General features: G+C 31.4%; 53 protein-coding genes, 1 other RNA gene and 22 pseudogenes (1 of these 76 cut by a window edge). 12 read left to right on the forward strand and 64 right to left on the reverse strand.

Going from position 1 to position 57,671, the window contains the following annotated elements:
* The 18 genes and pseudogenes from PL321_RS18895 to PL321_RS18960 all read right to left on the reverse strand — a co-directional run.
* A protein-coding gene (locus PL321_RS18895) for a hypothetical protein (RefSeq protein ID WP_273963000.1) crosses the window boundary here: on the reverse strand, positions 1 to 164 show its start. The gene continues 259 nt to the left of window position 1, outside the view; 164 of the gene's 423 nt are visible here — the first part of the coding sequence; the start codon lies at positions 162 to 164; its stop codon lies off the left edge, out of view.
* Positions 165 to 182: 18 nt separating this feature from the next.
* Entirely contained in the window at positions 183 to 554 is a 372-nt protein-coding gene (locus PL321_RS18900; RefSeq protein ID WP_273963001.1) for a hypothetical protein, read from the reverse strand.
* A gap of 106 nt (positions 555 to 660) precedes the next feature.
* Entirely contained in the window at positions 661 to 1,296 is a 636-nt protein-coding gene (locus tag PL321_RS18905; protein WP_273963002.1) for a hypothetical protein, read from the reverse strand.
* A 10-nt stretch (positions 1,297 to 1,306) separates the two neighbouring features.
* On the reverse strand, positions 1,307 to 1,570 hold the full coding sequence (locus PL321_RS20540; RefSeq protein ID WP_337960891.1) for a hypothetical protein: 264 nt from the start codon (positions 1,568 to 1,570) through the stop codon (positions 1,307 to 1,309).
* 23 nt (positions 1,571 to 1,593) lie between these two features.
* Complete coding sequence (locus PL321_RS20545; RefSeq protein ID WP_337960892.1) at positions 1,594 to 1,770, reverse strand: hypothetical protein; 177 nt, start codon at positions 1,768 to 1,770, stop codon at positions 1,594 to 1,596.
* A 133-nt stretch (positions 1,771 to 1,903) separates the two neighbouring features.
* Positions 1,904 to 2,110, reverse strand: coding sequence for a hypothetical protein (locus tag PL321_RS20550; protein WP_337960893.1), 207 nt, complete (start codon positions 2,108 to 2,110; stop codon positions 1,904 to 1,906).
* Between the two features lie 14 nt (positions 2,111 to 2,124).
* The gene (locus PL321_RS20555; RefSeq protein WP_337960894.1) at positions 2,125 to 2,619 is read right to left on the reverse strand and encodes a family 4 glycosyl hydrolase; all 495 of its coding nucleotides are present in this window, start codon (positions 2,617 to 2,619) and stop codon (positions 2,125 to 2,127) included.
* Between the two features lie 213 nt (positions 2,620 to 2,832).
* Positions 2,833 to 3,156: a MurR/RpiR family transcriptional regulator gene (locus PL321_RS18915; RefSeq protein ID WP_337961247.1), complete on the reverse strand. Its 324-nt coding sequence runs from the start codon at positions 3,154 to 3,156 to the stop codon at positions 2,833 to 2,835.
* Positions 3,120 to 3,338, reverse strand: a complete 219-nt coding sequence (locus PL321_RS18920) for a hypothetical protein (protein ID WP_273963003.1) — start codon at positions 3,336 to 3,338, stop codon at positions 3,120 to 3,122. Before PL321_RS18920 ends, PL321_RS18915 begins: the two co-directional genes overlap by 37 nt.
* A 67-nt stretch (positions 3,339 to 3,405) precedes the next feature.
* Positions 3,406 to 3,654 (reverse strand): MurR/RpiR family transcriptional regulator, encoded by a 249-nt coding sequence (locus tag PL321_RS18925; RefSeq protein WP_273963004.1) that lies wholly within the window; start codon positions 3,652 to 3,654, stop codon positions 3,406 to 3,408.
* A 223-nt stretch (positions 3,655 to 3,877) separates the two neighbouring features.
* A pseudogene (locus tag PL321_RS18930) lies at positions 3,878 to 5,213 on the reverse strand (IS1380 family transposase).
* Positions 5,214 to 5,506: 293 nt separating this feature from the next.
* Positions 5,507 to 6,013, reverse strand: coding sequence for a hypothetical protein (locus PL321_RS18935; protein ID WP_273963005.1), 507 nt, complete (start codon positions 6,011 to 6,013; stop codon positions 5,507 to 5,509).
* Positions 6,014 to 6,097: 84 nt separating this feature from the next.
* A pseudogene (locus tag PL321_RS22065) lies at positions 6,098 to 6,501 on the reverse strand (TspO/MBR family protein).
* Positions 6,502 to 6,935: 434 nt separating this feature from the next.
* Positions 6,936 to 8,004, reverse strand: a pseudogene (gene tnpB / locus PL321_RS18940) (IS200/IS605 family element RNA-guided endonuclease TnpB).
* Positions 8,005 to 8,064: 60 nt separating this feature from the next.
* Positions 8,065 to 8,160, reverse strand: a pseudogene (locus PL321_RS18945) (IS200/IS605 family transposase); the annotation flags it as partial.
* A gap of 372 nt (positions 8,161 to 8,532) precedes the next feature.
* The gene (locus tag PL321_RS18950; RefSeq protein WP_273963006.1) at positions 8,533 to 9,231 is read right to left on the reverse strand and encodes a coenzyme F420-0:L-glutamate ligase; all 699 of its coding nucleotides are present in this window, start codon (positions 9,229 to 9,231) and stop codon (positions 8,533 to 8,535) included.
* 404 nt (positions 9,232 to 9,635) lie between these two features.
* Positions 9,636 to 10,701: pseudogene (tnpB, locus tag PL321_RS18955) on the reverse strand (IS200/IS605 family element RNA-guided endonuclease TnpB).
* Positions 10,702 to 10,761: 60 nt separating this feature from the next.
* A pseudogene (locus PL321_RS18960) lies at positions 10,762 to 10,857 on the reverse strand (IS200/IS605 family transposase); the annotation flags it as partial.
* A gap of 261 nt (positions 10,858 to 11,118) precedes the next feature.
* Here PL321_RS18960 and PL321_RS20560 point away from each other — a divergent pair.
* Positions 11,119 to 11,424 (forward strand): hypothetical protein, encoded by a 306-nt coding sequence (locus tag PL321_RS20560; protein WP_337960895.1) that lies wholly within the window; start codon positions 11,119 to 11,121, stop codon positions 11,422 to 11,424.
* Positions 11,370 to 12,758, forward strand: a complete 1,389-nt coding sequence (locus PL321_RS18965) for a M3 family oligoendopeptidase (protein ID WP_337960896.1) — start codon at positions 11,370 to 11,372, stop codon at positions 12,756 to 12,758. Before PL321_RS20560 ends, PL321_RS18965 begins: the two co-directional genes overlap by 55 nt.
* A 440-nt stretch (positions 12,759 to 13,198) precedes the next feature.
* Here the strand turns inward: PL321_RS18965 and PL321_RS18970 are convergent, their stop codons facing one another.
* Together PL321_RS18970 and PL321_RS18975 are read right to left on the reverse strand one after the other, a co-directional pair.
* Positions 13,199 to 13,450, reverse strand: a complete 252-nt coding sequence (locus PL321_RS18970) for a hypothetical protein (protein ID WP_273963007.1) — start codon at positions 13,448 to 13,450, stop codon at positions 13,199 to 13,201.
* A 20-nt stretch (positions 13,451 to 13,470) separates the two neighbouring features.
* A complete protein-coding gene (locus PL321_RS18975; RefSeq protein ID WP_443110680.1) occupies positions 13,471 to 13,794 on the reverse strand; it encodes an HTH domain-containing protein in 324 nt (107 codons plus the stop codon).
* A gap of 156 nt (positions 13,795 to 13,950) precedes the next feature.
* Here PL321_RS18975 and tnpA point away from each other — a divergent pair, with 156 nt between their 5' ends.
* The 6 genes and pseudogenes from tnpA to PL321_RS19000 all read left to right on the forward strand — a co-directional run bounded on the left by tnpA (position 13,951) and on the right by PL321_RS19000 (position 16,351).
* A complete protein-coding gene (tnpA, locus tag PL321_RS18980) occupies positions 13,951 to 14,193 on the forward strand; it encodes an IS66 family insertion sequence element accessory protein TnpA (RefSeq protein WP_273963008.1) in 243 nt (80 codons plus the stop codon).
* Between the two features lie 166 nt (positions 14,194 to 14,359).
* Positions 14,360 to 14,628, forward strand: a pseudogene (gene tnpB / locus PL321_RS18985) (IS66 family insertion sequence element accessory protein TnpB).
* A gap of 92 nt (positions 14,629 to 14,720) precedes the next feature.
* Positions 14,721 to 15,065: a transposase gene (locus PL321_RS18990; protein ID WP_273963009.1), complete on the forward strand. Its 345-nt coding sequence runs from the start codon at positions 14,721 to 14,723 to the stop codon at positions 15,063 to 15,065.
* A gap of 101 nt (positions 15,066 to 15,166) precedes the next feature.
* Positions 15,167 to 15,340, forward strand: coding sequence for an IS66 family transposase zinc-finger binding domain-containing protein (locus PL321_RS22070; RefSeq protein ID WP_443110842.1), 174 nt, complete (start codon positions 15,167 to 15,169; stop codon positions 15,338 to 15,340).
* Positions 15,301 to 16,217 (forward strand): annotated as a pseudogene (tnpC, locus tag PL321_RS18995) (IS66 family transposase). The gene PL321_RS22070 and the pseudogene tnpC overlap by 40 nt, the downstream one beginning before the upstream one ends.
* Positions 16,136 to 16,351 (forward strand): transposase domain-containing protein, encoded by a 216-nt coding sequence (locus PL321_RS19000; RefSeq protein WP_273963010.1) that lies wholly within the window; start codon positions 16,136 to 16,138, stop codon positions 16,349 to 16,351. The pseudogene tnpC and the gene PL321_RS19000 overlap by 82 nt, the downstream one beginning before the upstream one ends.
* A gap of 83 nt (positions 16,352 to 16,434) precedes the next feature.
* On the opposite strand, the gene PL321_RS20565 is transcribed toward PL321_RS19000, so the two are convergent.
* The 27 genes and pseudogenes from PL321_RS20565 to secG form a co-directional block, all read right to left on the reverse strand.
* Positions 16,435 to 16,755, reverse strand: coding sequence for a helix-turn-helix domain-containing protein (locus tag PL321_RS20565; protein WP_337961248.1), 321 nt, complete (start codon positions 16,753 to 16,755; stop codon positions 16,435 to 16,437).
* Positions 16,752 to 17,612 (reverse strand): ImmA/IrrE family metallo-endopeptidase, encoded by an 861-nt coding sequence (locus PL321_RS19010; RefSeq protein WP_273963011.1) that lies wholly within the window; start codon positions 17,610 to 17,612, stop codon positions 16,752 to 16,754. Before PL321_RS19010 ends, PL321_RS20565 begins: the two co-directional genes overlap by 4 nt.
* The gene (locus PL321_RS19015; protein ID WP_273963012.1) at positions 17,594 to 18,235 is read right to left on the reverse strand and encodes a hypothetical protein; all 642 of its coding nucleotides are present in this window, start codon (positions 18,233 to 18,235) and stop codon (positions 17,594 to 17,596) included. The genes PL321_RS19010 and PL321_RS19015 overlap by 19 nt, the downstream gene beginning before the upstream one ends.
* A gap of 638 nt (positions 18,236 to 18,873) precedes the next feature.
* Positions 18,874 to 19,563, reverse strand: coding sequence for a restriction endonuclease (locus PL321_RS19020; protein ID WP_273963013.1), 690 nt, complete (start codon positions 19,561 to 19,563; stop codon positions 18,874 to 18,876).
* Between the two features lie 29 nt (positions 19,564 to 19,592).
* Positions 19,593 to 20,219: a hypothetical protein gene (locus PL321_RS19025; RefSeq protein ID WP_273963014.1), complete on the reverse strand. Its 627-nt coding sequence runs from the start codon at positions 20,217 to 20,219 to the stop codon at positions 19,593 to 19,595.
* Positions 20,220 to 20,299: 80 nt separating this feature from the next.
* Positions 20,300 to 20,443, reverse strand: a complete 144-nt coding sequence (locus PL321_RS19030) for a hypothetical protein (protein ID WP_273963015.1) — start codon at positions 20,441 to 20,443, stop codon at positions 20,300 to 20,302.
* A gap of 115 nt (positions 20,444 to 20,558) precedes the next feature.
* Positions 20,559 to 20,828, reverse strand: a complete 270-nt coding sequence (locus tag PL321_RS19035; RefSeq protein WP_273963016.1) for a hypothetical protein — start codon at positions 20,826 to 20,828, stop codon at positions 20,559 to 20,561.
* Entirely contained in the window at positions 20,825 to 21,004 is a 180-nt protein-coding gene (locus PL321_RS19040) for a hypothetical protein (RefSeq protein WP_337960897.1), read from the reverse strand. Before PL321_RS19040 ends, PL321_RS19035 begins: the two co-directional genes overlap by 4 nt.
* Positions 21,005 to 21,212: 208 nt before the next feature.
* On the reverse strand, positions 21,213 to 21,299 hold the full coding sequence (locus tag PL321_RS22075; RefSeq protein WP_443110843.1) for a hypothetical protein: 87 nt from the start codon (positions 21,297 to 21,299) through the stop codon (positions 21,213 to 21,215).
* Between the two features lie 8 nt (positions 21,300 to 21,307).
* The gene (locus PL321_RS19050) at positions 21,308 to 21,532 is read right to left on the reverse strand and encodes a hypothetical protein (protein WP_273963017.1); all 225 of its coding nucleotides are present in this window, start codon (positions 21,530 to 21,532) and stop codon (positions 21,308 to 21,310) included.
* 17 nt (positions 21,533 to 21,549) lie between these two features.
* A complete protein-coding gene (locus PL321_RS19055; RefSeq protein ID WP_337961249.1) occupies positions 21,550 to 21,900 on the reverse strand; it encodes a hypothetical protein in 351 nt (116 codons plus the stop codon).
* Between the two features lie 70 nt (positions 21,901 to 21,970).
* Positions 21,971 to 22,285 carry a hypothetical protein gene (locus PL321_RS19060; protein WP_273963018.1) on the reverse strand — a complete coding sequence of 105 codons (315 nt, stop codon included), beginning with the start codon at positions 22,283 to 22,285 and terminating at the stop codon, positions 21,971 to 21,973.
* 126 nt (positions 22,286 to 22,411) lie between these two features.
* Positions 22,412 to 22,687, reverse strand: coding sequence for a hypothetical protein (locus PL321_RS19065; RefSeq protein WP_273963019.1), 276 nt, complete (start codon positions 22,685 to 22,687; stop codon positions 22,412 to 22,414).
* Between the two features lie 38 nt (positions 22,688 to 22,725).
* Positions 22,726 to 23,190: a DNA methyltransferase gene (locus PL321_RS19070; RefSeq protein ID WP_273963020.1), complete on the reverse strand. Its 465-nt coding sequence runs from the start codon at positions 23,188 to 23,190 to the stop codon at positions 22,726 to 22,728.
* A 178-nt stretch (positions 23,191 to 23,368) separates the two neighbouring features.
* On the reverse strand, positions 23,369 to 23,536 hold the full coding sequence (locus PL321_RS19075) for a hypothetical protein (protein WP_273963021.1): 168 nt from the start codon (positions 23,534 to 23,536) through the stop codon (positions 23,369 to 23,371).
* 256 nt (positions 23,537 to 23,792) lie between these two features.
* Positions 23,793 to 24,141: a transfer-messenger RNA gene (gene ssrA, locus PL321_RS19080) on the reverse strand.
* 3 nt (positions 24,142 to 24,144) lie between these two features.
* Positions 24,145 to 24,620, reverse strand: a pseudogene (gene smpB / locus PL321_RS19085) (SsrA-binding protein SmpB).
* A gap of 121 nt (positions 24,621 to 24,741) precedes the next feature.
* Positions 24,742 to 25,460, reverse strand: a pseudogene (locus PL321_RS19090) (amino acid ABC transporter ATP-binding protein).
* Positions 25,453 to 26,111, reverse strand: a pseudogene (locus PL321_RS19095) (amino acid ABC transporter permease). Before PL321_RS19095 ends, PL321_RS19090 begins: the two co-directional pseudogenes overlap by 8 nt.
* Positions 26,112 to 26,126: 15 nt before the next feature.
* Positions 26,127 to 26,916: pseudogene (locus tag PL321_RS22080) on the reverse strand (transporter substrate-binding domain-containing protein).
* Between the two features lies 1 nt (position 26,917).
* Positions 26,918 to 28,238, reverse strand: a pseudogene (argH, locus tag PL321_RS19105) (argininosuccinate lyase).
* Positions 28,235 to 29,441, reverse strand: a pseudogene (locus tag PL321_RS19110) (argininosuccinate synthase). The pseudogenes argH and PL321_RS19110 overlap by 4 nt, the downstream one beginning before the upstream one ends.
* A gap of 127 nt (positions 29,442 to 29,568) precedes the next feature.
* A pseudogene (rnr, locus tag PL321_RS19115) lies at positions 29,569 to 31,695 on the reverse strand (ribonuclease R).
* Between the two features lie 11 nt (positions 31,696 to 31,706).
* Positions 31,707 to 32,258: an HDIG domain-containing metalloprotein gene (locus PL321_RS19120; protein ID WP_273963022.1), complete on the reverse strand. Its 552-nt coding sequence runs from the start codon at positions 32,256 to 32,258 to the stop codon at positions 31,707 to 31,709.
* A gap of 329 nt (positions 32,259 to 32,587) precedes the next feature.
* Positions 32,588 to 32,875, reverse strand: a complete 288-nt coding sequence (locus PL321_RS19130; RefSeq protein WP_273963023.1) for a sigma-70 family RNA polymerase sigma factor — start codon at positions 32,873 to 32,875, stop codon at positions 32,588 to 32,590.
* 167 nt (positions 32,876 to 33,042) lie between these two features.
* Positions 33,043 to 35,064, reverse strand: coding sequence for a sodium-translocating pyrophosphatase (locus PL321_RS19135; protein WP_273963024.1), 2,022 nt, complete (start codon positions 35,062 to 35,064; stop codon positions 33,043 to 33,045).
* A 20-nt stretch (positions 35,065 to 35,084) separates the two neighbouring features.
* Positions 35,085 to 35,321, reverse strand: coding sequence for a preprotein translocase subunit SecG (secG, locus tag PL321_RS19140; RefSeq protein WP_273963025.1), 237 nt, complete (start codon positions 35,319 to 35,321; stop codon positions 35,085 to 35,087).
* A gap of 417 nt (positions 35,322 to 35,738) precedes the next feature.
* Between secG and PL321_RS22085 the strand changes: the two genes are divergently transcribed.
* Positions 35,739 to 35,900 carry a transposase family protein gene (locus tag PL321_RS22085; protein ID WP_443110716.1) on the forward strand — a complete coding sequence of 54 codons (162 nt, stop codon included), beginning with the start codon at positions 35,739 to 35,741 and terminating at the stop codon, positions 35,898 to 35,900.
* On the forward strand, positions 35,873 to 36,811 hold the full coding sequence (locus PL321_RS19150) for an ISL3 family transposase (RefSeq protein ID WP_337961026.1): 939 nt from the start codon (positions 35,873 to 35,875) through the stop codon (positions 36,809 to 36,811). The genes PL321_RS22085 and PL321_RS19150 overlap by 28 nt, the downstream gene beginning before the upstream one ends.
* Before the next feature lie 182 nt (positions 36,812 to 36,993).
* Here PL321_RS19150 and eno (PL321_RS19155) read toward each other — a convergent pair whose 3' ends face one another.
* The 9 genes and pseudogenes from eno (PL321_RS19155) to PL321_RS19195 all read right to left on the reverse strand — a co-directional run bounded on the left by eno (PL321_RS19155) (position 36,994) and on the right by PL321_RS19195 (position 47,231).
* Entirely contained in the window at positions 36,994 to 38,292 is a 1,299-nt protein-coding gene (eno, locus tag PL321_RS19155) for a phosphopyruvate hydratase (RefSeq protein WP_273963026.1), read from the reverse strand.
* 18 nt (positions 38,293 to 38,310) lie between these two features.
* Positions 38,311 to 39,845: pseudogene (gene gpmI, locus PL321_RS19160) on the reverse strand (2,3-bisphosphoglycerate-independent phosphoglycerate mutase).
* An 11-nt stretch (positions 39,846 to 39,856) separates the two neighbouring features.
* A complete protein-coding gene (gene tpiA / locus PL321_RS19165) occupies positions 39,857 to 40,603 on the reverse strand; it encodes a triose-phosphate isomerase (protein WP_273963027.1) in 747 nt (248 codons plus the stop codon).
* A gap of 53 nt (positions 40,604 to 40,656) precedes the next feature.
* Positions 40,657 to 41,848 (reverse strand): annotated as a pseudogene (locus PL321_RS19170) (phosphoglycerate kinase).
* A 71-nt stretch (positions 41,849 to 41,919) separates the two neighbouring features.
* Positions 41,920 to 42,930 (reverse strand): type I glyceraldehyde-3-phosphate dehydrogenase, encoded by a 1,011-nt coding sequence (gene gap, locus PL321_RS19175; RefSeq protein ID WP_273963028.1) that lies wholly within the window; start codon positions 42,928 to 42,930, stop codon positions 41,920 to 41,922.
* Between the two features lie 46 nt (positions 42,931 to 42,976).
* Positions 42,977 to 44,010: pseudogene (locus PL321_RS19180) on the reverse strand (sugar-binding transcriptional regulator).
* Between the two features lie 247 nt (positions 44,011 to 44,257).
* Complete coding sequence (locus PL321_RS19185; RefSeq protein ID WP_273964713.1) at positions 44,258 to 44,626, reverse strand: hypothetical protein; 369 nt, start codon at positions 44,624 to 44,626, stop codon at positions 44,258 to 44,260.
* 13 nt (positions 44,627 to 44,639) lie between these two features.
* On the reverse strand, positions 44,640 to 45,596 hold the full coding sequence (locus PL321_RS19190; RefSeq protein WP_273963029.1) for an RNA polymerase factor sigma-54: 957 nt from the start codon (positions 45,594 to 45,596) through the stop codon (positions 44,640 to 44,642).
* A gap of 299 nt (positions 45,597 to 45,895) precedes the next feature.
* Positions 45,896 to 47,231 (reverse strand): annotated as a pseudogene (locus PL321_RS19195) (IS1380 family transposase).
* Between the two features lie 324 nt (positions 47,232 to 47,555).
* On the opposite strand from PL321_RS19195, the gene PL321_RS22090 reads away from it, so the two are divergent.
* Together PL321_RS22090 and PL321_RS19205 are read left to right on the forward strand one after the other, a co-directional pair.
* Entirely contained in the window at positions 47,556 to 47,717 is a 162-nt protein-coding gene (locus tag PL321_RS22090) for a transposase family protein (RefSeq protein WP_443110716.1), read from the forward strand.
* A complete protein-coding gene (locus tag PL321_RS19205; RefSeq protein WP_337961026.1) occupies positions 47,690 to 48,628 on the forward strand; it encodes an ISL3 family transposase in 939 nt (312 codons plus the stop codon). Before PL321_RS22090 ends, PL321_RS19205 begins: the two co-directional genes overlap by 28 nt.
* Positions 48,629 to 48,810: 182 nt before the next feature.
* On the opposite strand, the gene eno (PL321_RS19210) is transcribed toward PL321_RS19205, so the two are convergent.
* The 8 genes and pseudogenes from eno (PL321_RS19210) to PL321_RS19245 form a co-directional block, all read right to left on the reverse strand.
* The gene (eno, locus tag PL321_RS19210) at positions 48,811 to 50,109 is read right to left on the reverse strand and encodes a phosphopyruvate hydratase (RefSeq protein WP_273963026.1); all 1,299 of its coding nucleotides are present in this window, start codon (positions 50,107 to 50,109) and stop codon (positions 48,811 to 48,813) included.
* A gap of 18 nt (positions 50,110 to 50,127) precedes the next feature.
* A pseudogene (gene gpmI, locus PL321_RS19215) lies at positions 50,128 to 51,662 on the reverse strand (2,3-bisphosphoglycerate-independent phosphoglycerate mutase).
* Between the two features lie 11 nt (positions 51,663 to 51,673).
* Entirely contained in the window at positions 51,674 to 52,420 is a 747-nt protein-coding gene (gene tpiA, locus PL321_RS19220; protein WP_273963027.1) for a triose-phosphate isomerase, read from the reverse strand.
* 53 nt (positions 52,421 to 52,473) lie between these two features.
* A pseudogene (locus PL321_RS19225) lies at positions 52,474 to 53,666 on the reverse strand (phosphoglycerate kinase).
* 71 nt (positions 53,667 to 53,737) lie between these two features.
* Complete coding sequence (gap, locus tag PL321_RS19230; protein WP_273963028.1) at positions 53,738 to 54,748, reverse strand: type I glyceraldehyde-3-phosphate dehydrogenase; 1,011 nt, start codon at positions 54,746 to 54,748, stop codon at positions 53,738 to 53,740.
* A 46-nt stretch (positions 54,749 to 54,794) separates the two neighbouring features.
* Positions 54,795 to 55,828 (reverse strand): annotated as a pseudogene (locus PL321_RS19235) (sugar-binding transcriptional regulator).
* Positions 55,829 to 56,075: 247 nt separating this feature from the next.
* Positions 56,076 to 56,444 (reverse strand): hypothetical protein, encoded by a 369-nt coding sequence (locus tag PL321_RS19240; RefSeq protein ID WP_273964713.1) that lies wholly within the window; start codon positions 56,442 to 56,444, stop codon positions 56,076 to 56,078.
* Positions 56,420 to 57,415, reverse strand: coding sequence for an RNA polymerase factor sigma-54 (locus PL321_RS19245; protein ID WP_273963030.1), 996 nt, complete (start codon positions 57,413 to 57,415; stop codon positions 56,420 to 56,422). The genes PL321_RS19240 and PL321_RS19245 overlap by 25 nt, the downstream gene beginning before the upstream one ends.
* Positions 57,416 to 57,671: the final 256 nt, after the last annotated feature.

Below are 57,671 nucleotides of genomic sequence, written 5' to 3' on the forward strand. Positions count from 1 at the left end.
GCTTCTATAATAGATTGATTTAATAGCTTCTTTATAGGTATAAAATACTCTTTTTCATCAATTATTAGTTTTAGTTGATTATCAATATGATCTTTTATCTCAAATATAATAGATTGATTTTGTATATATGGAGTTAAATAATTTTTGTGAAAGCTTTCCTTCACCTTGTTTTTCTTTTCTTGTTAATATTTCTGCATCAAACCTATTTTCGCTCTGTTTTTTATAATTGAACCTGGCGATGTCCATAATTTTTCTATATTTAATATTTTACCTTTTGTTTCAAGGCTAACCTTCCATATTTTTTCTCTAATATCATCAAAAATCCTTCTATCAGGTCCCCAACCTAATTCTAATTCAAATTTAAATGTAATTAACCCTTCTAACTTTTTATCTTCCCATTTTCCATTATGTACATATGTATCTTCAACTACTCCATTTCTTATAATTTCTATTCTATCAATAGCACTTGAACCTTTTACATTTATATCTATTATATTTTCATCCTTTGCTGTAACTTCACTTCCCATAATTACACCATTTAATCTATAATCCAAAAGTATTCTACTTCTTGACACACCATAAGTATGCCTTTTAAAATTGCATCAAATATACTATCTCTATCATACCTTTCTGATATTACTGCCATAAACCCGTTTCCACTTATTGCTGGGCATACATGGTTGTCACCGCTTGCAATAATTCCCACTTTAATTCCTTTTTCAATGCATATAAAACTGTGCCATCTTCGCTTCTTGGTCCCATATGGATATGTACATTTAAAGGAATATTACAGTCACTTGATTCTGAACATCCGTGGGATGAATATATTTCAACAACAGGAGATATTAATTCATTATTATTATCCCAATTTTTACCTCTATGACCACTTTTATATCCTGGATGATGTGGTATAGCTACTGCATTTTTTAATGGTAATTGTCTACACAATTCCTCATATGTTAATGGCATTTTTATTTCTTCATCTAAATTTCGATAAAAAACATTGTGATCTCCATCTTGACCATCACCTTGCCATTCATAACCCATATATAAAATAAATTCTTCTGAGTTATTTTTACAAAACTCTCTTATCAATTCCCAATCCCTTTTATATACTTTTGAATCTAAAGTATCTTCATAGTTGAAACCATTTTCATTCTTATTAATAAAATATGGATAATAAACAGGAGCCCAAAAATCTAACATTTCTTTTGCGAATTTATACCATTCATTTATATTAACTAAGTCTTTACTATGAATATTTGAATGAAAATCTGTCCAATATATTTTGTACATTATTTCTACCTCACTTTCTTAATGTTGGCCAATAACTTCTATTAACAGCTTCTAACTCTTCTAAAATTTCTTTTGCTATATCTGCATTAACTATAGTTCTATTTAATGTTAGTGCTTTCAAAGCTGCGTCGTAATCACAGTTAAAATATGCGTCAACAGTGAGTTTTTCGTATGCATATTGATTTTCCATTAATGCTTTATAAAATGTCTCTATTTCACCAACACAAAGTGGTTCACACCCCATTGAATTAACTACACAAGGGACTTCTACCATCGCATCCCTTGAAAAATTAGATATTATCCCATTGTTTTTGTTATTATTAAAAATATCCTGTTTTCGTTATTTATAATCGAACTTGCCAATTCTACAATGTACTCTCCGTGTACTCCTTTTTCTAAACCTGATCCTTTAATTGTTTTATTTTTTATTATATAATTGCAAATTCTTTCTACCTCTTTTAATCTATTGTTCATTACATAATTAGCCCTTGTATAATTTTTATCTTCTTTTTTACCATCTTATTAGGATACAAATAATACTGCAAATATGTATTTGGAATATAACCTTCAAAATCTTTTACCATTTCACTTAACTGTTCAAATGTACTTACCCATCCCTTATCTTTTTAAGCTCTTCTGGCATTATACTTTGATTTTTTAACAATTCTTTTATTTTGGGAAGTATATCCTCTCCATTTTTATCATAAAGATGTGTAAACCATCCAAAATGATTAAGCCCAAAATATCTTGGCGATAATTCCTGTCTTTTTAAACCCAGTACCTTTGCAAAACCATCCATCATAGCAATAGGCATATCACATATATGTATTAATTTTTTTCATTAGGAAATACTCTTTTAGTTGCTTCTGCAACAATTGCTGCTGGATTTGAATAATTTATAATCCAAGCATTAGGCGAATATCTTCTAATTTCTTCAACTAATTTAATAATATCTGGTATTGATCTTAATCCATAAGCAAAACCTCCTGCACCACAGGTTTCTTGTCCAACACAGCCATATTTCAAAGGAATTTTTTCATCCTTTTCACGCATCTCCAATCCACCTGAACGAATTTGCATAAAGGCAAAATCTATGTCACTAAATGCTTGCTCATAATCATAGCTTAATTCTATTTTTACATCTGGCATTAATTCATTTATTATTACTTTTGCTGCTTCATATATTAAACTTGTTCTCTCTTTTTCAATGTCATAAAGCACAATTTTCCTTAATGGTAATTTTTCTTTAAAGTCACATAATGTTTTTATCATTGGCAATGTATATGTACTGCCTCCTCCACAAATAACAATCGAATACTTCATTAATATCCCTCCTGTTGCATAACTTTTAAAGACTATGATTATGTTTTAATTATATTACCTGATTTTAAAATTGTGTATATTTTACGAATATTATAATAATTTTTCCTTAAATATGAAAAATTTTTTATCTAAAATTCAATTAGTATTAGAAAATATAAGTCTTGTCAATCTTAAGTAAATTTTATTCATAAAAAAGTTCCTAAATATAGGAACTCATATAATACTATTGTTATTTAAAATTTTGTTTATATTTTCATAGTCATTATCTAAACAGCTATAAAATATTAAATCTATAATAAATAAAATTGTTAATCTTGATGTTGTAGTTATCAATCTATTTATTCCATCTGTTGAATTTACATAAATGACTAGATCAAACATTTGCTCAAAATGAGTATTATTCTTATTTGTAATTATGACAGTTTTTGCATCTTGCTCTTTAGCTATTTTTAAACTTTCGATTACACTTTCTGATTGCCCTGAATATGATATACCTATTGCTAATGTTGAACTATTTGAATTTTTGCCGAATAATATTGCAAATTCTTATCGTTATAAGATTTGCAATGTTTTCCAATTCTATCTAACTTTAGTTCAAGATCCTGTGCAGGTAAAAACGTTGAACCTATTGCATAAATATTGATAAAAGATGAGTTATTTATTAAATCTACAATTTTTCTTAACTTCTCCTCAGTTAAAATTTTTCCAGTTTCTTGCAAAGAAAAAAGCACATTTTTTAAATGTTTATTAGCCTTATCATATAAGCTATATTTTTTGATGGTATTACTATATCATTTTCTTTTTTACCTGAATTAATTTATACTTAAGCTCTGAAAATCCACTACAACCAATATGCTTACAAAACCTAACTATTGTTGAACTTGAAACATGGCATTCATTTTGTATTTGTATAATTTTTAGATTCTCTATATTTTTTATATCATACATTTTTAATAAATATTGTGCAATAACTGAATATGTTGAATTGTCATTAGTAGATAAAACCTTTAATTGTTTTAAAAGTTTATTATTCAAATCAAACATCCTCCTTAAATACAAGAACAGAATATATATACTAATTTTAACTTGAATTCGGCAAGTAAATTTTAAAAAAGTTTCTACTTGCCATTTTTGTTTTCTTTATGAATAAATTTACATTTATTATGATATTTTATACCGTTAGGTCTTTTTTGAGTATACTTAATAAACCCAAATAACATTTGGATTTTTAAGGGAATTTATTGTTTTTATTTTACTATTAAGTATAAACTGTTATCATTTTTCTACTAAAAATATGTATTTGTTTTTGAATATGAGTAATGATTTTTTCTAATAAGCAATTATTTGAAAAACTTAAATATCTATAATATTTGCTGCCGCAAACATTACCACAAACTCTATAAAATATTCTTCTTAATGTACTAATTTCATGATGTTGTACTTCCTTAGGCATGATTGCTTGTTTAAACCAGTTATGAATGTTATATGCTATCATTTTTATTAAAAGGTACAATTCATTGCATTTATGATTTACTAAACTATTTTCGCTAAAGGCATAGCCTTCTTTTATTTCATCTATATTATTTTCAACATCACATCGTTGATTATAATCTTGAAATATTTCTTCAGGTGTTAAATAATTTATATTTGTTACTATTGCTTGATATTTATATTTACATTCTTCGAACATTAACTGATTCATATTTTTTGGAATAATTTTTTCTCTTATAATCACAAATCTTCTTGCTCTTTGCCATTTAGGCAATGGAACTGTAATTTCTGTAACAGATAAAGTAGAACTTATATCGTGCCATATATAATCCTTTGGATTATTATTTATAAAATCTATTATCATTTTAACAGTAGAATACATTTTACATTTAACAACATATTCTATTCCATTATCTTCAAAATATAAAAAGTTTTCTTCATCAAAAACCTCTATCAAGTCTAACTCTTTTAAGAATATATCTTGAAGGAAGCTGGTTTACACAACTCTTAAAGAAATCTAAAAATTTATAATTACTATGGTGTCTACCATTTTCAAGAGTAATGTTAAGTAATTCATCAGTTCCTGAAATAAACCCAACTTTTTCTTTAAATGATGGTCTTCCATTGTACCTTGGATTATATCCTATTCCTGATTTTTCTTGATTACCAAAGATAGTTATAACAGTATCATCAATATTAATACAAACCTCGCGTACATCTTCAGTTGAAGACTTTAAGTCAAGTATTTTTTTATTTATAGTTCTTAATTCTTCTAAAGTTTCTGTTGGTAAAGCTTTTAAGAGATCTCTACATACTTTTTCACTGGGTAATTTATCTACACCTTTAAACTTTTTATATCCTTCATCATTTCTTAATGTTTCAATGTGCATAAATCTTGAGAAACCAAGAATATTTGCATCAATCATGTATTCTATAATTTCTGCAGTATTAAAAGTAGAATTAGCGGCCTTCTTATAGGTTACGCCTTTTTCTAAAATAGTTGGTAATCCTATTATTTGTTTAAAGGATTCCACATAAGAAAAAGTTGCTACAGAAGTAACTTTGGTATCATTAAATTTTGCTTTCATGTTCAAAAATCTAATTTTCTTCTTTAAATTTTTTGATTTTGTTGTAAACTATCCATAGAAATCACCCTTTTGTGTTTTAGTTTTGCAATTATATTTTAACACTTAAAAGGGATGATTTCTTTTAATTTTTGAACAAAAATCCTTTAATTCCAATGTCTTTCGGCATTACTTGCCGAATACAAGTTTAATATTTTGAATAATTATAAACAATATATGTTAATAAATTTAAACATAAAAATAATAATAATAAAAATACCAAAAAGGGCTTGTTTTAATTCAAACAAACCCTTTTTAAAATATCTCTTTATTTACCTGTACATTATTTTTGAAGGTACAAGGAATGTCCAAGGCATTGTAATTAATGCAATAGATAAAGCTAACTTATGTCTTTGAGCCTTATCTTCTATTTTGTTAAATACATATCTGTAGTTGAAGAAATAAATAAAAAATCCTGAAATAGCTATACAAATAAGAACAACTATTACTGCAAGCATACTCTCAAAGGGGTCGAAGTTTATACTATTAATAAATCGCCAATTTAATTCAAATACACCCTCTAATGAATTAATAATAAATATTACAACGGCTCCTATAAAATCTGCTAAAAATCCAAAACCCCAAACTTTAAGTATATGTTTCTTATAAAACTCTTTTAAATTAAAACCATTATTTGCAAGTTTAAAGCCATAAAAACAGTCAATTAAAACAAGTGAATCAATTAGGTAGTTTCCTAATAATGTAATGATAATAAGCGGCGGTAGAAACATTAATAGCCACAGCGGAAAAATAATATTATAAAGTTTTACATTTTTCAAAAAACACCCCATTCCAAAATATTTTTTACATTATATCATATGTTTACATAAATTTCTATAATTTTGTTCATTTTTAATTTTTTCTTATCTGTTAAGATAATAAAGTGAATAATTAAGTATCAACGCAAAGCTAACCCAAATTATATAAGGTATAAAAAGTAACCCTGCAAGTCTATCAATTGAGTAAAAACTAAAGGCAGTAAGTATTATAAAGAATAATAAAATTGATATTATAATAAAAGCTAAAAATCTCATATTTAATACAAAAATACAGGAGACCATATGAAATTTAATAATAGTTGAATGCCAAAAAGTATTAAAGCCTGTTTTGTATTTTCTCCTGATGAAACTATAATCCTGTATAAAGATATTCCCATTAAAAGATACAGTACCGTCCAAACTGGCCCAAATAACCAAGCTGGAGGTGCAAAGCTTGGTTTTATTAGACTGTCAAAAACCTCTTTAGCATTTCGTGTAAAAATCCAGATACTCCTCCAACCACAAGAGGAATAGCAAGACTGAGTAAAAGCTTTTTAAATTCATACAATCATCTCCAATAAACAATATTCTATTTCCTTTATACTATTATATCTTAAGGCCTACTATATTATTATTCATAAATAACTACTTATTACATTAATAATCCATTTATTATATCAACTTAATAAATATAAAAATCACCACTTATTTAAGTATAAGTGGTGAGGATGTATAATATTTCCTGATTTCACTTTCACCTGGGTGGCACTTACTCAACTGGCTTTAATCTTGCTGTGAAGTGTCTTAACACTTTTGGTTCATATACAAACTCTAATCCCTGTGAACTACCCCCACCTATAGAGGTGGTGGCTTCGTGGTCAAGATAGCTTCTGCTACCAGATTACCCACGCTCAAAGGGCTGTTCCATCCCCAGTTTTACCATCTAAATGGCTAATTTTAGTAAGTTCTTTGCTGCATTTACATCTCTATCGTGTTTAGCACCACAATTGGGACACTCCCACTCCCTCAATGCTAAATTCTTTACCTCTGAGTTTTTATATCCACATTCACTACATATTTGACTTGATGCATAGTTTTGTGGTGCTATTATTACTTCTCTACCATACCACTTTGCTTTATATTCTAACATTCTTCTAAACTCTGACCAACTAACTTCTGAAATTGCTTTTGCTAACTTATGATTTTGTTGCATATTCTTTACTTTTAAGTCCTCTAAAACTATAACTTGGTTTTCGTTTATAATTTTAGAAGATACCTTATGAAGAAAGTCTTTTCTTTGATTTGCTATTTTTTCATATAGTTTTGCAAGGTGTAACCTTGTTTTTTCATAGTTTTTGCTATATTTTTGTTTCCTGCATAAATCTCTTTGGAGTTTCTTTATTCTCTTTTCTGTTCTTCTTAACCATTTTGGATTTTCTATCTTTGTTCCATTTGATAATACTAAAAATCCTTTAAGCCTAAATCTATTCCTACTTTGTTATCTACTTTAGGCAGTTTCTTTATCTCTGTTTCTACAAGTATTGAAACATAGTATTTACCTGTTGGTGTCTTTGATATTGTTACTGATTTTATTTCACCTTCAAATAATCTATGCTGTTTTACTTTTATCATAGTCTTTAACTTTGGTATTTTTAGATACCCATCTATAAGTGCTACTGTGCCTTTTTGGTTGTTTGTTGTAAAAGATTGATATCCTCTTTTCTTCTTGAATTTTGGGAAACCTACATTTTTGTCTCTAAAAAAGTTTTTATATGCCTTCTCTAAATTTATCTGTGCATTAGTAAGAGCAAGACTATCTACTTCTTTTAGAAAAGGATATTCTTTTTATATTGTGCAGGTGTATTCTTTAACATTTTTCCAGTTTGTTTGTAATATTCTATTTTATCATTAAGCATTTTGTTGTATATAAATCTCACACAACCAAATACTTTAGATAAATATTCCTTTTGTTCTTTTGTTGGGTATATTCTATATTTATAGGCTTTTAGCAAAGTCACACCTATTCACCTTGCTTTTCTATATATTTTTTAATAACTTCAATTGGCCTTCACAATATTATCATTTATAAGCTTTCTTCTATATCTCGTTACTAAAACAAGATGATAATATAGCAAGAACACTGAAAGATTATTATTATCCAAATCTATGTATTTATATAACCTCATTTTTCTAATGCACATTTTGTATCTGAATGATGAATTTGTCAAGCAACATTCATCACCCACTTATAGAAGTGGGCGACTTCTGTCACTAATTAGGTTAAATCCTTCAAGGGTCCAAGCGTATTATAGTTTTTTCAAAAGCTTTAAATTTAAATATTAAATTTACATAACGTATCAAATATACATAAAACCGGTTCTATAATAAATGTTGGGGTGCAATTTTTAAGGGTAAACTCTCCTTATCCTATCTATCTTACTAAATTCCTTATCAAATAAGAAAAGGACAGGCATTCAATCAAATGCCCGCCCCAAATATTGACAAAGAGCCTTTTTGTATTTTTAATTTAAACTTTATTATCAGCTTATTCTTCTTATAATTCCTATTGGTGTTGATTGATGTCCTTGTCCTAATGGGTTGTCCTTTAGTATTTTAACTATTTTGTTCTTGTCTATATCATCGTGGGACACTCCAAGTACATTTCCACCTAAGTCATTTATATCAACAATACATACCTTGGCACCTATTCTATCAGATATACTTTTTGCCGCTTTATCTGGATCCTTTGGACCTAATACAACATATTGGTTAAATGGTGGTATTGTACCTGGTGTTGGTCCATCTATTGAAGCCGCCTTTGGGCCTGCAATCCTATAGAATACACCCTTAATCTTAAATAGCTTTGTAAATATTGCCGCACAGAAGGCTGCAAATAATATTCTAATTACACCACATTCTTTGATTGCAAAATGCATAGTTTCTGGTATACCAAGCCCTATACCGTGGGGAGATTTATATACAAATTTTGATAAAAATTTTGCAAGTCTTGATGGCTTAATCTCTGACATCTTGTAGGCTCTTCCTTGAGAAATAGCCACACACTTTTCTGAAATAAATACAATATCACCCTCTTGAAGAACGTCCTTTGTGTATTCGTAAACAATATCCTCAATAGGGTCACCAATCATAACAAGCCTTGTTTTTATAGGTATTCTTGCATATACCTCTTCTTCAATCTGTCTTGTTAATTCTTTATTTTCATTTGCTGCAAAGTCCATTTTTTAACCTCCTATTTAGTGCCACCCAGGTGAAATGTGAAATGAACCATATTTTTCCACATTCAACTGTGTTGTACACTACTAACGTTATAGCTTTTTTATAGAATAATTTTATATTTATTTTTTTAAATAATCAAGTGATATTTATTTTATTTTATAAAAAGTTATATTTTGAAAATATAGGTTTAAAAAGTAATATTTTCAACAAATTTTTATTTTAATATATCATCAATATAGTCCTCAATTAATACTTCCTGATACCCTGAACATTCATATTTTAATACTTCCTTTACTAACTCCTGTGAACTACCCCCACCTATAGAGGTGGTGGCTTCGTGGTCAAGGTAGCTTCTGCTCCCAGTTTACCCACGCTCAAAGGGCTGTTCCATCCCCAGTTTTACCATTTATATGGCTAATTTTAGTAAGTTCTTTGCTGCATTTACATCTCTATCGTGTTTAGCACCACAATTAGGACATTTCCATTCTCTTAATGCTAAATTTTTACATCAGGGTTTTTATATCCACACTCTGAACATATTTGACTTGATGCATAGTTTTGTGGTGCTATTATTACTTCTCTTCCATACCATTTTGCTTTATATTCTAACATTCTTCTGAATTCTGACCAACTAACTTCTGAAACTGCTTTTGCTAACTTATGATTTTGTTGCATATCCTTTACTTTTAAGTCCTCTAAAACTATAACTTGGTTTTCGTTTATAATTTTTGAGGATAATTTGTAAAAAAATCTCTTATTTGATTAGTTATTTTTTCGTGTAATTTAGCAAGTTTTTGTCTATTTTTCTCATAATTTTTACTACTCTTTTGTTTCCTTGATAAATCTCTTTGTAGTTTCTTTATTCTTTTTCAGTTCTTCTTAGCCATTTGGGATTTTCTATTTTTGCTCCATCTGATAATATTGCAAATTCCTTTAACCCTAAATCTATTCCAATTTTTTTATCTACTTCTGGTAACTCCTTTATCTCTGTTTCTACTAATATAGAAGCATAATACTTTTCTGTTGGTGTTTTAGATATTGTTACTGATTTAATAATTCCTTCAAATTGCCTATGCTGTTTTATTTTTATCTTTGTTTTTAACTTTGGTATTTTTAAGTAACCATCTATAATATCAACTGTCCCATTTTGATTATTTGTTGTATAGGATTGATATCCTTTTTTCTTTTTGAATTTAGGAAACCCTATGCTATTATCTCTAAAAAGCTCTTGTATGCCTTCTCTAAATTAAGCTGTGCATTAGCAAGAGCAAGGCTATCTACTTCTTTTAGAAAAGGATATTCTTTTTATATTGTGCAGGCGTTGTTTTTAGCATTTTTCCTGTTTGTTTGTAATGCTCTATCTTATCATTAAGCATTTTGTTGTATATGAACCTTACACAACCAAATACTTTTGATAAATATTCCTTTTGTTCTTTTGTTGGATATATCCTATATTTATAGGCTTTTAGCAAAGTCACACCTATTCACCTTGCTTTTCTATATATTTTTTAATAACTTCAATTGGCCTTCACAATATTATCATTTATAAGCTTTCTTCTATATCTCGTTACTAAAACAAGATGATAATATAGCAAGAACACTGAATGATCATTATTATCTAAATCTATGTATCTATATAACCTCATTTTTCTAATGCTTATTTTGTATCTGAACGATGAATTTGTCAACTGACATTCATAACCCACTTATAGAAGTAGGTGACTTCTGTCGCTGATTAGGTTAAACACTGTAAAAATTCTTTTATGGATATCTATTTATAATAAGGATTTTTAGACATAAATATTATTCCTATTAAAAATGTCACTTTTCAACTGGGTTCTAATTAATGTATAATATTGTTGTTAATATTTAGTAAAAGAGGTGATTTTATGCGTTGGTCTCTTGAAAACCTATATACTTCCTTCGACAGCAGAGAATTTTTAGAAGACAACAATAAAGTTTTAGCACTAATAGATGAGCTTAAAGAATGGAGCAGGGAAAACTTTAAATCTTTAGAAAATGCAAAGGAAAAAATAGAATTCTTTTTAGGTAAAATCAACGAACTATCAAGCCTTATCTACAAAATAGCTGCATATTCTGAACTATCACTTAGCGTTGATGCAAAAACACAAAGGCACTTATGTATCTTGAAAAGATTGAAAAAACTGTTTCAGAAACAACAGAATTTGATGTAGCCTTTAAAAAGTGGCTTTTAAAATTGGATAAAATTGAAGAAGTTATAAACACTTCTGATGTAATTAAACAGCACAAGTTTATAATAAAAGAATCGATAAAAAGTGCAAAACATATGCTATCAGATGAACAAGAAATAGTTATATCAAAAATGAAAAATACAGGTTCGAGTGCCTGGTCAAAACTTCAGGAGTTTTTAACCTCAACCCATACTGTTGAAATTTCCCTTGAAGGCGAAGTTAAAAAACTTCCACTACCTGTTGTAAGAAATATGGCGTATTCTGAGGAACAATATGTTAGAAAGACTGCATACTTTGCAGAGCTAAAGTCCTATGAAAAGATAGAAAACTCCTCTGCTGCTGCATTAAATGGAATAAAAGGCGAAGTTATAACATTATCTAAATTAAGGGGATACTCATCTCCTCTTGATATGACACTTCAAAACAGTAGAATGGATAGAGAAACATTAGAGGCTATGCTTGAAGCAATTAAGGAATATCTGCCCTATTTTAGAGACTATTTAAAGAAAAAGGCAGAACTTTTAGGGCATAAATCCCTTAAACTTCCCTTCTACGACTTATTTGCACCTATTGGAAAGGTTGATATGAAGTTTACATACGACGAGGCAAGAAAATTTATAGTTGAAAACTTTAAAACCTTTAGTGATGAGCTTGCCTCTTTTGCAGATAGGGCCTTTGAGGAAAATTGGATTGATGCTGAACCAAGGGAAGGGAAAAGAGGTGGTGCCTTCTGCTACAACCTACACCCAATTAGGGAAAGCAGAATTCTTGCAAACTTTGACGGCAGCTTTTCGAATGTAACAACTATAGCCCACGAATTAGGCCACGCCTACCACGGAAACTGCCTTATGGATGAGACCTTCTTAAATTCAAACTATCCTATGCCTATTGCAGAAACTGCTTCAATATTCTGTGAAACATTAATAGTAGATGCTGCACTTAAGATAGCAAATAGAGAAGAGAAGATTGCTATACTTGAAAATTCATTACAAAGTTCAACACAGACAATTGTTGATATTTATTCAAGATTTTTATTTGAAGATGAAGTATTTAGAAGACGTGAAGACCATTCGCTATCGGTTGATGAATTTAAAGAGATTATGCTCGATGCACAAAGAAAGGCCTATGGAGATGCCTTAGATGAAAAATATATGCATCCTTATATGTGGGTAAACAAACCTCACTACTATTATGCTGATGCAAACTACTACAACTTCCCTACGCCTTTGGTGAACTATTTGTTAAGGGACTTATTGCGGAATATAAAAAGAGGGAAACTGAGTTTGCAAAGGAATACAAGAAATTGCTTTCATTAACAGGAAAAAATGATTTGTATACACTTGGTAAAACAATGGGCTTTGATTTGCATTCAGTCCACTTCTGGAGAAGTTCGCTTGAGGTGATAAAAAAGAAATCGACACCTTCATAAGTGCCACCCAGGTGAAAGGTGAATTGAACCAAAATTTGTAAAAACATACACCTAAATCGTACCTAACAAATAGACAGTTTAGAAATATAAAAAGTGTCAATCAAAGGGTTGACACTTTTTATATTCTTATCCAACTAACATCTGTATGTTATAAAATCTATAGTTCAAACATATCATCAACCAAAAATTCTTTATTAGCACATTTAGTTTGCGATGGCAAATCTGTTAAGATTTTTTAAAATTTGTTAGGCATAAAAAATAAAACTAATGTGTAAAATTTCACTTTCACCTGGGTGGCACTTTTATAATGATACCATTTTTCCTCCTTTATATTTTTTTAGCCTCTTCAAATATATCAACATAGTCTTTAGGTTTAACTTCTATTAATTTTTCTGCACCATATTTTCTTAAAAGTGTTTTAATTTCTTTTACCTTCCCATTTTTCATTTTTTCTGTTAGCACCATGCTTATATCATGAATAGTAATATCTTCTTGTTGATTATATTGTTTTGCTCTTGCTCGATATTCTGCTGCAAGCCTTTCAAATTCTTCTGCAAGCACTAAATTTATATCGTTCATGGATTTCACCTCCTTCTCTCTTATGCTTTTAGAGCAAAGTCTCTGATAATGCTATTCATTACGGTAAGGTCATCACCTGATAACTGTATACTTAATCTCCTTAATAACTCTTCTTGTTCAGGTTTTAGATACTTTTGGTTTAATTTGTAACCATCCATAATCCTAACCCCACCACCATTTCCTCGAATGGTTTCTATAGGGTAAGAAAGTGATAGGATATTTATGTCATTTCTAATAGTTCGTTCTGTAACTCCAAACTCAAAAGCTAAATTCTTCATTGTATCCTGCCTTCTTCTGCACAATACTTCTATTATTTGCATCCGCCTTTCATTTGCCCCTATCACTTTCTCACCCCCTTTCCCTTGCTCTGTGTCTTTATATTAAAAGTTAAATAGGAAGGTTTTTTCCTATTTAAAAGTAAGCGTCAAAAATTAAGTACCTAGATATCTCATCCTCCCATTGATAGAATAAAAGCAAATATTATTAATGGGAGGTAATTTATGGGTAAAAGAATGAGTCATGCTAAATGGGAAGAATATATAAAGAAATTTGAATCATATAATGGTTCAATAACAGTAAAGGATTTTTGTATAGAAAATGACATTTGTAAAACACAATTCTATTACCATAGAAAAAGATTGCAAAAGGAAGAATCAAATGATAGAAAAGACGTTGTATTTCACGCTATTCCATTAGCTATACAAGATGAGCAAAAGAAACTGCTAAATTATCAAAAGAAGTAAAAATTACCGTAGGTAATGTAACTGTAATCATTCCTTCTGATGAAGTCAATCTAATATCTAAAATAATAAAGGAATTATCTATATCATGCTAAACATAGATAAAGTACAAACAGTTTATCTTGCCTGCGGCTTTACGGATTTAAGAAAAAGTATAGATGGTCTAGTAATGATAGTCCAAAGTCAATTGAAGCTAGACCCATTTGAAAAAGCATTATTTGTTTTTGTAACAGACAAATGGATAAATTAAAGATTCTCCATTTTGACGAAGGTTTTTGGTTATATTATTATCGTTTAGAAGCTAATCGCTTTAAATGGCCATCTAATCCACAAGAAGCATTAAAAGTTAATATAGAAGAATTACGTTGGCTTTTAAAAGGTTACGAAGTAAGAACAGTATCTAAATTTAAACCTATAAAACCAAGTAATTATTTTTAATAGAACATAAAAAGTCCTTGAGAAACCTTTATTTCCAAGGACTTTTATGATATAATTAATTTATAAAATAAATTCTAAAGAGGTACTTTACTATGAATCACGAAATTTTAACTAATGAAATAGATGATACTACAAAAGCATTAATAGAAAAGATGGAAGAAGAAATCAATGCAAAATCAAAGGAATTAAGTCAAAAAGATGAAGAAATAAAAAATCTTAAAAATGAAATAGAATTTTTAAAGTCTATTATATCAAATAAGAATAAAAAGATATTTGGAACATCTAGTGAGCAAGTAGATGCTAACCAACTATCTCTTTTTAACGAGGTTGAAAAACATAGTGATTCAAAAGCAGAAGAACCTACTTTAGAAGAAATTACATATAAAAGAGCTAAGAGAAATAATAGTACAGGTAAAAAGATAATCTTGCAAATTTAGAAAGAGTAGTTATTGAACATAAATTAGAAGGCGAAGACCTTAAATGCAAAGAATGTGGTGAAGAGCTTATTGAAATTGGTGTTAAGTCTAGAAAGGAAATTATAAAATATGTTCCAGCTAAACTTATAGTTGAAGAACATATAACATACAGCTACGCTTGTAAAGCTTGTGAAAAAGAAACTGGTGAAAGTAATATAGTTTCAGCACAAGCTCCAAAGACTATTTTTACAACAGCATGGCTTCGCATGAATTGGTTGCACATACCCTTACTTTAAAATATCAACATGCTGTTCCACTTTATAGGCAGGAAACATATTTTGATATGATGGGAGCCACACTTTCAAGGCAAACTCTATCAAACTGGACTATGGCGGCAGCCAAAGCTCTAGAACCAATATATAACCACATGAAAAAGAATTGTTAAGTAGGAATTATATTCATGCAGATGAAACTACTCTAACGGTAATTAATGATAATGGTACGGAGTCTAAATCTAAAAAATATATGTGGTTATATATGAGCAATACCAATTCAAAGCCTGTAATTTTGTATGATTATCAAAATACCCGTTCAAGCTCTTGCCCTAAAAATTTCTTAGGAGATTTTAGTGGGTATCTTCAAACAGATGGTTATAGTGGCTATAACTCTGTTTCAAATGCTACAAGAGTGTACTGCTTAGCTCATATAAGAAGACACTTTTATAATATAATTGCAGAGCTGGATGAGGAAGCCCTAAAGGACTCTAGAGCTATAATAGGGTTTAATTTTTGTGAGCAAATTTATAAACTTGAAAAAGAATTACGAGAATCTTATTCAAGTGATGAAAACTATTATGAAATTAGATATAAAATACGAGTTGAAAAATTAGCTCCGCTATTAGATGAATTTATAGATTATGTTGAAAGAGAAATACCTAATGCTCTTCCAAGAAGTCCATTAGGCAAAGCACTAGACTACGCTAAAAAACATTTACCTGGACTAAAGAATGTATTGCTTGATGGTTCTTTAGAAATTGATAATAATGCAGCAGAAAGAGCTATCAAACCTTTTGTAATAGGTAGAAAAAACTTTTGTTTGCAAATACAGCAAAAGGTGCAACATCTAGTGCTATTATATATAGTATTATTGAAACTGCCAAGGCTAACAATATAGTTGTAGAAAAGTATTTAGTCTATTTGTTTGATAACCTATCAAAAATAGATATGCAAGATAGCGATAGCTTAGGTAATCTTATGCCTTGGTCTCATAAAATACCTGAAGATATGAAAATTAAAGATAAGAAATAAATTAATCCTAGTAAAGCTTATTTGCCTTACTAGGATATTTTAATGCCTTTTTTATAAAGTTGTAGGTGCTAAAATTTTGACGCTTACGTTAATACAAAATTATACCACTGATGATCTTTATTGTTTAAATTTAGTGAATGTGGAGATTTACTAATAATATGGTTGCTTATCATTGGTGGAAGGTTTAGTGCAAGACAAATTAAAATTAACGATTCAATTGAGCCATTAGTTTCACCATTAACAATTCTTCTTATTGTTTTCTCATTAAGTAATGTTATTTCTTCTAATTCCTTATATGTTACATCTCTCCATTCAATAACCTTTTCAAGAGATTTAGTATAACTATTGGGTAATTCATTAAAAATTCTAGTTTCCTCTTCTAAAATATCTGCAAGTATCTTTATCTTTTTTCTTCAGATGCATATTGAAATCCATTATTAAATTTTAAGTCAAAATCTATATTTGATCCTTTATCTCGATTTAGAAAACACTCACTGTGATATCTTTCCTTAAATCCAGATTTGATTGATAGTTCAAAAACTAAGCAGCACTCTTCCATGTGGGTTCGTGCATAATCAGTTAATATAGTATTCCCATTTTCATCTCTTATTACATATTTAGGATCTCTTAAAACAAAATGTGAATCAACATATATGTAATTTCCACTTTTTATTAGTGCTGATAACTGTGAATCAATTAAACTTTGTATAGCTGCGTCTATTGCACTAATTGAAAAAGTTTGATTTCTTTTTAAAAAGCCCTTTTTAAAACAATGTGGTCTGACATAATGGCCATCTATATAAGTAAAAGTTCCTATTGCTTCTTCATATCCTACATCAATCATTCGAATTTTAGCAGCTAATCTTGAAACACTAAAAAATAAAGCCAATTCATCAATAACTGGTTCCATTACGTCTATTATTTCTTCTGTTTGCAATGATTGTTTATATTTCTTTATAAGTTCAAATGCCTTTTCTTTAAATGTTGAAATTGGCATTTGTATCCTTGGTGCAAGTACATTTGCCTGCCATTCCATCCAGTCAGTTGCATCCCTGTTGCTATCTTTTATCCCACCTACTACTTGACATTTTATTTTTGTTGCACTACTGTTATATAATCTTTGCAGTTCAAATGCCTTTCTGTGTAGAGCCCAATGAACACATTCATGAATAATGGTATTATTAACAGATCCAAGGTTGCGTAGAAAGTATGCTTTCGGATCTACAAAAATAGTTTTAGCATCTACATGAGTTTGAACCATTTTATCACTGTTTTTATCATAGAATTCTGCTTCGCAATCATGAAAAAAATTTGCCCAAACACTGTAAAATCCTTTGTAATATCTCTAATTTCTATTTTTAAACCCATCTTTTCTGCAAGCACTTTCGGTTCAATTGTTATAGGAGTTTTCAATGCTTCTGGGTAATATCTACGTAGGAAATCTGTAGCGATATATTCTAATTGTTCGGTTGAAATAAATGGGACAAGTGAATCTGACATTGGTTTTGCCTGTTTATTTTTAAATTTATATTCATTTACACTATTGATTTTAAAATCATCTAAATTACAATCCAAATCCCCTGAACATTTGAGAATAAACCACTGCATACAATTTTCCGTTTCATCGTAATGATAATCTGACTCACGGACTTCTAATTCAGCTTCTACAACAACATCAAATTCTATTTTCAAATCTGGAAGATCACTGACTGATACAAATTTCACTTCTATATCAGATAATTCTATGCCACCAATATTCCTAACTTTGTATAATCTTAGGTCTAAAAACTCCCAATTATCTTCAATATAATTCTGTATCGCTTCAAATATTTCATTTTCAAATCTATTAGCTATGTAATCTGTAAATGAACGACTGCCCGCCAAAATACCATCTCCCTATAACAACCTATTTTTCCTATTTAGATAAATTATAACATTATTCAACAACAAATTTGGTCAATAATTGTCGATTGTCAAAATTTTCTTTATATAAATGTCTTTTTATTGATTGCTGCTGAGCTTTTAGCACCTATTGCTTTACTTAAAAATATTCATGGTCTAAACCCTGATATGATTCAAACCATGTGTAATGTTTCTGAAGAAGCCTCACAGTATATATAAAAATATTAATACCTTTGGCCATTTTGAAATATATAGGCAGGTTGAAATGATATTTTTAGAGAAATTTTTGATTTTGTTATTGGAGTGCAATATTAAAGGGTGAGTAGTTTTTCGCTACGCACCCTTTGGTTTTGTGCCTACAAGATCCCTAATTTTTAAAATTAATAATGCTTTAAATTCTTGATATAAATAACTTAACTAAATTTCTCCATTATATATTTCTTTGATTATATCAATAATTTTTGGTTACTATATTGCGTTTTAAATTTTATATTTAAAGTATTGCCAAAAACATTTTAGCATGTTTAATTTTCTGTTTTTCTTCATCTCTTAAATTATTTTGGTCATCCAAATTTTTGTTTCTACTATGAAATATAATTTCTTTCTGCCATCTTCATAATTCAAAACATAAGCAAAATCAGGGAATAGCTTTTACCTCCCGCTACAGGGATTTTAATAGAATTCTTGGGTATTTTTGTAAACACTATAACCTCTTTAATATTTGACTTAATATTTTCTTTTTCTAATTCGCTATCATAAAATAACTCTTCAAAGAAATAATTATCTGCCACTTTTTCATTAGAATATAATGTTCCCACATCAGAAGCATTTATTTCATTTCTTATATTACCTTCGGCATCGGTTAGTTTAGTAGGATGAATTGTATTTGTTATTTTATGATATTCTATGGCAAATTTAGTTATAGCATTCTTCAATAAATAGTTATCAAATTTATTTTTTAATATCCTTATAGTAGAAATATTAAGGTATTGATTAATATTAATATTTGATTCAATAAAGGACTCATGTAATGTTTTTATATTAATATTTAAAGCATAAGATAAATGTTTTAAAAATTCATCATAACGCATAGTTGAAATCTTGATTAATTCACTTTCTTTAATTGTAATTTCTTCATCAATTGCAGCACGATTATTATCTATATCCACTTTAATCTGTCTGTTAATTACTCCATTAAAAGTCATGCTTCCAGCATGTTCTTTTAAAAATGCTACAAAAATATTTTTAAATTCTACTTCATCTTTAATTTTATATTCCAACAAAACTTTTTGATTAAGTTTCTCCCACAATTCTCTAAGCTCTGAGTATTTTTCTACTCTTATTTGAATTTTTTACTCTTATCTGTTTCCTTTCTAACTTTATTTGAACCGACACCATTAAAAATTAACGGAAATTTTTGTTTAATGTATTCAAAACCATTCTCTTTAAATTTATTTGTCCTTGTTATTACATTGTTTGAATCTAGTTCCTCTAAAAGTTTTTCTTCTCCAATATTATATATCTCACATATTTTTTTAATCATATTATCATCAAGCTTTTCAGGTATACTTTCAGATGAAATTGCCCCCGACTTTTCATTAATTTCATTAACTAATTTTTCAACAAAATCACTCTCTGTGAAATCAACAAAATAATTTAAATAAAACTGTTCATCTTTAACTCTATTTCCATACTCATTAACAGGCAAACGCAGTCCACGTCCTACCTCTTGAAGTTTTGAAATCTCACTTCCGCTACTTCTAAGTTTACAAATTTGGAAAACATTTGGATTGTCCCAACCTTCACGAAGAGTCCATTTTGAAAAAATAAATCTTCTTGGATTTTCCAAATCAAGCATTGCTTGTTTGTCATGCAAAATTTCATTTATTTCTTGTTCAATTTTTTCATCATCCTCAATATTATCCTTTGAAAAATACCCTCCGTGAGTTTTAGAAATATTTTGCAAGGTTTTTTCTAAATATTTTTTATAAAAGTCATTAGTCTCATTTTTTAATAATTCTTTAACCTCTATTTCTATATATTGTTCTACAATTTTTTGATATATCCATCTTCATTTCTATATTCATCGATGTTATCAATAAAAAATAAAGTCAGAGGTTTTATTTTTACTTCCCTTGTTAATAATTGTCTTTCAATCTCAAAATGTTTTTTAATTGCTTTTTTAATCATTATTTCTTGTAATGTTTCTGAATAAGAGTATGGATTTATTTTATCTCCCTTTTTAACTCAAGTCCATTAGACAATAATACCTCACTTTTATTAAGCTTTTCTATAAAAAGATTCGTCATTTCCGGATGTATTTTTCTAAACTTTCTTTAATAGTTAATTTAAATCTTCGTCTTAAATCGTCTTCAATATATTCAAATGTAGCCTCTTTCCCATCAGAATCAACAAACCTAACAATTGAATTTTTACCTTTTTCAAATTCTATAATATGACCTATTACTCCCTTAACAAGATTTTTGTTAAAAGCATCAACTGCAGTTAGTTTATACACTAAATTTTCATATTCTTTAAATGTTGCTCCGTATCTTAATATATATTGTGGTTTCATTTTTGAATGTTTTTCCAAGTTTTATTATCCTTGGCAAATCTATGTGGTTCATCAATAATCAAAAATGGTTTAACTGATGCTATAGCATCAAAAGGATTTGTATATTTATCTAATAATGTTTTATCATAATTTTTACTCATTGTATCTGAATTAATCATTCCAGCATTAATTATCATAACCTGTATTTGATTTTTTCAAAGTCGCCCGCATTAACAAAACTATAAACTGCTGATGGAAAATTATTTTTTTATTTTTAGTCTTTTTGGCTTTCCACAATATGTAAATTAATAATTTTACCATATTGTTCTTTAAAATGTTCTATTGTACTATCAGAAGTCAGAAAATCTATAGTTCCAGCCTTTATAGCTAGAGTTGGAACAACAATTATAAACTTGAAAATACCAAAAACTTATTTAATTCAAAAATTGTTTTGGTATATGTATAAGTTTTACCTGTTCCGGTTTCCATCATAATATCTATTATATTACTATCTTTTTTATATTTTCTTTAATTCCATTTTTAATTTGAATATTCCTTATATTTTCTATATATTTAAAACCTTTATCTTTATCAAGAAAAGGGTTTATATATATAGAATCTGGACCTGTTGCTATTTGTATATCAAGCCCATTAAATACATCAACTGTTGAATCTACAGCTTGTGTTTGGTGCTCCAAATTCTTCTCAAAATTAAATCGCAACATATTAATACCCCCGATGTTTAGTACCTTATCACAAAATCTATATTAATACTCTTCTTATTTGCATAAGATGATATATTTTCCTTTATCTCTCTCATAGTTTTGCTTTCAAAATTATAGCCAAAAACCACTATAGTTGCAGGGTTAAATTCTTTATTTGCATCAATCTCTTCAAGAAGTTTCTTTAAATGTTTTGTTTCAAATCCTTTAAACATCAGATATAGTTTTGTATCATAATAATATCCTATATACCCATCTAAATCAATGGTCTTTAAATCTTCAGTTAAAGGAACACCATCATATGTTTTCCAAGTAGTAAGAAGTATTTGTATATCTTCTTCTTTTAGTTTTGCTGCATCAAAAATGTTAATTGTTCTTTAAAACTTTCTGCTTTTAAATCATAATCTTCCCAAATTGGAACTGTTTCAAATATCTTAAATCCTAAATCTTGATTTTTAATAACTTTATTTCTTCTTGAAGCTTGTTTATCTCTTCCTCTTTACTTTCTATATCAAGTCTTGCTCTAATTTCCTCTATCTCTTTTTCTTTTTCAGATATTTTCTTTTCAATTATTTCTTCCTTTATTTTCTTAGCCGCTCTCACTAGTCTTTCTTTTGTTATTTCAAATATAGTTGGATTTTCTACTCCGAGTTCATTCTTCACAAAATTATATGCAGTTTTGTTTTTCTTAGGATCAATAGCCTCTGGAAGTTGAACTAGAATATATTTTCTATTCCCACCTTCTTCTGCGTTCAATTGCATTACTGCATTGCCTGTTGTCCCTGAACCCGCAAAAAGTCAAGGATAATATCATCATAGTTAGTAGAATGAAAAATAAGCTTTTTAATGAGATTAATTGGTTTTACTGTATCAAAACCATGTTTATCGCTTTCTAATATACTTGAAAGCTCTTTTTGCACTTTCCGCTGTTCCGATATTTTTATCTAAAAATCCCCAAAATGGTTCCGTAATTTCGGAGTTTTCATCTTCTGGTCGCATTTTAAGTATAATTTTACCATCACGTATAAATAAATCATTGCGCTTTTTAAACATTTCAATTGTTTCTTTTCCTAGTTTCCATTGTTTTCCTTCCGGAGGGTAAATTCCATCAATTTCATAAATCATAGTTTGTCTTCCTCTAATATCTTCTGAATTCATAACTTCAAGTTGATACTCTCTATAAATCCCTCTATCATCTACTTCAGGATATTCTTTTTTCCTTTTTGAATAAGATTAAATCTCCTAGCGTCTTTTCTTGTATATACTAGTATATATTCTACTTTCGGTTGTAATTTATTAAAGGAATCTCTTGTATTTTGTGATTTTGTTTTGGATTCCCATGCAATACTTCCTATAAAATTATCTTCTCCGAATATTTCATCCATTAACAATCTTAATTGAGCTGTTTCATTATCATCAATAGAGATAAAAATAACACCATCATCTCTTAAAAGTTGTCTAGCAATATAAATTCTTGGATACATAAATGTTAACCATGCACTGTTAGAATTGCTTTTACTATTTACAAAATCCAAAACTCTTTTTGCTTTTTCTTCATCTACTCCTGCTAGTCTTGAAAATTCTTCAACTGTAAACTTTCTATTATCTTGATATACAAATCCATCATTACCTGTATTGTAAGGAGGATCGATATAAATCATTTTAATTTTTTGTAGTAAGCATTTGAGAGATGCTTTAAAACCTCTAAATTATCTCCTCTTATAAGCAAATTTTGTGAATTTTTATTTTCTTCTTTGTTATTCCATTCTTTATCTTCCTTAAGTAAAGTTGTTGCCGAATCCGTTGCAAGTAGTCTTGCATAGCTTTTCCCAAGCCAGTCTAAGCCATAGCTTTCTTTTGAAAAATCGACTTCTTGTGGTTGTAATTCTTTTTAAACTTCTCAATATCAAAATTCCCAAATCTATCAAAACATTGTGGGAAATGTTCCTTTATAACTTCTAAATAATTGTTTTTAGCAGTGATATTTAATGTTATATGCTGTTCCATTAGTTTTTCTCCTCCTTTATTACTAATCAAAAACAAATTTATTAACAAAACATATTTACTAATAACATTTTACAAAATAACTGAAACAATTTAAAGAACATTGTTCTGATTTTTACCGCACCGATATTTTTTATAGCACTATTTTTTCCCTTCAATTTTTAAATATTAAGTAAAATTTTTCAATTCCTATTTTTTAAAACAAAAAGCCCTGATTTCTCAAGGCTTTTATCTATCGTATCAATCAATCGTTCAAATATGGTGGAGGCGAGGGAATCGAACCCCTGTCCGAAAGAGTAGCCATCCAGGCATCTCCGAGCGCAGTCAGTGTTTTGACATTCCCTCCATCTGACTCCCACTGACAGGATTCAGACTTCAGTAGCTTCATAGATGCCGACCTATGGCAAAGCTTACATAGGCCCGTTCCCCACTTGTCGACGCCCTATCCCAGGCCGTGGGCCTCCCGAGTAGGACGGCTACCTGTTATTAGGCAGCTAAAGCTAAATTATCGTTTGCGTTTATTTTTAAGTCCCAGTGTTTAACGAGGCCCGGGTACCTCGGCTCGCTTCCTGAACCACTACCTCCCCGTCGAAATCCTTGACGCCCCCAAGTTAGTAGCGGTATTTTTCTTTAAAATGTTTTTCTATTTCTCTCATTGCATCCTTTTAGCAATATCTTCTCTCTTGTCATACAGCTTTTTACCCTTACAAAGAGCAAGCTGCATCTTAACAAGTCCTCTTGTTTGATATAATGATAGTGGAATTAAAGTATAACCCTTTTGTGAAACAAGTCCTGCAAGCCTTCTTATTTCACTTTTATGCATAAGAAGCTTTCTTGGTCTTAATGGATCTTTATTAAATATATTACCCTTTTCATAGGGGCTGATATGGAGATTATAAACAAATATCTCTCCATTTCTAACCTCTGCATAACTATCCTTTAGATTAGCTTTTCCCAATTTTACTGACTTTACTTCTGTACCAACAAGTTCGATACCTGCTTCATAAGTTTCTTCAATAAAATAGTCGTGTCTTGCTTTTCTGTTTTCTGCTAAAGTCTTATTCTCACCCTTCATATTTATCACCATCATTAACGTGTGTATTTAATAATATAATATTCATCCACTAATGTCAATATATCATATATTTCAAAATTAGTAAAGTTAGGAATGAAAATTCCGTTTAGGTTTTCATCCCTAAACGGAAAAACTAAAAATGACTCAAAAATTCTTTTAATCTATCACTCTTAGGATAGTTGAATATTTCCTCTGGTGTACCTTCTTCAACAATTGCTCCCCTATCCATAAATACAATTCTATCTCCAACTTCTTTAGCAAAGTTCATCTCGTGAGTTACAATAACCATTGTCATACCCTCATAGGCTAATTCCTTCATTACAATTAAAACTTCCTTTACCATTTCAGGATCAAGGGCTGAGGTTGGTTCATCAAAGAGCATAACATCTGGTCCCATCGCAAGTGCCCTTGCTATTGCAACCCTTTGTTTTTGTCCACCTGAAAGTTTTGAAGGATAAAAATCTGCCTTATCATAAAGTCCTACTCTTCTTAAAAGCTCAAGTCCAATTCTATTTGCCTCCTCTACAGGCATTTTCTTAAGCTTTACTGGAGATATCGTAATATTCTCAAGCACAGTCATATTAGGGAATAAATTAAAACTTTGAAACACCATTCCCATCTTCTGCCTTACTTTATTAATATCAACATTCTCATTATTTATCTTTGTTCCTTCAAATATGACATCTCCCATATCTGGTACCTCTAAAAGATTTAAACATCTTAAAAGTGTACTTTTTCCAGAACCACTTGGTCCAATGATAACTACAACTTCACCCTTTTAACCTTCAAATTTACATCCTTTAAAACGTGCAAACTCTTAAATCTTTTATTTAAACTCTTAACCTCAATCACTTAACTTCAATCTCCCTTCTAATTTACCTAATAATTTTGATAGTGAAGTCGTTAGAATAAAATAAATAATTGCTGTAATAATTAGTGGTTCAAAGGGTCTAAATGTAATACCTCTTATTGTATCTGCGTTATACATAAGCTCGTGTATACCTATAATTGAAACTATTGATGATTCCTTTATTACAACAATAAACTCATTTACAAGTGCAGGAAGAATATTTTTAAAGGCCTGAGGATATATTACATATCTCATAGCCATCCTATAGGGCATACCAAGGCTTCTTGCAGCCTCCATCTGTCCCTTATCTACCGCCTGTATTCCCGACCTTATAATCTCAGCAACATAGGCAGCACTATTTAAGGATAATGTAACTATACCTGATACTATATCTCCAAATTCCCCACCTATAAATTTAGAAAAATCAAGTCCATAGTAGATAATAAATAATTGAACAAGGAGGGAGTACCCCTCATAAATTCAATATATCCTATAGATACTGCCTTTAAAACTTTGTTGTTTGAAATTCTCATCAAGGATAAAACTGTTCCGAAAATTATTCCTAAAATAACCGAAAAGAAGGCTATAAGCACTGTAAACTTTGTTCCTTGTATAAAGTAACTGTAGTATTTAGGTAAAAAATCAAAATTCACTTGTCTACCTCCTTATTAATCTACAAGCTCGTTTGCCTTTATAACAAACTCTTCCTATCTTCTTTTCATCCATAAGTTTCTTCAAAGTCTTATTTATTTCATCTAAAAGTGTCCCTGAATTTTTCTTACTGCAATAGCAGAACCTGCATCTTCATCTGGAAGTTTTATTTCTGATATTATTAAATCAGGATTTTTGTTTACATTTGCCATAGCAACTGGTTGTTCAATTATTGCTGCATCAATCTTTTTGTCCTTTAGGCTTAAAAATATATCTGATATTTTCCCTAAAGCCTTAATCTCTGAATCCTTCATATACTTTTGTGCAAGTCCCTCTTGTATTGAACCCTTTTGAACTCCAACTTTTGCACCCTTTAAGTCATCTAAAGTTTTAAACTTGTCCTTATCCTCTGCACAAATTACAACTGTTTGAACAGCATAATAGTAAACATCTGAAAAATCAACACTCTTTTTCTCTCTTCAGTTGGAGTCATACCAGATACAATAAAGTCTATCTTTCCTGCCTGAAGAGCTGCAAGAAGACCATCAAACTTCATATCCTTTATTTCAAGCTGTACTCCTAAATCTTCTGCAATCTTTTTGCTATATCAATATCAAAACCAACAATTTCATCCTTACCATTTATAACCTTATGAAACTCATAGGGTGGATAGTCTGCACTTGTTCCTAATACAATCTTTCCTGCCTTTTTAATTTTACTTAGTTCATCTTGTTTTTCCTTGTTGCCACATCCAATAACTGAAACCATTAAAAGTAAAGTTAATAAAACTGATACAATCTTTTTCATACTATTCTACCTCCATCAAAATATATTTTTTATTTCCCTTCTTTAAAATATTTTCATAGTCAATGTACTCATATATATCCTCTTCTATTTTTGTTGAAAAAGCCTAAACTCCTCCAAGCTCAAATCCTCTATAGCCCTATTGCTGTCTTCACAGTATAGAACAATTCTTCCTACAATTTCGTGGGCATCCCTAAAGGCAACTCCCTTTTAACAAGATAATCTGCTACCTCCGTTGCATTAATAAATCCTCTTTTAATGCCTTAAACATTTCCTCTCTATTAACCTTCATTGTCTCAATAACGCCCATCATAACCTGAATGCAAATGTTTACTGTATCTAATGCATCAAAGAAACACTCTTTATCCTCCTGCATATCCTTGTTATAGGCAAGAGGTAGTGCCTTTAGCACAGTAAGTATATTAATCAAACTTCCATATACTCTTCCTGTTTTCCCCCTTATAAGTTCTAAAGAATCAGGGTTTTTCTTTTGGGGCATAAGGCTGCTTCCTGTAGAATATTCATCGCTTAAGGTAACAAACCTAAATTGAGGTGTAGACCAAATAATAATCTCCTCGGATAACCTACTTAAATGCATCATAAGTATAGAAAAGCCGATAGAATTTCAATCAAGTAGTCTCTATCACTTACACTGTCTAAATAGTTGCAAGTTGGAGACCTAAATCCCAATTCCTTTGCTGTATATTGCCTATCTATATCATTTGTTGTTCCTGCAAGTGCACAACTTCCAAGGGGACTTTCATCTAAAATATAAAGGGCATTTAACAGTCTTTTTTATCTCTCTTTAGCATTTCAACATACGATAAAAGATAATATCTAAAGGTTATAACCTGTGCAGGTTGTAGGTGTGTAAAGCCTGGCATTAAGAATTCATTTTCATCTCCTTTTTTATTAAAACACCAATCAACTTATCAATTTTAAAAACAGTCTCTAAAACCTCTTCCTTTACAAACATCTTCATATCAACAGCAACTTGATCATTTCTACTTCTTGATGTATGAAGCTTTTTCCAACATCTCCAATTCTATCTATAAGCTTTGTCTCTACAAAGGAATGTATATCTTCCCAGTCGCCCTCAAGCTCTAAAATGCCCTCTTCGATTTCTTTAAGAATTTCTTGTAGCCCCTCCAAAATCTTGTCCACTTCTTCTTTATTTAAAATATTCACCCTTCCAAGCATTTTAACGTGGGCAATACTTCCCTTATATCCTGCCTGTAAAGCCTTTTATCAAAATCAAAGGAACTATTAAATCTATTCATAAGTTCATTTGTTTTCTCACTAAATCGTCCGCCCCAAAGTTTCATATACTCACTTCCTCTTTACACTTTTGCTTTAATGATTTAATTTTTACAGGAAGTCCAAAAGCTTTATAAATCCTTCTGCATCCATATGATTGTATAATTCACTAAAACCAAAGGAAGAAATGTTTTTATCGTATAGTGCATTCTCAGTAAATACACCATAGGGGATTACATTGCCTTTATAAAGCTTTAGTTTTACCTTCCCTGTTACATTCTTTTGTGTAGTTTCAATAAAGGAATCAATTGCTTCTCTTATAGTCGTAAACCAAAGCCCATTATATATAATTTCTGAATATTTATACACAACAGACTCTTTAAAATGCAATGTTTCTTTATCCAGCGTTGCATACTCAAGTTCCCTATGGGCAGCGTAGAGAATTGTACCTGCTGGTGTTTCATATACACCTCTTGATTTCATTCCAACAAGTCTGTTTTCTAACATATCTACAATTCCTATGCCGTGTTCTCCTCCTAATTTATTTAAATATTCAATAATCTCGATTGAATCCTTTATTCCATCAACACAAACAACATTTCCTTCTCTAAATTCAATTTCAACTATATCATCCTCATTTTTAGCCATCTCTAAAGGCTTTACAATATCATACATTGATGTATTGTGTGGTTTTTCTATAAACTCTAAGTCTCCACCTTCGTGACTTACGTGCCATAGATTTTTATCTACTGAATATATCTTTTCCTTTGTAACAGGAACCTCTATTCCCTTTTCTTTAGCATAATCTATTGCATCTTCCCTTGATTTTATATCCCAAATTCTCCAAGGTGCGATAACTTTTATGTCAGGGTTTAACGCATAGATTGAAACCTCAAATCTTACTTGGTCATTTCCTTTTCCTGTACAGCCGTGAGCGATATATTTTGCTCCTTCTTTTTCTGCTATCTCAACTAATTTTTTCGTAATAAGCGGTCTTGCCAGTGAAGTTCCTAATAGATATTTACCTTCATATAAAGCTCTTGCCTTTATTGCCTTTGATAAATACTCTTCCACGAATTCTCTTCTTACATCCTCTATATAAATTTTAGAAGCTCCCGATTTTATAGCCTTTTTCTTATGTAGTCCGTATCCTCACCTTGTCCTACATCAACATAAACAGCTACAATTTCTAAATCATAATTTTCCTTAAGCCAAGGAATTATAATTGATGTATCAAGCCCACCAGAATAGGCCAACACAACCTTTCCCATTACCGCACCTCCTATAATTATTCATTTTATGTTTTTAATTATACATAACCATTTATTTTTATGCAAGTATTTTTATAATATTTTTGTATAAAAATAAGAGCATCTATCCTGCGATAGATGCTCTTATTTATTCTTCATATTCATCTGCAATAACAAAATCTATTGTTCTTGTCTCTAAATCTGCCTTAACTACCTTTATTACAACCTTATCACCAAGTTTATAAATCTTCTTTGTTCTTTCTCCTATAAGTGAATGATGTTTATCATCATAGATGTAATAATCATCAGTTAAGTTACTTATATGAACTAAACCTTCAATTGTATTTTCAAGTTCAACAAACATACCAAAGGATGTTACAGATGATATTATACCTGGATATACTTCTCCTATTCTTTCCATCATATACTCGACCTTCTTAATATCATCTGTCTCTCTTTCTGCCTCCTGTGCAATTCTTTCCATATCACTTGATTGCTTTGCTGCCTCTTCAACAAGCTTCTTTAGTTTTTGTTCTCTCTTTTGGTCTATTTTTCCCTTAAGGTGTTCCTTTATTATTCTGTGAATTATAAGGTCTGGATATCTTCGTATTGGTGATGTAAAGTGGCAGTAGTATTTTGCTGCAAGACCAAAGTGCCCTGCACACTCTGGTGAATATCTTGCCTGCTTTAACGACCTAAGTAGAAGTGTACTTACTACAACCTCCTCATCTTTACCCTTTACTTGTTCTAATATGTCCTGAAGCACCTTTGGATGAACTTCTCTTGTAACCCTCAAGATATATCCTAAGTTGTGTATAAATTCACTAAAGTTTAATAGCTTTTCTTCATCTGGATCTTCGTGAATTCTGTAAACAAAGGGAACACCAACCCAATACATATGTTCTGCAATAGTTTCATTACATACAAGCATAAACTCCTCTATAATCCTATTGGCTATCTCTCTTTCATAGGGTTTTATTTCAATTGGTTTACCCTTTTCATCAAGCACAATCTTACATTCTTCAAAGTCAAAGTCAAGTGCACCACGCTGCATTCTCTTTTATAGAGAATTAAACAAAGCTCCTCCATAAGCTTAAAGTCTTCAAGTAAATAATCATATTTTTTCATAAGATCAGGGTCTTTGTCTCTTAGTATCTTAGTAACATCCGTATAGGTCATTCTCTCACTTGTTTTAATAATACTTTCAAATATTTCGTGGCTAACTACTTTCCCATTTTCGTCTATTACCATCTCACAGCTTAAGGTTAATCTATCAACCTTTGGATTTAAGCTACATAAACCATTTGAAAGCTTCTTTGGAAGCATTGGTATAACTCTATCTACTAAGTATACACTTGTTCCCCTCTTAAAGGCCTCCTTATCAAGAGGTGAACGTTCTTTTACATAGTAAGTTACATCGGCAATATGAACACCTAATTTATATTTGCCATCAGGTAGCTTTTCTACTGATACAGCATCATCTAAGTCCTTTGCATCCTCACCATCTATTGTAACAATCCTTTTATCTCTTAAATCTCTACGTTTTTTAATTTCAGCCTCAGGTATTTCCTCTGGAATTGCATTTGCATATTCCTCAACCTCCTGCGGAATTCCTCAGGAAGATTGTATTTTTTAATTACAGACAAAATGTCTACACCTGGAGTGTTTATACTTCCTAATACCTCTACAATCTTTCCTTCTGGATTTCTTCTCTTTTCAGGCCATTTTGTAACCTCTACTACAACCTTCTGTCCGTCCTTTGCTTTACCCATATTAGATTTAGAAATAAATATATCCTGGTATATCCTCTTATCATCTGGAACTACAAAACCAAAATTCTGGCTCTTTTCAAATCGTCCAACAATTCTCTTGTTGGCTCTCTCTAAAATCCTTATAATTTCTCCTTCAACCCTTTTATCCTTAATAGCAGCCCTTGTTATTCTTGCTATAACTCTATCATTATGCATTGCACCATTTATACCTTCTGCTGGTATAAATATATCTGGCTCTCCCTCTTTGTCTGGTATAACAAAACCATAGCCTTTGCTGTGGCCCTGTAGCCTTCCAACAACAAGATTCATTCTCTCTGGAACACCATATCTTTCTTTTTAGTCTTAATAATTTGTCCATCCTGTTCCATATCATCAAGTATTTTATAAAATCTTTGCCATTCTGATTTATCAATATCAAAAATCAATGCAAGTTCCTCTGCTGTCATTGGTTTATAGGCCTCTTCCCTCATAAAGGCAAGAATCTTCTCTTTAATTAAGCTCATAACATCACCTCTTACAATCCAATTTCTTGTGCTATTTTTTTCATAGATTCAAGTCCAATTTGTATAAATTCTTCAAGTGTTAATCCTATCTCCTCTATAGATTTTATTTGTTCTCTATTTGCTCCCTTTGCAAAATCCTTCTTCTTCATCTTTTTAAGTACAGAATCAACTGTTACATTTTCTAATCTTTTGTCTGGCATAACAAGAGCACAGGCAGTTATAAGACCACTTAATGGGTCTGATGCCCAAAGTGCCTTATCCATTTTACTTTTTCTCTCAAATCCGTGTATTTCATTATGAACCTTCACGGCATATACTATGTCTTCATCCACACTTAATTCCCTTAGAATTTCAGCACCAACAATACTGTGCTTTTCGGGCAATTCCATTGTTTCTTCATAATCTATATCGTGTAAAAGTCCACATAGCATCCATTTTTCTTTGTTCTCACCTAATTTTTCTGCCAGCCCTCCCATAATAGCTTCAACTGCAATCATATGGTTTAATAAATTCTTATTGTTTACTCTATTTGTGACTTCTCTTAAGGCCTCTTCCCTTCTCATATAATCCTCTCCTTCTTATTTTTTTCATTTGATAAAGTTTGTATGTATAATTAATCTAAATTATCCTTAATCTTTTTACTGAATTCTTTAATACCTTTCCTATATAGCTTACGTGAAATCCAAAGTGGTCAGCTATCTCCTGCATAGTCATACCCTCTATGTAATATTTTGTAAATATATTTTTTGTCTTTCAGTAAGATGCCTCATTGCAGTATATATCCTTGTTAAATCCTGTTCCTTTGAAATTTCTTCTAATATATTTTCTTCAAAGCTCTCATCCTTTATGGAATCAATAAGTTGAAGGTTTCCTTCGTCATAGCTCTGCTCATTTAATGAAAGATATCCAAAATGTTTTTTGCCTCTCTATAAAAACTTCTTATCTCATTTTTTATGTATGTAAAGGCAACCGTTGAAAATTCAATTCCCTTTGTTAAATCATAGCTATTAAAGGCCTTATAAAGTCCTATTGATGCAACCTGAAATAAGTCATTATACTCTGCAGTCCCCTTCCATCTATTACAAACCTTATAAAGCATATTTTTATACTTGTCAAAAACCTGTTCAAAGGTCATTACAACGTATTCTCCCTCTATCTTAAGCAGCTTTTCCTTCCTCAAAGCACCAACTCCTTAAGTATTTCATCTTTTACTATTTTTTCACATATTATAATTATTATACATCAACAACCCCACTGATGCCACTATAACATTACAGGTAACATAATAGAAGGCACGAATAATATAAAATATTATTCGTGCCTTGTTTATTTCCCAGGAAATATATATTACTTCAACATTTTTATTAACATTCCACCATATTTCACAAATAGTGGTGCAAAAACAAGTGAAACAATTGTCATAAGCTTTATTAATATGTTCATTGATGGACCTGCTGTATCCTTAAATGGATCACCAACAGTATCACCAACTACTGCTGCCTTATGAGCAAAGCTTCCCTTTCCACCGTGTTCTCCTGTTTCAATAAACTTCTTAGCATTGTCCCAAGCACCACCTGCATTTGCCATTAGGATTGCAACAAGTACTCCCGATACAACAGCACCAGCTATAAGTCCTCCTAAAGCCTCTGCACCAAGTAAAATACCAACTATTATTGGCACAACTACTGCAAGCACACCAGGAAGAACCATTTCCTTAAGAGCTGCTTGAGTTGATATATCTACACAAGTTCTGTAATCTGGAGTAGCTTTTCCCTCCATTAAACCTGGTATTTCTCTAAATTGTCTTCTAACTTCCTCAATCATATGGTTTGCAGCTTTACCTACTGCCTCCATTGAAAGTGCACCAAAGAAGTAAGGTAGAACTCCACCTAATAATACTCCAACTAATGTTATCGGGTTTAATAAATCTATCTTTTCAATACCTACAGCCTGTGAATAAGATGCAAATAGAGCAAGAGCTGTAAGTGCAGCTGAGCCTATTGCAAATCCCTTTCCTATTGCTGCGGTAGTATTTCCTACTGAATCAAGTTTGTCTGTAATCTTTCTAACTTCCTTTGGAAGTCCAGACATTTCTGCTATTCCACCTGCATTGTCTGCAATTGGCCCATAGGCATCTACTGCAACTGTCATACCAGTTGTTGAAAGCATACCAAGGGCTGCAAGTGCTATACCATAAAGTCCCATTGATACATTGCTGTATCCTCCCATTATAAAGAAGGAAAGCAGTACTGCAACTGCAATAAATACAATTGGTAGAACAGTTGAATACATTCCGACTGAAAGACCTGATATTATGTTAGTTGCAGGTCCTGTTTCTGATTGCTTTGCAATTTTCTTTACGTGTGTAAAATCTGCTGATGTATACATCTCTGTTAATTGTCCTATAATTACACCTACTATTAAACCTGCTGTAATTGCTAAGAAGGCCTTATAGTTTCCAAAAACAGTTTTGCTTAAAATAAAGGATGCAATTATAATCAATATACTACTTACATAAGTACCGTTCTTGAGTGCCTTTTGAGGATTTGAATTTTCATCACCCTTTACAAATAAAGAACCAATGATAGATGAAATAATTCCTATTGCAGCAAGAACCATTGGGAAGATTATTCCTTCACCATTTTTAAATAAAACTGCACCTAATGTAAGTGATGAAATAATTGCACCTACATAGGATTCAAAAAGGTCTGCACCCATTCCAGCAACGTCACCAACATTATCTCCAACGTTGTCTGCAATGACTGCTGGGTTTCTTGGGTCATCCTCTGGAATGCCAGCCTCTACTTTACCTACTAAATCTGCCCCAACATCTGCTGCCTTAGTATAGATTCCTCCACCAACACGAGCAAATAAAGCTATTGAGCTTGCTCCAAGTCCAAAGCCAGTCACTATATTAGAATCTTTGAATATTAAATATAATACCCCAAGACCTAAAAGTCCTAAACCTACAACTGACATACCCATAACAGCACCACCTGAGAAGGCTATCTCAAGTGCCTTGTTTTGCCCCTTTGTTGCAGCCTGTGCGGTTCTTACATTAGCCTTAGTTGCAACCTGCATACCAAAGAAACCTGCTAAAATTGAAAATAACGCCCCAATTAAAAAGCATATTGCTGTTTTCCAATTAATGAATACAACAAGTACTATAAATACAATTAAGATAAATATTGATAAAGTCTTATATTCTCTTGTTAAAAATGCCATAGCCCCTTCGTGTATGTAGCTTGCAATTTCCTTCATTCTGTCATTTCCCGCATCCTGTTTGCCTATTTTATTTGAAAGGAAAAAAGCAAATAATAAAGCAATAACACCTGCAATAGGTGCCAGCACAATTAATTGATTATTCATTTCTTTTATCCCCCTTTTTATTAGTGGTTAGTTAAATATACTAACACCATTGATGTTATAACAAACAACACCATTGAAATAATTGTTAGTCTTTGGAGTTTTGCCTCCATTGTTCTTGATTTGTTTTTACCAAAGAAGGTTTCTGCACCACCTGAAATTGTTGTTGATAGACCATAAACCTTTGATGGTTGTAAAAATATTGAACCTATTACAAGTAAACTAAATATAACGTGTAGAATTGAAACAAATGTCTTCATCTTTACACCTCCCACCTCTTAAGTCTAAACTTATTTTAACACAGGTTAAATAAATTAACAAGATTTTTCAGAATATTTTGTTATTAATGCCTACTTTATCAATTAATGTGCTACACAAATTATTACAGGTGCTATTTATAATTATACTATAAAAAGGAGCAAAGCTCCCTTAAAAATAATGGTTCTATAATAAATGTTGGGGCGTAGACCCAGCATATTTTTACAAAAAATATGTGCACCTGATTAGACACCTGGTAAAATTAAAATAACCAAACAAAAACCTTACCTGAAAGGAGGCATCCATCAAGTGCACACTAATAATTCTATCAAAAATTTATTAGGTTTTAAAGATGTTATTATAAAAAGATTATTCATAATGACACGTACATTGAGATATACTTAGAAACTAAGAAAAAAATTTGTACTTGCCCTAATTGTAATTCCAAAGTTACAAGAGTTCACGATTATAGAATTCAGCGTATTAAAGACATACCCTTATTCTTTAAACATACTTTTATCATTCTTAAAAAACGTAGATATCGTTGTAATGCCTGCGGCAAAAATTTTATGAACATATAGAATTTTTACCTCGTTATCATAGAATAACTAATAGATTAGCTATGTTTGTAATTTATGAATTATCTAATGAATATAGTATGACATCAGTTGCTAGAAAAACTAATCTATCTATCGATACTATAAAACGTATTTTTGATAATGTATCTTACTCTTCTCCTACTAATTTACCTAAAATAATATCTATAGATGAATTTAAAGGTAACTCTGGTGGTTCTAAATATCATTGTGCAATAGTCGATCCTGTTAATCATAAAATACTAGACATTATTAAAGATAGAAAAGAGCATATTCTTATAGATTATTTTAGAAAAATTAAAAATCGCGATAGCGTTACACACTTTATTTGTGATATGTGGCAACCCTATATTGATTTAGCTAAAACTTATTTCAAAAATGCTGTAATTGTTATAGATAAATTTCACTATATTAGACAAGTCATATGGGCAGTAGAAGCGGTAAGAAAACGTATCCAAAGAGAACTATCAATTAAATTAAGAAAATACTTTAAAAGAAGTAAAAAGCTTATTTTAAAAAGATATGGCTTACTTGATACAGATTCAAAGTTAGCTTTACAAGTTATGTTTTCTTATAATAGTGAATTAGCAATTGCCCACACTTTAAAGGAAAAGTTATTGAGTATTATTGATGCTTCACCTTCTTCTAACGAAGCTCGTGTCCTCTTAAAAGATTGGATTAAACTTGCACAAAATAGTGGTATCAATGAATTGAAAAGATGTGCAAATACCTATATCAGATATTTTAATGAGATTTGTAATTCTTTTGATATTCCTTATACAAATGCTTGTATAGAAGGATTTAATAATAAAATCAAAGTTATTAAAAGAATAGCCTTCGGCTATAGAAATTTTGATAGATTCAGGAATAGAATTCTTCATTGTTGTAATAAATAATCTGTTAAATATTGTATTTTAGGAAATCCAACTATCGTTGGTCTTTTTGTCGTGCAATTTTTTAAGGGTAAACTCCCCTCATCCTATCTATCTTGCTAAAATCATTATCAAATAAGAAAGGACAGGCATTCTAATCTAATGCCCGCCCCAACTATTGACAAAGAGCCAAAATAATTTATTTATTACTTTTTAACATTGTAGAAGGCGTCTCTTCCAAGGTACTTAGCAACTTCTGCAAGTTCATCTTCAATTCTTAGTAATTGGTTGTATTTTGCAACTCTGTCTGTTCTACAAGGAGCACCAGTCTTTATTTGACCTGCATTAGTTGCAACAACAAGGTCAGCTATTGTTGTATCTTCTGATTCACCTGATCTATGTGATACTACTGCAGTGTAACCTGCTCTTTCAGCCATTTCAATAGCTTCTAATGTTTCTGTTAGAGTACCTATTTGGTTAAGCTTTATAAGGATTGAGTTAGCAACTCCCATTTCAATTCCTCTTGATAGTCTCTTAGTGTTTGTAACAAATAGGTCGTCTCCAACTAATTGAATCTTTGAACCAAGCTTTTCAGTAAGTAGCTTCCATCCTTCCCAGTCTTCTTCTGCAAGACCGTCTTCTAATGAAACTATTGGATACTTTTCAACAAGGTCAGCCCAGAAATCAACCATTTCAGCAGCTGTAAGTACTCTTCCTTCTCCTTCTAAGTGATACTTTCCATCTTCCTTGTATAGTTCTGTTGCAGCAGCGTCAATTGCTATAGCTACTTGTTCACCTGGCTTGTATCCAGCCTTTTCTACTGCTTCAAGTATAACTTGGATAGCTTCTTCGTTTGACTTAAGGTTTGGAGCAAATCCACCTTCATCACCAATTGCAGTATTGTATCCCTTTTCGCTTAATGTCTTCTTTAGTGAGTGGTAAACTTCTGCACACATTCTTAATGCTTCGCTGAAGTTTGGAGCACCAACTGGCATAACCATAAATTCTTGTATATCAACATTGTTGTCAGCGTGCTTTCCACCATTTAGAATGTTCATCATTGGAACTGGAAGAACCTTTGCATTTACTCCTCCTATGTATTGATATAGTGGTAATCCTAAGCTTTCAGCAGCAGCTCTTGCAACAGCAAGTGAAACTCCAAGTATTGCATTAGCTCCAAGCTTACCCTTATTTTCTGTACCATCAAGCTCAATTAGAGTTTTATCTATTAAAGTTTGATCATATACATTCATACCAATTAATTCTGGTGCTATTATGTTATTTACATTTTCAACAGCCTTTAGAACACCTTTTCCAAGGTATCTTGATTTGTCTCCATCTCTTAATTCAACTGCTTCAAATGCTCCTGTAGATGCACCTGATGGAACTATTGCTCTACCAACTGTTCCATCTTCTAATATAACCTCTACTTCTACAGTTGGGTTTGCTCTTGAGTCAAGAACTTCTCTTGCATAAACATCGATTATTTCTAAATATCTTTTCATTTTTATGTCTCCTTTCCTTTATTTATTTTTTATTAATGATTTTCCTGTCATTTCAACAGGAATATCTAAATCCATAATTTCAAGCATTGTTGGTGCAATATCACATAATCTTCCACCATCTCTTAACTCTACCTTTTTATCACCAACAACTATAAACGGAACTAAGTTAGTTGTATGTGCTGTATATGGTTCGCCTGTTTCATAATCAACCATCATTTCAGCATTTCCGTGGTCTGCTGTAATTAATACAGTACCACCCTTTTCTCTTACCTTTGAAACAACTTTACCTATACATTCATCAACTGCTTCAACTGCCTTCTTAGCAGCATCAAATACTCCTGTATGTCCAACCATATCTGGATTTGCAAAATTTAATATTACAACATCATATATGTCCTTATCTAATTCTTCACATACGTTATCTGCTACAAGATATGCACTCATTTCTGGTTGAAGATCATACGTTGCAACCTTTGGAGATTGAATAAGAACTCTCTCTTCATCCTTATTTGGAGCTTCTACACCACCATTGAAGAAGAAGGTAACGTGTGCATACTTTTCTGTTTCAGCAATTCTAAGTTGCTTTAACCCTTTACTTGCAACATATTCTCCAAAAGTATTCTTATATACTTCTGGTCTATATGCTATATCAACATTTTCAATTGTCTTATCATATTGAGTCATACATACAAAATGAACCTTAAAGTAATTTCTTTCAAATCCTGCAAACTCAACATCAACAAGTGCTCTTGTTATTTGTCTTGCTCTGTCTGGTCTAAAGTTAAAGAATATTACAGAGTCATTTTCCTTTATTCTTGCAACAGGTCTTTCGTTTTCAATTATAACTGTTGGAAGTACAAACTCATCTGTTCTGTTTTCTGCATAGGATTTTTCAACAGCTTCTCTTGCACTATTTGCAATTTCACCTTGTGCATTTACCATAGCATCATAGGCAAGCTTTGTTCTCTCCCATCTCTTATCTCTATCCATTGAGTAATATCTTCCAGAAATAGTAGCTATTTTACCTACTCCTGTTTCCTTCATATACTTTTCAAGTCTATCAATGTATTCAAGAGCTGATGATGGTGGAACGTCTCTTCCATCAAGAAAGGCGTGAACAAACACCCTATTTAAATCCATATCCTTGCATAACTTAATTAATGCTTCTAAGTGATCTATATGGCTGTGAACTCCTCCATCTGAAAGAAGCCCCATAAGGTGAATATCACTGTTGTTATTTTTAGCATTTTCTATTGCTTTTATTAGTGCATCGTTTTTAAAAATCCACCTTCTTCTATCTCTTTATTAATTCTTGTATATTCTTGATAAATTATTCTACCTGCACCAATGTTCAAATGTCCAACTTCTGAGTTACCCATTTGTCCTCTTGGAAGTCCAACATCTAATCCACTGGCACTAAGCATTGTGTGGGGGTATTCATTCCATAACTTATCAAAATTAGGCTTATTAGCATTAGCAATTGCATTACCTTCTGCCTTTTCATTGATACCCCATCCATCAAGTATCATTAGCATTACAGGTTTTTTCTGCATATTTTACCTCCTTAATAATTAACGATTGCTGCAAAATCTTCTACCTTTAAACTTGCTCCTCCAACCAGTGCTCCGTCGATGTCGCTTTGTTCCATTTGTTCTTTAATTGTGCTTGGCTTAACGCTTCCACCATATTGAATTCTTATTTCTTCTGCTGCCTTTTCGCCAAACATTTCTCTTATTTTGCCTCTTATATACTTAATAACTTCATTTGCATCTTCTGCTGTTGCTGTTTTACCAGTACCAATTGCCCAAACTGGTTCATAAGCAATAACCATTTTTGCAACGTTGTCAGCATCAACATCCTTTAAGTCTTCGATAAGTTGCTTGTCTATTACTTCAAATGTCTTACCAGCTTCTCTCTCTTCTAAAAGCTCACCTACACATAAAATTGGAGTTAAGCCGTGAATAAAAGCTGATTTAACCTTTTTATTTATAAGCTCATCATCTTCCTTAAAATACATTCTTCTTTCGCTATGTCCTAAGATTACATACTTTACTCCAAGTTCCTTTAGCATAACAGGTGAAATTTCGCCAGTGAAGGCACCGTTTTCTTCATAGTGCATATTTTGTGCCCCTACTTCAATATTTGTATCTTCAACTAAAGTTAATACTTGAGTAAGTGATGTAAAAGGTGGACATACTACTACTTCACAGTTAGCATCCTTTACCTTATCTCTTAACTCAATAATAAATTGTGCTGCTTCCTTTGCAGTTTTGTTCATTTTCCAGTTTCCTGCTATAATTGGTTTTCTCATTATAGTTCCTCCTTTTAGGAATTTAGGATAGGGGATAGACCCCTATCTTTTTATTATTTATCGTTTAATGCTGCAATACCTGGAAGAACTTTTCCTTCTAAGAATTCAAGTGAAGCTCCTCCACCAGTTGATATATGTGTCATCTTTTCAGCATATCCAAGTTGTTCAACAGCTGCGGCTGAATCTCCACCACCAATTATTGTAGTTCCATTTACCTTAGATAATGCTTCTGCAACAGCCTTTGTACCTACTGCAAACTTTGGCATTTCAAATACACCCATAGGTCCATTCCAAATTACAGTCTTTGCATCTAAAACTGCCTCTTCGAAAAGTTTAACAGTTTTTGGTCCAATGTCAAGACCCATATAATCTGCTGGAATTTCAACATCAACAGTCATTGCTTCTGCATCGTTGCTAAATTCTTTTGCCACAACGTGGTCAACAGGAAGGTAAACCTTAACTCCCTTTTCTTCTGCCTTCTTTAGCATTTCCTTTGCATAATCTATCTTATCTTCTTCAAGAAGTGATTTTCCTATTTCAAATCCTTGTGCCTTTAGGAATGTATAAGCCATTCCCCACCTATTATTAATCTATCAACCTTTTCAATTAGGTTGTTTATAACGTTAATTTTGTCTGATACTTTAGCACCACCAAGTATAGCTACGAATGGTCTTTCTGGATTTTCAAGAGCTTTACCCATTATTTCAATTTCCTTTTCAATTAGGAAACCTGCAACGGCTGGTAAAAATTCTGCTACACCTGCAGTAGATGAGTGAGCTCTGTGGGCTGTACCAAAAGCGTCATTTACAAATATGTCTGCAAGTGATGCAAGCTTCTTAGCAAAATCCATATCATTCTTTGTTTCTGTCTTTATAAATCTAACGTTTTCAAGAAGAACAACGTCGCCTTCCTTCATTTCATTTACAAGTCTTACAGCGTTTTCTCCAACAACTTCCTTATCTTCAGCAAGCTTAACTTCAAGTCCTAATAGTTCTGATAGTCTCTTAGCTACTGGCTTTACGCTGTATTTTTCTTCATATCCTTCCTTTGGTCTTCCAAGGTGTGACATTAATATTACCTTTGCACCGTTTTCAAGAAGATATTTTATAGTTGGAAGTGCTGCAACTATTCTTCTATCATCAGTTATGTTTCCTTCTTTATCTTGTGGAACATTAAAGTCACATCTTACAAGTACCTTTTACCCCTTACATCTATATCTCTAACTGTTTTCTTATTCATACCCAAAACCTCTCTTTCAATAATTTAGGAAAATAAGTCCGGCCTTATAGCCGAAACTACAAAACCGGACTTAAGAATTACATTCTTTCAGCTATGTAGTTTACAAGGTCGATTATTCTGTTTGAATAACCCCATTCATTGTCATACCAAGAAACAACCTTAACCATATTACCTTCAATAACCATAGTTGAAAGTGCATCTACTATTGATGATCTTTCGTCTCCTCTGTAGTCTATTGAAACAAGTGGTTCTTCTGAGTATCCAAGGATTCCCTTCATTTCACCTTCTGCAGCTTCCTTAAGTGCAGCATTTACTTCTTCTACAGTTGTTGGTCTTGTAACTTCTACAACAAGGTCAGTTACTGATACAGTTGGAGTTGGAACTCTTAGAGCAAATCCATTTAGCTTACCCTTTAGGTTTGGAAGTACCTTACCTACTGCCTTTGCAGCACCAGTTGTTGTTGGGATTATTGATTCAGCAGCTGCTCTTGCTCTTCTTAAATCCTTGTGTGGAAGGTCAAGAATTCTTTGGTCATTTGTATATGAGTGAACTGTAGTCATAAGACCCTTAACTATACCAAACTTTTCATCAAGAACCTTAGCAAATGGTGCTAAGCAGTTTGTTGTACAAGAAGCATTTGATATAATGTGGTGATTATTTGGATCGTAATCCTTTTCATTAACACCCATAACTATTGTTATATCTTCATCTGTAGCTGGAGCTGAAATTAGAACCTTCTTTGCACCTGCTTCTATGTGAGCTCTTGCCTTTTCAGCCTTTGTAAATAGACCTGTTGATTCTATTACTATATCTACTCCAAGGTCCTTCCAAGGAAGATTCTTTGGATCCTTTTCAGCATATACTCTTATTTCTTTTCCATTAACTATTAGGCTATTTTCTGTAGCTTCTACTGTTCCGTCAAACTTACCAAAGCAAGAGTCATACTTTAAAAGATGTGCAAGTGTCTTTGCATCTGTTAAATCGTTAATTGCAACGATTTCTACATCCTTGTTTAATCTTGTTTGAGCAATTTTGAATGCGTTTCTTCCAATTCTACCAAACCCGTTGATAGCAACTTTAATTGTCATAATTAATCCCTCCTAATTTTATGACTTTTATATAAAGATAGCAAAGCTATCTTCTATTCATATTTTGTAGATTTAAAATCTCCTTTGCCGCTGCCTCATCAGTTACTATTACCATATTGGGATTATTTATTTTTGTTGCAATTATTGCTTCTGCTTTACCCTTTCCTCCTGCTACTGCTACTATATGTTTTATATTCGGTACATCTTTAAAATCAAGTCCTATTGTTGGTGTTTTATATACTATATCTCCACATTTATTAAAATAATAACCAAAGGCCTCAGCAACTGCTCCTTTAGATAAAAGCTCCTTTATTTCAGATTCTTCAAGACCTCTTCTTTTGACATTTCATCAGCTCTGCCTATACCAAAAATCAATATATCAGCTTTACTTATATTCTGTACAACATCCTTTATACCTGGTTCATTCAACATAGTTCCCAGTGCCTCTTTGCTTAGATTGTCAGGTACGTGTAGCAGTTTATAATTAGCACCTATTTTATACGCAAGCTTTGCAGCAAGTGTACTTGCTTGTGTCTCAACGTTTCTTCCTATTCCTCCTCTTGCTGGAACAACAAGAACATTCTCCTTAGTAACCTTTGGAAAATTATCTATAACCTGAGAAACAGATGAACCACCTGTTAAAGCTATTATGCTGTCATTTGAAATTAGTGACTTAATATAAGCTGCTGCAAGTCTTCCCATTTCTTTAAGCACTGTTATATCTTCGTCTATGTCACCAGGCACAACTATAACTTTATGTACTCCTAAAATCTTCTTTAGCTTATTTTCAACATCTGCAAGGCCGCTTATTTCGTGAATCATCTCTTCAAGGCTTTCTAATATATATTCCCCATCTTTTGTTACTGTCATACCTGTTGAATATATTTCTATAAGACCTTGCTCTTTAAGGAAATTAACCTCAGTTCTAACTACTCTTTCACCTAAATCAAGTTCTTGGGACAATGCTCTTCTACCAACAGGTTGGTTGTAATATATGCATTTTAATATCTTATATCTTTTTAAAAGCAGTTCTACAATTTCTGGAACTATCCTTTGTTGTAACGATAACACATTTTTCAAGTATGTCACTCCCCTAAACCTGTTGTAGGGACTATTTTTGTCCCTATGTATTATTTTTGTCCCACTCCAATTTCTACTATATCATTAAAATTATTATTTTTCAATATATTTTCTAAAAATTCTTATTTACCATACACATTTATTATTTGTTTTGAGTAATTTGTGTATTCATAATTTAATTACATAAAATAAGAACCCCTAAAGCCTTTTTAAACCTTAATAATTTTAGGCTCTAAGGGTTTAATACTTATCTTATCTTTCTTTTAGATGAAGATTCAATTCCAAGCTCTTCTCTGTATTTTGTAACTGTTCTTCTTGAAATTTTGACACCACTTACATTTAGCATATCTGCTATCTGCTGGTCTGAATAATGCTTCTTCTTGTTTTCGCTGTTTATAATCTCTTGTATTTTATTTTTTAATACATCTATAGATACATTATCACCAAAGGAGGTGCTTAAACCACGAACTAAAAAGTATTTAAGTTCAAATACACCCTTTGGGGTCTGTGCATATTTTCCGTTTATTGCTCTACTTACAGTTGATTCGTGCAGTCCTGTTTCTTCTGAAATCGTTTTTAAATTAAGGGGCTTTAAAGGGTGATCATATTTAAAAATTCAATTTGATGTTTTACAATTGTTTCTGCCACCTTTTTATAGTTTCTCGTCTCTGTTCTATACTTTTTATAAGCCAATATGCAGCTTCTATCTTTGCTTTTATATACTTATATTCTTCAGAATTTTTATTTCGCAAAATATTTTTATAATGTTTATTAATCTTAAGTATAGGTAAATTATCTTCATTTACCCTTACAAAATACTCTCCATCAACTACTTCTATATATACATCAGGCACAACATATCTTACTGTGTCATCTCCAAGCCTGCAGCCTGGCTTAGGATCTAAAGACTTTATGACTTCTATATATCTTAATAGCTTATCCTCTGAAACGCTATATTTTTGAGATATAAAGGTATAGGCCTTATTTGCAATATTCTCAAGTTCATTATCAATTAGTTTTTCATAAAGTGAGTCATATATACCCTTATTTTTTAGTTGAATTTTTAAACATTCCTTTAAATTTCTTGCACATACTCCGCTTGGTTCAAAATCCTGTATTATAGAAATGATATTTTTCACAATGTCAAGGGATACTTTAAACTTATTTGCAATTGAAAGCTCGTGCATATTTAAGTATCCATTTTGGTCAAGATTATCTATTATATACTCTGCTATTTTTCTATCTCTTTTTGTAAGTGGTATATATCCAAGCTGTTCCTTAAGACAATCATAAAGACTCCTTTTGTTGCTTAAAAAGTAGAAGGGAGTTATCTTTTCATCCTCTTCATCCTCTGAATAATCAATAAAATAGTCATCATTAAAATCTGAATAAATTTGAATTACCTTATCTAATCTATCCTCATAACCTGAATCAAGCTCTAAAACTGGATTTTCAAGTAACTCATCTTCAATATACTCTTTTAGTTCATTGTTAGGAAGTTGTAAAACCTTTACGGCAAGCTGCATCTCCTGTGTCATTACAAGTTTTTGTTCCAGTTTTAAATCTAAAGTAAAATTCAAGCTCATAGTATCCCCCACAAAATGTATTTTGTATTACATATTATATTGGTTCTATAATAAATGTTGGGGCGTAGACCCAGCATATTTTTTACAAAAAATATGTGCACCTGATTAGACACCTGGTAAAATTAAACTTGAATTCGGCAAGTAAATTTTAAAAAGTTTCTACTTGCCATTTTTGTTTTCTTTATGAATAAATTTACATTTATTATGATATTTTATACCGTTAGGTCTTTTTTGAGTATACTTAATAAACCCAAATAACATTTGGATTTTTAAGGGAATTTATTGTTTTTATTTTACTATTAAGTATAAACTGTTATCATTTTTCTACTAAAAATATGTATTTGTTTTTGAATATGAGTAATGATTTTTTCTAATAAGCAATTATTTGAAAAACTTAAATATCTATAATATTTGCTGCCGCAAACATTACCACAAACTCTATAAAATATTCTTCTTAATGTACTAATTTCATGATGTTGTACTTCCTTAGGCATGATTGCTTGTTTAAACCAGTTATGAATGTTATATGCTATCATTTTTATTAAAAGGTACAATTCATTGCATTTATGATTTACTAAACTATTTTCGCTAAAGGCATAGCCTTCTTTTATTTCATCTATATTATTTTCAACATCACATCGTTGATTATAATCTTGAAATATTTCTTCAGGTGTTAAATAATTTATATTTGTTACTATTGCTTGATATTTATATTTACATTCTTCGAACATTAACTGATTCATATTTTTTGGAATAATTTTTTCTCTTATAATCACAAATCTTCTTGCTCTTTGCCATTTAGGCAATGGAACTGTAATTTCTGTAACAGATAAAGTAGAACTTATATCGTGCCATATATAATCCTTTGGATTATTATTTATAAAATCTATTATCATTTTAACAGTAGAATACATTTTACATTTAACAACATATTCTATTCCATTATCTTCAAAATATAAAAAGTTTTCTTCATCAAAAACCTCTATCAAGTCTAACTCTTTTAAGAATATATCTTGAAGGAAGCTGGTTTACACAACTCTTAAAGAAATCTAAAAATTTATAATTACTATGGTGTCTACCATTTTCAAGAGTAATGTTAAGTAATTCATCAGTTCCTGAAATAAACCCAACTTTTTCTTTAAATGATGGTCTTCCATTGTACCTTGGATTATATCCTATTCCTGATTTTTCTTGATTACCAAAGATAGTTATAACAGTATCATCAATATTAATACAAACCTCGCGTACATCTTCAGTTGAAGACTTTAAGTCAAGTATTTTTTTATTTATAGTTCTTAATTCTTCTAAAGTTTCTGTTGGTAAAGCTTTTAAGAGATCTCTACATACTTTTTCACTGGGTAATTTATCTACACCTTTAAACTTTTTATATCCTTCATCATTTCTTAATGTTTCAATGTGCATAAATCTTGAGAAACCAAGAATATTTGCATCAATCATGTATTCTATAATTTCTGCAGTATTAAAAGTAGAATTAGCGGCCTTCTTATAGGTTACGCCTTTTTCTAAAATAGTTGGTAATCCTATTATTTGTTTAAAGGATTCCACATAAGAAAAAGTTGCTACAGAAGTAACTTTGGTATCATTAAATTTTGCTTTCATGTTCAAAAATCTAATTTTCTTCTTTAAATTTTTTGATTTTGTTGTAAACTATCCATAGAAATCACCCTTTTGTGTTTTAGTTTTGCAATTATATTTTAACACTTAAAAGGGATGATTTCTTTTAATTTTTGAACAAAAATCCTTTAATTCCAATGTCTTTCGGCATTACTTGCCGAATACAAGTTAAAATAACCAAACAAAAACCTTACCTGAAAGGAGGCATCCATCAAGTGCACACTAATAATTCTATCAAAAATTTATTAGGTTTTAAAGATGTTATTATAAAAAGATTATTCATAATGACACGTACATTGAGATATACTTAGAAACTAAGAAAAAATTTGTACTTGCCCTAATTGTAATTCCAAAGTTACAAGAGTTCACGATTATAGAATTCAGCGTATTAAAGACATACCCTTATTCTTTAAACATACTTTTATCATTCTTAAAAAACGTAGATATCGTTGTAATGCCTGCGGCAAAAATTTTATGAACATATAGAATTTTTACCTCGTTATCATAGAATAACTAATAGATTAGCTATGTTTGTAATTTATGAATTATCTAATGAATATAGTATGACATCAGTTGCTAGAAAAACTAATCTATCTATCGATACTATAAAACGTATTTTTGATAATGTATCTTACTCTTCTCCTACTAATTTACCTAAAATAATATCTATAGATGAATTTAAAGGTAACTCTGGTGGTTCTAAATATCATTGTGCAATAGTCGATCCTGTTAATCATAAAATACTAGACATTATTAAAGATAGAAAAGAGCATATTCTTATAGATTATTTTAGAAAAATTAAAAATCGCGATAGCGTTACACACTTTATTTGTGATATGTGGCAACCCTATATTGATTTAGCTAAAACTTATTTCAAAAATGCTGTAATTGTTATAGATAAATTTCACTATATTAGACAAGTCATATGGGCAGTAGAAGCGGTAAGAAAACGTATCCAAAGAGAACTATCAATTAAATTAAGAAAATACTTTAAAAGAAGTAAAAAGCTTATTTTAAAAAGATATGGCTTACTTGATACAGATTCAAAGTTAGCTTTACAAGTTATGTTTTCTTATAATAGTGAATTAGCAATTGCCCACACTTTAAAGGAAAAGTTATTGAGTATTATTGATGCTTCACCTTCTTCTAACGAAGCTCGTGTCCTCTTAAAAGATTGGATTAAACTTGCACAAAATAGTGGTATCAATGAATTGAAAAGATGTGCAAATACCTATATCAGATATTTTAATGAGATTTGTAATTCTTTTGATATTCCTTATACAAATGCTTGTATAGAAGGATTTAATAATAAAATCAAAGTTATTAAAAGAATAGCCTTCGGCTATAGAAATTTTGATAGATTCAGGAATAGAATTCTTCATTGTTGTAATAAATAATCTGTTAAATATTGTATTTTAGGAAATCCAACTATCGTTGGTCTTTTTGTCGTGCAATTTTTTAAGGGTAAACTCCCCTCATCCTATCTATCTTGCTAAAATCATTATCAAATAAGAAAGGACAGGCATTCTAATCTAATGCCCGCCCCAACTATTGACAAAGAGCCAAAATAATTTATTTATTACTTTTTAACATTGTAGAAGGCGTCTCTTCCAAGGTACTTAGCAACTTCTGCAAGTTCATCTTCAATTCTTAGTAATTGGTTGTATTTTGCAACTCTGTCTGTTCTACAAGGAGCACCAGTCTTTATTTGACCTGCATTAGTTGCAACAACAAGGTCAGCTATTGTTGTATCTTCTGATTCACCTGATCTATGTGATACTACTGCAGTGTAACCTGCTCTTTCAGCCATTTCAATAGCTTCTAATGTTTCTGTTAGAGTACCTATTTGGTTAAGCTTTATAAGGATTGAGTTAGCAACTCCCATTTCAATTCCTCTTGATAGTCTCTTAGTGTTTGTAACAAATAGGTCGTCTCCAACTAATTGAATCTTTGAACCAAGCTTTTCAGTAAGTAGCTTCCATCCTTCCCAGTCTTCTTCTGCAAGACCGTCTTCTAATGAAACTATTGGATACTTTTCAACAAGGTCAGCCCAGAAATCAACCATTTCAGCAGCTGTAAGTACTCTTCCTTCTCCTTCTAAGTGATACTTTCCATCTTCCTTGTATAGTTCTGTTGCAGCAGCGTCAATTGCTATAGCTACTTGTTCACCTGGCTTGTATCCAGCCTTTTCTACTGCTTCAAGTATAACTTGGATAGCTTCTTCGTTTGACTTAAGGTTTGGAGCAAATCCACCTTCATCACCAATTGCAGTATTGTATCCCTTTTCGCTTAATGTCTTCTTTAGTGAGTGGTAAACTTCTGCACACATTCTTAATGCTTCGCTGAAGTTTGGAGCACCAACTGGCATAACCATAAATTCTTGTATATCAACATTGTTGTCAGCGTGCTTTCCACCATTTAGAATGTTCATCATTGGAACTGGAAGAACCTTTGCATTTACTCCTCCTATGTATTGATATAGTGGTAATCCTAAGCTTTCAGCAGCAGCTCTTGCAACAGCAAGTGAAACTCCAAGTATTGCATTAGCTCCAAGCTTACCCTTATTTTCTGTACCATCAAGCTCAATTAGAGTTTTATCTATTAAAGTTTGATCATATACATTCATACCAATTAATTCTGGTGCTATTATGTTATTTACATTTTCAACAGCCTTTAGAACACCTTTTCCAAGGTATCTTGATTTGTCTCCATCTCTTAATTCAACTGCTTCAAATGCTCCTGTAGATGCACCTGATGGAACTATTGCTCTACCAACTGTCCCATCTTCTAATATAACCTCTACTTCTACAGTTGGGTTTGCTCTTGAGTCAAGAACTTCTCTTGCATAAACATCGATTATTTCTAAATATCTTTTCATTTTTATGTCTCCTTTCCTTTATTTATTTTTTATTAATGATTTTCCTGTCATTTCAACAGGAATATCTAAATCCATAATTTCAAGCATTGTTGGTGCAATATCACATAATCTTCCACCATCTCTTAACTCTACCTTTTTATCACCAACAACTATAAACGGAACTAAGTTAGTTGTATGTGCTGTATATGGTTCGCCTGTTTCATAATCAACCATCATTTCAGCATTTCCGTGGTCTGCTGTAATTAATACAGTACCACCCTTTTCTCTTACCTTTGAAACAACTTTACCTATACATTCATCAACTGCTTCAACTGCCTTCTTAGCAGCATCAAATACTCCTGTATGTCCAACCATATCTGGATTTGCAAAATTTAATATTACAACATCATATATGTCCTTATCTAATTCTTCACATACGTTATCTGCTACAAGATATGCACTCATTTCTGGTTGAAGATCATACGTTGCAACCTTTGGAGATTGAATAAGAACTCTCTCTTCATCCTTATTTGGAGCTTCTACACCACCATTGAAGAAGAAGGTAACGTGTGCATACTTTTCTGTTTCAGCAATTCTAAGTTGCTTTAACCCTTTACTTGCAACATATTCTCCAAAAGTATTCTTATATACTTCTGGTCTATATGCTATATCAACATTTTCAATTGTCTTATCATATTGAGTCATACATACAAAATGAACCTTAAAGTAATTTCTTTCAAATCCTGCAAACTCAACATCAACAAGTGCTCTTGTTATTTGTCTTGCTCTGTCTGGTCTAAAGTTAAAGAATATTACAGAGTCATTTTCCTTTATTCTTGCAACAGGTCTTTCGTTTTCAATTATAACTGTTGGAAGTACAAACTCATCTGTTCTGTTTTCTGCATAGGATTTTTCAACAGCTTCTCTTGCACTATTTGCAATTTCACCTTGTGCATTTACCATAGCATCATAGGCAAGCTTTGTTCTCTCCCATCTCTTATCTCTATCCATTGAGTAATATCTTCCAGAAATAGTAGCTATTTTACCTACTCCTGTTTCCTTCATATACTTTTCAAGTCTATCAATGTATTCAAGAGCTGATGATGGTGGAACGTCTCTTCCATCAAGAAAGGCGTGAACAAACACCCTATTTAAATCCATATCCTTGCATAACTTAATTAATGCTTCTAAGTGATCTATATGGCTGTGAACTCCTCCATCTGAAAGAAGCCCCATAAGGTGAATATCACTGTTGTTATTTTTAGCATTTTCTATTGCTTTTATTAGTGCATCGTTTTTAAAAATCCACCTTCTTCTATCTCTTTATTAATTCTTGTATATTCTTGATAAATTATTCTACCTGCACCAATGTTCAAATGTCCAACTTCTGAGTTACCCATTTGTCCTCTTGGAAGTCCAACATCTAATCCACTGGCACTAAGCATTGTGTGGGGGTATTCATTCCATAACTTATCAAAATTAGGCTTATTAGCATTAGCAATTGCATTACCTTCTGCCTTTTCATTGATACCCCATCCATCAAGTATCATTAGCATTACAGGTTTTTTCTGCATATTTTACCTCCTTAATAATTAACGATTGCTGCAAAATCTTCTACCTTTAAACTTGCTCCTCCAACCAGTGCTCCGTCGATGTCGCTTTGTTCCATTTGTTCTTTAATTGTGCTTGGCTTAACGCTTCCACCATATTGAATTCTTATTTCTTCTGCTGCCTTTTCGCCAAACATTTCTCTTATTTTGCCTCTTATATACTTAATAACTTCATTTGCATCTTCTGCTGTTGCTGTTTTACCAGTACCAATTGCCCAAACTGGTTCATAAGCAATAACCATTTTTGCAACGTTGTCAGCATCAACATCCTTTAAGTCTTCGATAAGTTGCTTGTCTATTACTTCAAATGTCTTACCAGCTTCTCTCTCTTCTAAAAGCTCACCTACACATAAAATTGGAGTTAAGCCGTGAATAAAAGCTGATTTAACCTTTTTATTTATAAGCTCATCATCTTCCTTAAAATACATTCTTCTTTCGCTATGTCCTAAGATTACATACTTTACTCCAAGTTCCTTTAGCATAACAGGTGAAATTTCGCCAGTGAAGGCACCGTTTTCTTCATAGTGCATATTTTGTGCCCCTACTTCAATATTTGTATCTTCAACTAAAGTTAATACTTGAGTAAGTGATGTAAAAGGTGGACATACTACTACTTCACAGTTAGCATCCTTTACCTTATCTCTTAACTCAATAATAAATTGTGCTGCTTCCTTTGCAGTTTTGTTCATTTTCCAGTTTCCTGCTATAATTGGTTTTCTCATTATAGTTCCTCCTTTTAGGAATTTAGGATAGGGGATAGACCCCTATCTTTTTATTATTTATCGTTTAATGCTGCAATACCTGGAAGAACTTTTCCTTCTAAGAATTCAAGTGAAGCTCCTCCACCAGTTGATATATGTGTCATCTTTTCAGCATATCCAAGTTGTTCAACAGCTGCGGCTGAATCTCCACCACCAATTATTGTAGTTCCATTTACCTTAGATAATGCTTCTGCAACAGCCTTTGTACCTACTGCAAACTTTGGCATTTCAAATACACCCATAGGTCCATTCCAAATTACAGTCTTTGCATCTAAAACTGCCTCTTCGAAAAGTTTAACAGTTTTTGGTCCAATGTCAAGACCCATATAATCTGCTGGAATTTCAACATCAACAGTCATTGCTTCTGCATCGTTGCTAAATTCTTTTGCCACAACGTGGTCAACAGGAAGGTAAACCTTAACTCCCTTTTCTTCTGCCTTCTTTAGCATTTCCTTTGCATAATCTATCTTATCTTCTTCAAGAAGTGATTTTCCTATTTCAAATCCTTGTGCCTTTAGGAATGTATAAGCCATTCCCCACCTATTATTAATCTATCAACCTTTTCAATTAGGTTGTTTATAACGTTAATTTTGTCTGATACTTTAGCACCACCAAGTATAGCTACGAATGGTCTTTCTGGATTTTCAAGAGCTTTACCCATTATTTCAATTTCCTTTTCAATTAGGAAACCTGCAACGGCTGGTAAAAATTCTGCTACACCTGCAGTAGATGAGTGAGCTCTGTGGGCTGTACCAAAAGCGTCATTTACAAATATGTCTGCAAGTGATGCAAGCTTCTTAGCAAAATCCATATCATTCTTTGTTTCTGTCTTTATAAATCTAACGTTTTCAAGAAGAACAACGTCGCCTTCCTTCATTTCATTTACAAGTCTTACAGCGTTTTCTCCAACAACTTCCTTATCTTCAGCAAGCTTAACTTCAAGTCCTAATAGTTCTGATAGTCTCTTAGCTACTGGCTTTACGCTGTATTTTTCTTCATATCCTTCCTTTGGTCTTCCAAGGTGTGACATTAATATTACCTTTGCACCGTTTTCAAGAAGATATTTTATAGTTGGAAGTGCTGCAACTATTCTTCTATCATCAGTTATGTTTCCTTCTTTATCTTGTGGAACATTAAAGTCACATCTTACAAGTACCTTTTTACCCCTTACATCTATATCTCTAACTGTTTTCTTATTCATACCCAAAACCTCTCTTTCAATAATTTAGGAAAATAAGTCCGGCCTTATAGCCGAAACTACAAAACCGGACTTAAGAATTACATTCTTTCAGCTATGTAGTTTACAAGGTCGATTATTCTGTTTGAATAACCCCATTCATTGTCATACCAAGAAACAACCTTAACCATATTACCTTCAATAACCATAGTTGAAAGTGCATCTACTATTGATGATCTTTCGTCTCCTCTGTAGTCTATTGAAACAAGTGGTTCTTCTGAGTATCCAAGGATTCCCTTCATTTCACCTTCTGCAGCTTCCTTAAGTGCAGCATTTACTTCTTCTACAGTTGTTGGTCTTGTAACTTCTACAACAAGGTCAGTTACTGATACAGTTGGAGTTGGAACTCTTAGAGCAAATCCATTTAGCTTACCCTTTAGGTTTGGAAGTACCTTACCTACTGCCTTTGCAGCACCAGTTGTTGTTGGGATTATTGATTCAGCAGCTGCTCTTGCTCTTCTTAAATCCTTGTGTGGAAGGTCAAGAATTCTTTGGTCATTTGTATATGAGTGAACTGTAGTCATAAGACCCTTAACTATACCAAACTTTTCATCAAGAACCTTAGCAAATGGTGCTAAGCAGTTTGTTGTACAAGAAGCATTTGATATAATGTGGTGATTATTTGGATCGTAATCCTTTTCATTAACACCCATAACTATTGTTATATCTTCATCTGTAGCTGGAGCTGAAATTAGAACCTTCTTTGCACCTGCTTCTATGTGAGCTCTTGCCTTTTCAGCCTTTGTAAATAGACCTGTTGATTCTATTACTATATCTACTCCAAGGTCCTTCCAAGGAAGATTCTTTGGATCCTTTTCAGCATATACTCTTATTTCTTTTCCATTAACTATTAGGCTATTTTCTGTAGCTTCTACTGTTCCGTCAAACTTACCAAAGCAAGAGTCATACTTTAAAAGATGTGCAAGTGTCTTTGCATCTGTTAAATCGTTAATTGCAACGATTTCTACATCCTTGTTTAATCTTGTTTGAGCAATTTTGAATGCGTTTCTTCCAATTCTACCAAACCCGTTGATAGCAACTTTAATTGTCATAATTAATCCCTCCTAATTTTATGACTTTTATATAAAGATAGCAAAGCTATCTTCTATTCATATTTTGTAGATTTAAAATCTCCTTTGCCGCTGCCTCATCAGTTACTATTACCATATTGGGATTATTTATTTTTGTTGCAATTATTGCTTCTGCTTTACCCTTTCCTCCTGCTACTGCTACTATATGTTTTATATTCGGTACATCTTTAAAATCAAGTCCTATTGTTGGTGTTTTATATACTATATCTCCACATTTATTAAAATAATAACCAAAGGCCTCAGCAACTGCTCCTTTAGATAAAAGCTCCTTTATTTCAGATTCTTCAAGACCTCTTCTTTTGACATTTCATCAGCTCTGCCTATACCAAAAATCAATATATCAGCTTTACTTATATTCTGTACAACATCCTTTATACCTGGTTCATTCAACATAGTTCCCAGTGCCTCTTTGCTTAGATTGTCAGGTACGTGTAGCAGTTTATAATTAGCACCTATTTTATACGCAAGCTTTGCAGCAAGTGTACTTGCTTGTGTCTCAACGTTTCTTCCTATTCCTCCTCTTGCTGGAACAACAAGAACATTCTCCTTAGTAACCTTTGGAAAATTATCTATAACCTGAGAAACAGATGAACCACCTGTTAAAGCTATTATGCTGTCATTTGAAATTAGTGACTTAATATAAGCTGCTGCAAGTCTTCCCATTTCTTTAAGCACTGTTATATCTTCGTCTATGTCACCAGGCACAACTATAACTTTATGTACTCCTAAAATCTTCTTTAGCTTATTTTCAACATCTGCAAGGCCGCTTATTTCGTGAATCATCTCTTCAAGGCTTTCTAATATATATTCCCCATCTTTTGTTACTGTCATACCTGTTGAATATATTTCTATAAGACCTTGCTCTTTAAGGAAATTAACCTCAGTTCTAACTACTCTTTCACCTAAATCAAGTTCTTGGGACAATGCTCTTCTACCAACAGGTTGGTTGTAATATATGCATTTTAATATCTTATATCTTTTTAAAAGCAGTTCTACAATTTCTGGAACTATCCTTTGTTGTAACGATAACACATTTTTCAAGTATGTCACTCCCCTAAACCTGTTGTAGGGACTATTTTTGTCCCTATGTATTATTTTTGTCCCACTCCAATTTCTACTATATCATTAAAATTATTATTTTTCAATATATTTTCTAAAAATTCTTATTTACCATACACATTTATTATTTGTTTTGAGTAATTTGTGTATTCATAATTTAATTACATAAAATAAGAACCCCTAAAGCCTTTTTAAACCTTAATAATTTTAGGCTCTAAGGGTTTAATACTTATCTTATCTTTCTTTTAGATGAAGATTCAATTCCAAGCTCTTCTCTGTATTTTGTAACTGTTCTTCTTGAAATTTTGACACCACTTACATTTAGCATATCTGCTATCTGCTGGTCTGAATAATGCTTCTTCTTGTTTTCGCTGTTTATAATCTCTTGTATTTTATTTTTTAATACATCTATAGATACATTATCACCAAAGGAGGTGCTTAAACCACGAACTAAAAAGTATTTAAGTTCAAATACACCCTTTGGGGTCTGTGCATATTTTCCGTTTATTGCTCTACTTACAGTTGATTCGTGCAGTCCTGTTTCTTCTGAAATCGTTTTTAAATTAAGGGGCTTTAAAGGGTGATCATATTTAAAAATTCAATTTGATGTTTTACAATTGTTTCTGCCACCTTTTTTATAGTTTCTCGTCTCTGTTCTATACTTTTTATAAGCCAATATGCAGCTTCTATCTTTGCTTTTATATACTTATATTCTTCAGAATTTTTATTTCGCAAAATATTTTTATAATGTTTATTAATCTTAAGTATAGGTAAATTATCTTCATTTACCCTTACAAAATACTCTCCATCAACTACTTCTATATATACATCAGGCACAACATATCTTACTGTGTCATCTCCAAGCCTGCAGCCTGGCTTAGGATCTAAAGACTTTATGACTTCTATATATCTTAATAGCTTATCCTCTGAAACGCTATATTTTTGAGATATAAAGGTATAGGCCTTATTTGCAATATTCTCAAGTTCATTATCAATTAGTTTTTCATAAAGTGAGTCATATATACCCTTATTTTTTAGTTGAATTTTTAAACATTCCTTTAAATTTCTTGCACATACTCCGCTTGGTTCAAAATCCTGTATTATAGAAATGATATTTTTCACAATGTCAAGGGATACTTTAAACTTATTTGCAATTGAAAGCTCGTGCATATTTAAGTATCCATTTTGGTCAAGATTATCTATTATATACTCTGCTATTTTTCTATCTCTTTTTGTAAGTGGTATATATCCAAGCTGTTCCTTAAGACAATCATAAAGACTCCTTTTGTTGCTTAAAAAGTAGAAGGGAGTTATCTTTTCATCCTCTTCATCCTCTGAATAATCAATAAAATAGTCATCATTAAAATCTGAATAAATTTGAATTACCTTATCTAATCTATCCTCATAACCTGAATCAAGCTCTAAAACTGGATTTTCAAGTAACTCATCTTCAATATACTCTTTTAGTTCATTGTTAGGAAGTTGTAAAACCTTTACGGCAAGCTGCATCTCCTGTGTCATTACAAGTTTTTGTTCCAGTTTTAAATCTAAAGTAAAATTCAAGCTCATAGTATCCCCCACAAAATGTATTTTGTATTACATATTATATTGGTTCTATAATAAATGTTGGGGCGTAGACCCAGCATATTTTTTACAAAAAATATGTGCACCTGATTAGACACCTGGTAAAATTAAACTTGAATTCGGCAAGTAAATTTTAAAAAGTTTCTACTTGCCATTTTTGTTTTCTTTATGAATAAATTTACATTTATTATGATATTTTATACCGTTAGGTCTTTTTTGAGTATACTTAATAAACCCAAAT

Source organism: Caloramator sp. mosi_1, assembly GCF_028622835.1.
Taxonomy (GTDB): Bacteria; Bacillota; Clostridia; order Clostridiales; family Caloramatoraceae; genus Thermobrachium.

What these genes read in the sequence shown, in the direction of transcription:
- PL321_RS20545 (WP_337960892.1), bottom strand. Translation starts at nt 1,770, where the DNA reads ATGAACAATAGATTAAAAGAGGTAGAAAGAATTTGCAATTATATAATA.
- PL321_RS19075 (WP_273963021.1), bottom strand. Translation starts at nt 23,536, where the DNA reads ATGGAACAGCATATAACATTAAATATCACTGCTAAAAACAATTATTTA.
- gap (WP_273963028.1), bottom strand. Translation starts at nt 54,748, where the DNA reads ATGACAATTAAAGTTGCTATCAACGGGTTTGGTAGAATTGGAAGAAAC.
- PL321_RS19010 (WP_273963011.1), bottom strand. Translation starts at nt 17,612, where the DNA reads ATGGTTCAAACTCATGTAGATGCTAAAACTATTTTTGTAGATCCGAAA.
- PL321_RS22075 (WP_443110843.1), bottom strand. Translation starts at nt 21,299, where the DNA reads ATGATGGAAACCGGAACAGGTAAAACTTATACATATACCAAAACAATT.
- PL321_RS19065 (WP_273963019.1), bottom strand. Translation starts at nt 22,687, where the DNA reads ATGAATTCAGAAGATATTAGAGGAAGACAAACTATGATTTATGAAATT.
- tpiA (WP_273963027.1), bottom strand. Translation starts at nt 40,603, where the DNA reads ATGAGAAAACCAATTATAGCAGGAAACTGGAAAATGAACAAAACTGCA.
- PL321_RS19050 (WP_273963017.1), bottom strand. Translation starts at nt 21,532, where the DNA reads ATGTTGCGATTTAATTTTGAGAAGAATTTGGAGCACCAAACACAAGCT.
- PL321_RS19070 (WP_273963020.1), bottom strand. Translation starts at nt 23,190, where the DNA reads ATGATTTATATCGATCCTCCTTACAATACAGGTAATGATGGATTTGTA.
- PL321_RS19245 (WP_273963030.1), bottom strand. Translation starts at nt 57,415, where the DNA reads ATGAGCTTGAATTTTACTTTAGATTTAAAACTGGAACAAAAACTTGTA.
- tpiA (WP_273963027.1), bottom strand. Translation starts at nt 52,420, where the DNA reads ATGAGAAAACCAATTATAGCAGGAAACTGGAAAATGAACAAAACTGCA.
- gap (WP_273963028.1), bottom strand. Translation starts at nt 42,930, where the DNA reads ATGACAATTAAAGTTGCTATCAACGGGTTTGGTAGAATTGGAAGAAAC.
- PL321_RS20555 (WP_337960894.1), bottom strand. Translation starts at nt 2,619, where the DNA reads ATGAAGTATTCGATTGTTATTTGTGGAGGAGGCAGTACATATACATTG.
- secG (WP_273963025.1), bottom strand. Translation starts at nt 35,321, where the DNA reads ATGAAGACATTTGTTTCAATTCTACACGTTATATTTAGTTTACTTGTA.
- PL321_RS19035 (WP_273963016.1), bottom strand. Translation starts at nt 20,828, where the DNA reads ATGAAACCACAATATATATTAAGATACGGAGCAACATTTAAAGAATAT.
- PL321_RS18970 (WP_273963007.1), bottom strand. Translation starts at nt 13,450, where the DNA reads ATGAACGATATAAATTTAGTGCTTGCAGAAGAATTTGAAAGGCTTGCA.
- PL321_RS18950 (WP_273963006.1), bottom strand. Translation starts at nt 9,231, where the DNA reads ATGGACTTTGCAGCAAATGAAAATAAAGAATTAACAAGACAGATTGAA.
- PL321_RS19030 (WP_273963015.1), bottom strand. Translation starts at nt 20,443, where the DNA reads ATGATTAAAAAAGCAATTAAAAAACATTTTGAGATTGAAAGACAATTA.
- PL321_RS19120 (WP_273963022.1), bottom strand. Translation starts at nt 32,258, where the DNA reads ATGAGAAGGGAAGAGGCCTTAAGAGAAGTCACAAATAGAGTAAACAAT.
- PL321_RS19135 (WP_273963024.1), bottom strand. Translation starts at nt 35,064, where the DNA reads ATGAATAATCAATTAATTGTGCTGGCACCTATTGCAGGTGTTATTGCT.
- eno (WP_273963026.1), bottom strand. Translation starts at nt 50,109, where the DNA reads ATGAAAAGATATTTAGAAATAATCGATGTTTATGCAAGAGAAGTTCTT.
- PL321_RS20550 (WP_337960893.1), bottom strand. Translation starts at nt 2,110, where the DNA reads ATGCCTATTGCTATGATGGATGGTTTTGCAAAGGTACTGGGTTTAAAA.
- PL321_RS18965 (WP_337960896.1), top strand. Translation starts at nt 11,370, where the DNA reads ATGTATCTTGAAAAGATTGAAAAAACTGTTTCAGAAACAACAGAATTT.
- PL321_RS18990 (WP_273963009.1), top strand. Translation starts at nt 14,721, where the DNA reads ATGAATCACGAAATTTTAACTAATGAAATAGATGATACTACAAAAGCA.
- PL321_RS19040 (WP_337960897.1), bottom strand. Translation starts at nt 21,004, where the DNA reads ATGATAATTAATGCTGGAATGATTAATTCAGATACAATGAGTAAAAAT.
- eno (WP_273963026.1), bottom strand. Translation starts at nt 38,292, where the DNA reads ATGAAAAGATATTTAGAAATAATCGATGTTTATGCAAGAGAAGTTCTT.
- tnpA (WP_273963008.1), top strand. Translation starts at nt 13,951, where the DNA reads ATGGGTAAAAGAATGAGTCATGCTAAATGGGAAGAATATATAAAGAAA.
- PL321_RS20540 (WP_337960891.1), bottom strand. Translation starts at nt 1,570, where the DNA reads ATGGTAGAAGTCCCTTGTGTAGTTAATTCAATGGGGTGTGAACCACTT.
- PL321_RS19190 (WP_273963029.1), bottom strand. Translation starts at nt 45,596, where the DNA reads ATGAGCTTGAATTTTACTTTAGATTTAAAACTGGAACAAAAACTTGTA.
- PL321_RS20560 (WP_337960895.1), top strand. Translation starts at nt 11,119, where the DNA reads ATGCGTTGGTCTCTTGAAAACCTATATACTTCCTTCGACAGCAGAGAA.
- PL321_RS18905 (WP_273963002.1), bottom strand. Translation starts at nt 1,296, where the DNA reads ATGTACAAAATATATTGGACAGATTTTCATTCAAATATTCATAGTAAA.